Source organism: Mesorhizobium sp. M0633, from assembly GCF_040320645.1.
Taxonomy (GTDB): Bacteria; Pseudomonadota; Alphaproteobacteria; order Rhizobiales; family Rhizobiaceae; genus Mesorhizobium.
In genome coordinates, this window is the sequence record NZ_JAMYQC010000011.1 from 55123 (window position 1) to 110200 (window position 55078).

The following is a 55078-nucleotide window of genomic DNA, read 5'->3' on the forward strand; positions in this document are numbered from 1 at the left end:
AGCTTCTGAACAAGGTTCGCGAGGAAGTGGCGCCCATCGCCAAGGTCGAAGCCGAACCGAAGCTCGAAGGCCGTCAGATGATGATGGTGCTGGCGCCCCGCTAAAGCGCGTTGCGCTTTAGTTCTGTTTTGTGCATGTCGTTGTCGCAAAACCGCTGCGCACTGTTGGGCGACGTGCATAAAATCCGCCTGAATCATGTTGCAAGGCGTCCCGGCGATCGGCGGGGCGCCTGTTTTCTTGGCCAGACGCTGCGATCGCCGGCGAGAGCAAAGACGCTCTGGTTCCCTCGACGATCGGATTCCCGACATGGTCAATGACGTCAAGCATTCGGAAGCCAAATATGGGCTGGGCAGCTACCAGCACACGCGCAGGATGGTGCTTGCCGTCGTCGTCGTCGTCCTGTTCGCGATGCTTTTGTTCGGGCAGTCGGTTTTTCCGCCCGATACGCCTGTGCATGAAACGATCGAGATGGTCGGCGTCGTGCTGATCTTTCTCGGCATCGTCGGACGCTTGTGGTCGACGCTCTATATCGGCGGTCGCAAATCCTCCGAAGTGGTGACCGGCGGACCCTATTCGATCACCCGCAACCCGCTCTATGTCTTCTCTACTTTAGCTGCCGCCGGTGTCGGCGCACAGATCGGCTCCATCACCGCCACGATCGGCTTTGGAGCGCTCTGCGCGGGTGCCTTTTACATCGTTATCCTGCGCGAGGAGAAATTCCTCAAGCAGGCTCTCGGCGCGCCATACCAGGCCTACCTGGCGAAAGTGCCGCGCTTCTTCCCGAAACTGTCGCTGTATCAGGAAGGCGACACCGGCAGCTTCAAGCCGCGCCTGCTGCGAACCACGTTACTGGACGGGCTGGTGTTCCTCGTTGCCTTGCCGGCTTTCGAACTGATCGACGGCGCCCAGCAGTCCGGCATATTGCCGGTGCTGTTCCGTTTCCCCTGAGCACTACAGTGTTGCTCGGCACGGGGTGTTGCGCGCCAGCCCGCTTTGACGTATAGGACCGCCGTTCCCAAAAAACCGCCCGGCAGGGCATGCCGTGGCGGTTTCATTTGCTTTTCGGGCTTTGGTCGGCCTGAAGCGAACAAAAAGCGCATTGGTGCGCATATAAACGGAGTAGCAAAATGCCCAAGATGAAGACCAAATCGGCCGCCAAGAAGCGGTTCAAGATCACAGGTACGGGTAAAGTTCTGTCGGCTGCGGCCGGCAAGCGTCACGGCATGATCAAGCGTTCCAACAAGTTCATTCGAAATGCCCGCGGCACGATGGTTCTGGCTGAACCGGATGGCAAGAAGGTCATCAAGAATTTTCTGCCGAACGGCCTCTAGGGCATGATGCCAAAAAGTTGCAGACTTTTTGGAAACATCATGCGCCAAAATAAGAGCATTCGGTCTGGACACGCATTTGTTTTACGCAATTCCGAACGGAAAACCGCCAGGCACTTTTCCTGGAATTGCTTTTAAGGAGATCATGACATGGCACGCGTAAAGAGAGGCGTCACCTCGCACGCCAAGCACAAGAAGGTCCTGAAAGCCGCCAAGGGTTTTTACGGCCGTCGCAAGAACACCATCCGCATCGCCAAGCAGGCGGTGGAAAAGTCGCTGCAGTACGCCTATCGCGACCGCAAGAACCGCAAGCGCTCGTTCCGCGCGCTGTGGATCCAGCGCATCAATGCGGCGACGCATGAGCATGGCCTGACCTATGGCCGTTTCATCGACGGTCTCAACAAGGCCGGGATCGAGATCGATCGCAAGATCCTGTCGGACATGGCCATCCACGAGCCGCAGGCCTTCGCCGCACTCGTGGCCAAGGCCAAGGTCGCGCTCGAATACCTGAAGAATACCACGCCGAATGCTTTTGAAAGCGCTGTCGCTTAAGACCAGCGCTTCCCAAGCTATTCGACACTTGATTTGGGAAACCCGCGCTGGCAGGGCTGGCGCGGGTTTTTCTTTGCTTCCAATCGGATATGGAACATGAGTGACATGGAAACTCTCGAAAATTCCCTGATGGCCGAGATCGCCTCGGCCGCCGACGAGCAGGCGATCGAGGCGGTGCGTGTCTCTGTCCTTGGCAAGAAGGGCTCGGTTTCCGAGATGCTGAAGACACTCGGCTCGATGAGCGCCGAGGAGCGACAGGTCAAAGGCCCGGCAATCAACGGCCTCAAGAACCGCGTCACCGAGGCACTTTCGGCGCGCCGCGCCGCGCTGAAAGATGTGGCGATCACGGCACGGCTTGCCGCCGAGAAGGTCGACGTCAGCTTGCCGGTCAGGCAATCGCCGGCCGAGCGCGGCCGCATCCATCCGATCAGCCAGGTCATCGACGAGATCGCGGCGATTTTCGGCGATCTCGGCTTTGCCATCGCCGAAGGCCCGGACATCGAGACCGACTATTACAATTTCACCTCGCTGAACTTCCCGGAAGGCCACCCGGCGCGCGAGATGCACGACACGTTCTTCTTCCAGCCGGACGAGCAGGGGGAGCGCAAGCTTTTGCGCACCCACACCTCGCCGGTGCAGATCCGCACCATGGAGATGCAGAAGCCGCCGATCCGCATCGTCATTCCCGGCAAGACCTACCGGCAGGATTCCGATGCCACCCACTCGCCGATGTTCCATCAGGTCGAGGGGCTGGTGATCGACAAGTCGGCCAACGTCGCCAACATGAAATGGGTGCTGGAGGAGTTCTGCAAGGCCTTCTTCGAAGTGCCGAGCGTCAAGATGCGCTTCCGGCCATCCTTCTTCCCGTTCACCGAGCCCAGCCTCGAGGTCGACATCCAGTGCGACCGTTCGCGGCCGGGCGAGGTGCGCTTCGGCGAGGGCTCGGACTGGATGGAGATCCTCGGCTGCGGCATGGTCCACCCCAATGTGCTCCGTTACGGCGGGCTCGATCCCGACGAATACCAGGGCTTCGCCTGGGGCATGGGCATCGACCGCATCGCCATGCTGAAATACGGCATGCCGGATCTGCGCGCCTTCTTCGACGCCGATGTGCGCTGGCTGTCGCATTACGGTTTTAGGCCGCTTGACATGCCGACGCTGTTCGGGGGCTTGAGCGCGTGACGACCGGGCCGCAGCAAATCCGCGGGCAGCTCGCCTTCCTGCACATGTCCGACGCGCGGCCGCATAGCTTCAAGTGCAACGTGCCCAGACCAGACGGAACACAGTCATGAAACTCACCCTCTCCTGGCTCAAGGATCATCTCGAGACCGACGCCTCGCTGGCGGAAATCGTCGAGCGTCTCACCTCGATCGGCCTCGAGGTCGAGCATATCGACGACCGGGCGAGCCTGGCCCCCTTCGTCATCGCCAAGGTGCTGACGGCGGTCCAGCATCCCGACGCCGACCGGCTTCGCGTGCTGACCGTCGACACCGGCGACGGCAAGCCGCCGGTGCAGGTTGTGTGTGGAGCGCCGAACGCCCGCGCGGGCCTGATCGGCGCCTTTGCAGCACCGGGCACCTATATTCCCGGCATCGACGTGACGCTGACCGTCGGCAAGATCCGCGGCGTTGAAAGCCACGGCATGATGTGCTCCGAGCGCGAGCTCGAATTGTCCGAGGAGCATGACGGCATCATCGACCTTCCGGCCGATGCGCCGGTCGGTACCAGCTTCGCCGCCTATGCCCATCTCGACGACCCGCTGATCGAGATCAATCTGACGCCGAACCGGCCGGATGCGACCAGTGTCCATGGCATCGCCCGCGATCTGGCGGCGAGCGGGCTCGGCACGCTGAAGAGCGCGCCGATAGAGCCGATCCCCGGCAAGGGCGAGACGCCGGTCAAGGTGACGATCGAAGCGCCGGAGCTCTGTCCCGGTTTTGCGCTGCGCCTGGTGCGCGGCGTCAAGAACGGACCGTCGCCGAAATGGCTGCAGCAAAGGCTTCTCGCCATCGGCTTGAGGCCGATCAGCGCGCTCGTCGATATCACCAATTACGTCACCTTCGACCGCGGTCGGCCGCTGCATGTCTTCGACGCTGCGAAGGTCACCGGCAATCTCGCCGTGCGCCGGGCGCGTGATGGCGAAAAGGTGCAGGCGCTCGACGGCCGCGAATACACGCTGACGCCGGAGATGTGCGTCATCGCCGACCAGGACGGCATCGAATCGATCGCCGGCATCATGGGCGGCGAGCATTCCGGCTGCAACGAGAACACCACCGACGTGCTGATCGAGTCGGCGCTTTGGGACCCGATCACCACCGCCCGCACCGGCCGCACGCTCGGCATCATCACCGACGCACGCTACCGCTTCGAGCGTGGCGTCGACCCGGAAATGATGATTCCCGGTGTGGAGCTGGCGACGAAGCTGGTGCTCGATTTCTGCGGCGGTACGCCGGCGCAAACCGAAGTCGTCGGCTATGCCGGCCATCAGCCGAAGATCGTCTCGTTCCCATTGTCGGAAGTGAAGCGGCTGACCGGCATCGAAGTGCCGCGCGCGACGAGCCTCGACATTCTAGCCCGCCTCGGCTTCAAGCCGGAGGGCACGGGCGATGTCGTCAATGTGGCGGTCCCGTCCTGGCGGCCGGATGTCGACGGCAAGGCCGACCTGGTCGAGGAGGTCATGCGCATCCACGGCGTCGACAATATCGCGCCGCAGCCGCTTGGTTCGCACGATGCGGTCAACGCCAGGATCCTGACTGTGCTGCAGATCCGCACCCGCGCCGCCAAGCGGGCGCTTGCCGTGCGCGGCATGATGGAGGCCGTCACCTGGTCGTTCGTTCCGGCAAAACACGCCGAATTGTTCGGCGGCGGCCAGCAGGCGCTGAAGCTTGCCAACCCGATCGCCGCCGATATGTCGGACATGCGGCCGTCGCTGCTGCCGGGGCTGATTGCGGCAGCTCAGCGCAATGCCGACAGGGGCATCGGCGATGTCGCGCTGTTCGAAGTGTCGGGCACTTACGAGGGCGACGGCGCCGACCAGCAGCGGCGTGTTGCCGCCGGCGTGCGGCGCGGCACCGCCAGGCTCGAGGGCTCCGGCCGCCATTGGGCCGGCAATGCCGGCGCCGTCGGCGTCTTCGATGCCAAGGCCGATGCGATCGCAGCACTCGAAGCCTGCGGCGCGCCGGTCGAGCGGCTGCAGATCGAGGCTGGCGGCCCGGCCTGGTATCATCCCGGCCGCTCCGGCACGATCAAGCTTGGGCCGAAGGTAATCCTTGGCACGTTTGGCGAGTTCCACCCGAAGACGCTGGAGGGGCTGGACGTCTCCGGCCCGCTCTGCGGCTTCGAAGTGTTCATCGATGCGGTGCCCGAGCCGAAGGCCAAGCCGACGCGGACGAAGCCGAGGCTTGATCTGTCCGCCTTCCAGGCGGTCAAGCGCGATTTCGCCTTCGTTGTCGACAAGGCGGTCGAAGCCGGCACACTCGTTCGCGCCGCCCTTGCCGCCGACCGAAAGCTGATTTCCGGCGTCTCGGTGTTCGATGTTTTCGAGGGTGCAGCGCTCGGCGCGGCGAAAAAATCGATCGCCATTGAAGTGTCGATCCAGCCGGTCGAAAAGACGCTGACCGACGACGATTTCGAGGCGCTGGCCAAGCGCATCGTCGAGAATGTCGGCAAGCAGACCGGCGGCGTGCTCAGAACCTAGAACGGATGCGATGATGGTTCACACCAGCAAACTCTCCATCACCTGGCTGGCAACTCACATCGGGACGATCGACGGCTTCTTGGATGACCAGGAATGCGCCGATCTGATCGCTGACAGTGAACGGCACGGTTTCGAGGCGGCCAAGGTGAACAGCTCCGGCGGCGCCACCGTCCTGAAGGAGCTTCGCAATAACGACCGGGTTGTCTTCGATGACGAGGACCTTGCGGATTTGCTCTTCGCACGGGCGCGGCCTCTGCTCTATCGTGGTCTCGGCGACTGGCGCTTGACCGGGCTGAATGAGCGTTTCCGTTTCTATCGCTATGGGCCGGGCCAGAAGTTCGATTGGCACCATGACGGCTATTTCGAGCGCCACGCCTTGGAGCGCAGTCAGTTCACGTTCATGATTTATCTATCAGATGGATTTGAAGGGGGAGGAACCTCGTTTCGCGGCGAGGTGCCGGGCTATGCCGGTAGCAGTCTTCTGGTGAAGCCGAAGAAAGGAATGGCACTGGCGTTCTACCATCCGATCGAGCATCGCGGCGACGAGGTGCTGTCGGGGCGCAAGTACGTCATCCGAACGGACGTGATGTACAAGCGCCAATGAAACGCTGTCCGTTCTGCCGCTGAGCTAAATGCACCTGACCCCGCTGGAAGTGTTTTTCGTCAAGGAGTTCTGCCGTTCCGCCGGCGTTTCTCCTGACATGATGCGTGCGCTGAAAGTCAAAGACCGCAGCCGCGATCCTGTAGGGTTCATGACCACAATCGTTGCCTCATCGGTTCCCCCGGAATTGCGCTTTGAGAGTCGAGTGTTCAGTTCGCTTCGGGTAGCGTGCGTTGGACCTGACCAGCTTCTTTGCGGCATGGTGCTGTTCTTCGATGAGATTGAAGGAAAGCTAGATGCGATCGAAGGCTTTGTGTACGGCGAAGAATGGCCGTCAATCGAGGAGCCAGTCTTCTGGTCCGAGACCGACCGAACAATGAGCCTTGGGCGAGAGGGAAACTAGCCTGCAGAAATGGGCGTCACGACGCCCTTTCCGATAATTGCACAACGGATGGCGCGCTGAGGATCTAGAGGGGTTGCCGGCAGGTGACGAATCGCCCTCCAAAGGGCGATGGACCATCTGCGCTATTCAGGGCTGCCCTTCGAGGAACAGCGTGCAGTCTTTCTCGATATCGTCTCAGCCGATCCGCTGGTCGGTGAGACGCTGTCGCGGGTACGGGTGCTAGGCCTGCCGGACTGGCTGGTCGTCTCAGGCGCGCTTTACAACAGCGTCTGGAATCATCTGACCGGAAAGCCCTCGGGGTACGGCATCCGGGATGTCGACCTGTTCTATTTCGATGAGAGCGATCTGTCCTATGAAGCCGAGGACACGGTCATCCGCCGGGCGGCGAAGCAGTTCGAAGGACTGACGCTGCCGGTCGAAGTGCGCAACCAGGCGCGGGTGCATCTGTGGTTTGAGGCGCGCTTTGGCGGTTCCTATCCCAGACTGTCGTCGTCCGCCGAGGCGCTGTCCTATTTCGCTTCGAAAACCCATGCGGTCGGCGTTAGATTCGGCATCGATGGGCAACTCGCGCTCGTGGCGCCGTTCGGGCTCGACGACATCTTCTCGTTTCGCGTTACCCCGAACCGTGCACTGGATAATCGGCAGACGCACGAGATGAAGGGCGCGCGTGCCAGGGAGAACTGGCCGGAGATCAGTGTCGTGCCTTGGTAGGAAATGTCGGCGCGAGGCACCCCCCCTCTGCCCTGCCGGGCATCTCCCCCTCAAGGGGGGAGATCGGATGTCGCCTCGGCTTTCGCCAATCACCGGCGCCGGAAGGGCGGGGAGGGCGCGGGAACTGCCAATCTCCCCCCTTGAGGGGGAGATGTCCGGCAGGACAGAGGGGGTGCCTCGCGCCGAGGTCTCACAACGCTTTGCATCGCACCGTATTAGTCAAAAAGGGGTGCCGAAACGCCCCGTTTCGATTGCGCCGTCGATTGCCGTTCACCCGTTGACCAGCGCCAGCAGCTCCTCGGTATAGCGCTTGCCGACCACCTTTTCCGGCGACAGGGCGTCGCCGATGGATGCCACCTCGGCCTGGCTCAGTACGATATCGGCTGCCGCCGTATTCTGTTCGAGATGTCGGATCTTGCGGGCACCAGGGATCGGGACAATGAAGTCGCCCTGATGCAGCACCCAGGCGAGCGCCAGCTGCGCCGGCGTCACGCCCTTCCCGGCGGCCATCTTTTCCAGCACGGCGACGACCGCCGCATTGGCCGCCATGGCGTCGGCCTGGAAGCGCGGCAACCCGCGGCGCCAGTCGTCGGCGCCGAGAACATCGGGCTTGGCGATCGTGCCGGTGAGCAGGCCGCGGCCGAGCGGGCTATACGGGACAAAGCCGATGCCGAGCTCGCGGCAGACGGCAAACACTTCCCCCTCCGGATCGCGGCTCCACAGTGAATACTCGCTCTGCACGGCGGCGATCGGGTGCACGGCATGCGCCCGGCGGATGGTCGCCGCACTCGCCTCCGACAGGCCGAGCGCCCGCACCTTGCCCTCGCGCACCAGCTCGGCCATGGCGCCGACCGTATCCTCGATCGGCACGTTGGGGTCGACGCGGTGCTGGTAATAGAGATCGATCACCTCCGTATCCAACCGCTTCAATGACGCTTCGGCCACCGCCTTGACATGCTCCGGGCGGCTATCGACACCGGCCATGCGCTCCATGCCGCTGCCTTCTTCGAGGATCTTGAAGCCGAATTTGGTTGCGATCGTCACCTTGTCACGCACCGGCTTCAGCGCCTTGCCGACCAGGATTTCGTTCTCGTAAGGGCCATAGACCTCGGCCGTGTCGAAGAAATTGACCCCGATCTCGACGGCATGGCGCAGCGTGGCAATCGCCTCCGCCTCCGGCTGGCCACCATAGGCAAAGCTCATCCCCATGCAGCCGAGGCCGACCGGGTAGACGTCAAGTTCATTGCCAAGCTTGCGGGTTTGCATCACGTGTCTCCTTGTTGTGATGGTTGTGATGCCGCAGAGATAGCGTCTTGCCCTGCGTTCGATAATCGGCTCTCATTTGCACGGGCTGTTCCAAGAAATAGATCAATGAAGCGAACCCATCTTTCACAGCTCGCGGTACTGGCAACGGTCGCCCAATGCGGCAGTTTTCGCGGCGCCGCCAAGGAGCTGGCGATCGCGCCATCGGCGGTCAGCTATGCGGTGTCCAGCCTGGAAGCGTGTCTTGGCGTTCGCCTGCTGGCGCGCAGCACGCGCAGCGTCGCTCCGACCGAGGAGGGCGCGCAACTGCTCGAGCGCCTCAGGCCGGCGCTGTCGGAAATCGACCTGGCGCTGGAATCGGCGATCGAGGCGCGCGACCGGCCGGCCGGCAATCTCCGGCTGACCGTGCCGCGCACCGCGGCCCACCTGGCGCTGACGCCGAGGCTCAGCGCCTTTGCGGCTGCCTATCCCGACATCGTGCTGGAGATCGTCATCGAGGACCGCTTCACCGACGTCGTCGAGGGCGGCTTCGATGCCGGTGTGCGACTGGGCGAGAGCCTGCAACGCGACATGATCGCGGTGCGCATCGGACCAGACCTTCGCGGCGCCGTGGTCGGCGCGCCAGCCTATTTCGAGACCGTGCCCAAGCCGCAGCATCCGCGCGATCTCGCCGCTTACCGCTGCATCCGCTTCCGCTTCTCCAGCGGCATTCTCTACCGCTGGGAATTCGAGCAAAACGGCGAGGAGATCGAGATAGCGGTGCAAGGGCCGCTGATCCTCGACGAGGACCATCTGATTGCCAATGCCGCGGTTGACGGCGCCGGGCTCGCCTTCGTGTTCGAGGACTATGTCCGCGCCGCGCTCGCCGCCGGCAAGCTCGTTCGCGTGCTGGAGGACTGGTGCCCGCGCTTCGACGGCTTCTTCGTCTATTACCCCAGCCGCCGCCAGATGCGGCCGGCGCTCAGGGCCTTTGTCGATTTTTTCAAGGTCGGCGAGTAAGCCAACCCTCCCCACAAGGGAGAGGTGGAAGAAAGCCGACCTGGCATTCGTTCACCGACCATGTCAGCACTGCCCAAAAACCAGACGGCCGGCTACGGCTGGACGGCGATCATCCTTCACTGGCTGATCGCGGCGCTCTTTATCGGCCAGTTCGTGCTCGGCTTCGTCATGGTGCGGCTGTCCAGCCAGCGCACCGCCTTCGAGCTGATCCAGCTGCATAAATCCTTCGGCTTCCTGCTGCTTGGACTGGTCATCCTGCGCATCGCCTGGCGCCTAGGCAGACCGGCCCCGCCGCTGCCGCGCTCGGTCGGGCCTTTCGAGCGCCGTGCGGCGCCGCTGGTCCATCTCGCGCTTTATGCGTTTCAGCTCGCTCTGCCGTTGTCCGGCTGGGCGCTGGTCTCGGTCTCGGTGCTGGAGATCCCGAGCGTGCCGTTCAATCTGTTCGTCATGCCCAATCTGCCGCTCGGTGAATCGGACACGGCAGAAAGCTTCTGGGCAGCGACGCACTGGTATCTCGCCTATGCCGGCATCGGACTTGTCGCTTTGCATCTCGCCGCAGCGCTGCGCCATCATTTCTGGCTGAGGGATACCGTGCTGACGCGCATGATCACGGCTTCGTCACATCACGACAGGGAATAGAGCGGACGGCTCATTCGTTGACGGGGCGAGGACGCAAGAAAGCGTTGCCTGCCAAGAGGACCATTTCCATGTACGCGCGCATCTTCGGATTTGCGGCCGCCGCCGCTTGTTTTGCCATGCCTGTTTTCGCCGCCGTTGCCCTCGGCGACGCGGCCGGCAGCTACATCATCCGCCCGGGGAGTTCCAGCATCCACTTCTCCATCGCCAAGCTCGGCGGCGGCGGTCTCGACGGCGCCTTCGCCCGCTTCAAGGGCAGTATCCTGATCGACAACAGCGATGTCGGCCGGTCCCAGGTCAATTTCACCATCTTCCCCGAAAGCGTCGGCACCGGCCAAAGCCGCATCGATGCCTTTCTTCGCTCGGACGCGGTCTTCGACGCCGCCGACAACCCGGAGATCCAGTTCCGTTCGACCAGCGTCAAACGGACCGGCGACACGTCAGCCCTGGTTACCGGCAGGCTGACGGCGCGCGGCAAGACCTTTCAGGAAAAATTCACCGCCGATCTCGGCGGCCTCAAGGCGGGCACGATAAAATTCCACGTCACCGGCAAGGTGCTGCGGTCGCGCTACGGCATGGATGTCGGCACGCCGATTTATTCCAACGTCGTCGACTTCGACATGACGCTGACCGGCAAGCGGGGATAGTCTTTGCAGGACCGGGGTTCCTTGCCCCCGCAAAGCGGGGGAGAGGTGGCCCGGCGAAGCCCGGGACGGAGAGGGGGACGACGGCCGCCAAGCCAGAATCCTGGAGGGGCAGGGCGCGGACTGATTATGATGCGAAGCGCATAACGGGCGCGTGAACAGCCAATTCGGCCGCCGCAAAGGCCCCTCTCCGTCTCGGGCTTCGCCCGAGCCACCTCTCCCCACTTCGTGGGGCGGGGAACCCAGGTTCCGCAAGGGCAGCGCCGGCATCCGGACAAGCCGCAGATGATCGCCCTGTTCGCCGCCATGCTCCCGCATTGGCTTTTCTCCTGAATTAGGGCAAACCTCCAGGCCTGCAATCGAGAGGAGAAATTTGATGTTCCGATGGGGTGTTTTGTCGACGGCCAAGATCGGCCGCGAGCAGCTTTTGCCGGCAATCGTCGAGGCGGAGAACGGCGTGCTGTCCGCGATTGCCAGCCGCGATCTGTCGAAAGCGCGGGCGCTGGGCGAACGCTTCGGTGCGCGCCACGCGTTCGGCTCCTATGAGGAGCTGCTCGCCTCCAGCGACATCGACGGCGTCTACATTCCGCTGCCGACCTCGCAGCATGTCGAATGGACGGCCAAGGCGATCGAGGCCGGCAAGCATGTCCTGGTCGAAAAACCGCTGGCGCTCGATGCCAAGGACATTCCGCCGCTGATCAAGCTGCGCGATGCCAGGAAGGTGCTGGTCTGCGAAGCCTTCATGGTCGTCTACCATCCGCAGTGGATCAAGGTGCGCGAGCTGATCGCCAACGGCGCCATCGGCCGGCTGCGCCATGTCCAGGGCGCGTTCTCCTATTACAATGTCGACCCCAACAACATGCGCAACAAGCTCGATCTCGGCGGCGGCGCGCTGCCCGACATCGGCGTCTATCCGACGGTATCGACGCGCTTTTCGACCGGCAAGGAGCCTCTGCGCGTCCAGGCGACGATCGAGCGCGACAAGACATTCGGCACCGACATCTATTCCTCGATCCGCGCCGATTTCGGCGACTTCGAGCTGTCGTTTTACCTGTCGACGCAGATGGCGGCACGCCAGGTGATGGTCTTGCACGGCGAGAAGGGCTTCATCGAGGTGTTCTCACCGTTCAACGCCGGGCTCTACGACCATCACCGCGTCGAGCTGCACAACCAGAACCACAGCGAGGCGCAGGTGTTCCGCTTTCCCGGCACGCAGCAATACCGGCTGGAAGTCGAGGCCTTTGCGCGGGCGGCCCAGGGCGGCAAGGACCGCGTCTTCACTCTGGAAGAATCGGTGCTCAACCAGAAGGTCATCGATGCCATCTTCCGCGCCGGCGAGAAGGAAGGCTGGGAAACAGTCTAGGCCGGCCATGATCCCAAAAAGTGGGGACCGGTTTTTGGACAAGATCATGGCCAAATAGATGTCCGACGATGCGGATGTGATCATTGTCGGCTCCGGCCTTGCCGGCCTTGTCGCGGCGGCCGAACTGACTGCGGCCGGCAAGAAGACCATCATCGTCGAGCAGGAGCCGGAACAGTCGCTTGGCGGCCAGGCATTCTGGTCGCACGGCGGCATCTTCCTTGTCGATTCGCCCGAACAGCGGCGCATGCGCATCCGCGATTCGTATGAGCTGGCGCTGAGATCTCTGGCCGCGCCGCTGGGCCGAGGCCTATCTCGGCTTCGCCGCCGGCGAGAAGCGCTCCTGGCTCATGCAGCGCGGCCTGAAATTCTTTCCGGTGGTCGGCTGGGCCGAGCGCGGCGGCGGCAATGCCGTCGGCCACGGCAATTCGGTGCCGCGCTTCCACATCACCTGGGGCACCGGCCCTGGCGTGCTCGAACCGTTCGCGCAGCGCGTACGCGAGGCCGAGAAGCGCGGGCTGATCCGCTTCAAATTCCGTCACCGGGTCAACGAATTGACGCGGACGGGCGGCGTCGTCGACGGCGTGCGCGGCGACCTATTGGCGGCGAGCGATGCCGAGCGCGGCCGCAAGAGCTCGCGCGAGATCACCGGCGATTTCGAGCTGAAGGCGCAGGCCGTCATCGTCGCCTCCGGCGGCATCGGCGCCAATCACCAGCTGGTCCGGGAGAATTGGCCGAAGCGGATGGGCGCGCCGCCGAAACGCATGATCACTGGCGTTCCCGATCATGTCGACGGCCGCATGCTGGCGATCGCCGAAGCCGCCGGCGGCCGGCTGATCAACCGCGACCGCATGTGGCACTATGTCGAGGGCGTCAGGAACTGGGCACCGATCTGGACCGATCATGCGATCCGCATCCTGCCCGGCCCGTCATCGCTGTGGCTCGATGGGCGCGGCAAGCGCCTGCCGGTCCCGCTCTATCCCGGCTTCGACACGTTGGCCACGCTCAGCCACATCATGAGCACCGGCTTCGATCATTCCTGGTTCATCCTGACCAAAAAGATCATCCAGAAGGAGTTCGCGCTGTCGGGCTCCGAGCAGAACCCCGATCTGACGGGGAAGAGCTGGCGCCAGGTGCTCGGCCGCGCCACCAGCGGCGTGCCCGCGCCGGTCAAGGCGTTCATGGAGAAGGGCGAGGATTTCATCGTCGAGCCTGATTTGCCGGCGCTGGTCGCCGGCATGAACGCAGTGGCCGGCGGCGAGCCGCTGCTCGAACTGGCGCAGGTTGAGCGCGAAATCCGCGCCCGCGACCGGCAGCTCGACAATCCGTTCTCCAAGGACATGCAGATTACTGCGTTGCGCGGCGCGCGAGCCTATCTCGGCGACCGGCTGATCCGCACCGCAAGACCGCACAAGCTGCTCGATCCCGCCAATGGCCCGCTGATTGCCGTCAGGCTCAGCATCCTGACCCGCAAGACGCTCGGTGGGCTGGAGACTGACCTCGACAGCCGCGTGCTGGGCGCCGGCGGCCAACCAGTCGAGGGGCTGTACGCGGCGGGCGAGGCCGCCGGTTTCGGCGGCGGCGGCATGCACGGCTATGCAGCGCTCGAAGGCACGTTTCTCGGCGGCTGCATCTTTTCCGGCCGCAGTGCCGGACGGGCGGCGGCACGCGCGGTGGGGTGAAACAAGGCCCGCCGGCGGCCGTTGCGCCAAGGTGGCGGGTCGCACCGAGTGGCCAACTTCCCTTAGAGCATTTTGCAGCCAAATGGAATCATTTGGCGTCCGCATAAATGCGGCAAAACAGATGGTTAGAGCGGGTTACCGGTTCCAGGAGAACCGGAACCGCTCTAGGCGAAGGGCTGCAAATTGACGTCTTGAAGCTTGGAACCGGCAAGCAAAGCCTCGAGCACCTGCTTCTTGAGAGACAGGCACTGCGAACGGACAAGTTTGACGATGGCGGAAACCTCGCCTGCCTCGCAGGCAAGGACCAGCTCCTTTTGCTGGGCGATGATCAACTGGGTGAAGTCGCGGGACTTGAAGCCGAGGTGGAGAACCCGCGCCGACTGGTCGAGTATCTGGTCCAGGAGATGCGCCAGTCGTAAATTTCCCGAGAGCTCCGCAAGGGCCAGACGAAAGGCACGGTCGGCCGCAAGAAAGGCAACGTGGCTGCGTAGCGTCTCCGGCTTCAGCACTTTTTGCGCTGCCAGCCTGACATCCTCGAGCCCGCGCTCGGTCATGTTCGATGCCGCTACCCTGAACACTTCCGGCTCGATCAAGCTGCGGACATCGAAGATCTCGTTGACATCCCGCAGGCTGAGCGTAGCAACGACGTAGCCGCGGCGCGGCTCGCTCCTGACCAGTCCTTCCTGCATCAGGCGGGCCAAGGCCGCGCGGATGGTCGCCTTTTTGATCTGGTATCGATCACCGATCTGTTTCTCCGTCAGCGCTTCGCCGGGGCGCAACACGCAGGCAATGATGTCGTTCCTCAGCTGCTCATATGCCTGTTCCCTGCGAAGGACGTCGGCGGCCGACAGTGCTGTCGCCTCGACCGTAGCCGGTCTTGCCGGTTCGGCGGTCAACTTCGTCGTTTTCATATTTTGTCCGTCTGGCTGTCCGATTGACGCTGGCCTCAGCATTCGCTAGCGTGAGCATCTCAGATAAGCAATCTGAGCATCTCAGGGAGGATAACTGATATGCCTTTAGCCGCCAACTCGCCCCTCTACGCTGTTGCCGATGATATCGTCAATGCAGCGAAAGGGCCAGATCCCCTCGAAGCGGTAAGGACGGTCCTGGGCGACTACACCAACCGCTTTCACGCATCGGGAACACTCGCTCACGAAGAAGACGACGACGAGGTGCTTCTGCATGCGAGTCCGAACCTGACGATCTATCACATCACTCTGTCGCCCGGCCTGCAGTACCCGCCTCACAACCACCTGATGGATGCCTTGATCGGCATCTACAAGGGCAGCGAGACGAACTTCATCTATCCCGTTGCCGGCAGCGAACTCGATGTTCCCGAAAGGCAGGACATCGCAGCGCCTGCCGTGGTGCACATGGCGTCAAATACCGTGCATGCGGTTGCGAATACGGGCGGTGCGCGATCGGGTGCGCTGCATGTCTACCTCGGCGATCTCACACGAACCCACCGGCAGCTGTGGAGTCCGGACAGCAACCACGCCGAGCCGTTTGACAATGACCGCTATCTGGCCGGCGCTCGGCCCATTCAGCAGTCCGGGCACGAATGAGCGCAGGGGCGTCGCGGGCGGCGAAATTGGCCGTGATCAGCGGACCCGTCGGAATCGCGTCACACTTGTCACTCTCGCCAATCCGCTATCGCCCCTATCCTGGCTCACGACCCAACACGTCGCGCCGGTGCGGCGACAAACCAGCAAGGGAGATGCACAATGACGGCACATCAGAATGGCACAGGCGAGCAGACGACGCGGCTCGCGATGAAGACACCACCGGTCGTTTCGCCTGACGCGTGGGAGGCCGCGCGCCAGCAGTTGCTCGTGAAGGAGAAGACTGTGACCCGGGCTCGCGACGCACTGGCCGCCGAGCGCCGGCGGATGCCGTGGATGGCGGTGGAGAAGACCTATACGTTCGAGGGCCCCGACGGAAAGGTGAGCCTGCTCGACCTGTTCGAGGGCCGCCGTCAGCTGATCGTCTACCGCGCCTTCTTCGAGCCCGGCGTATTCGGCTGGCCCGACCACGCTTGCCGCGGCTGCTCGCTGGGGGCGGACCAGGTCGGCAATCTTGCCCATCTGAACGCCCGCGACACCACGCTTGCCTACGCCTCGCGCGCACCGCAGGCCGACATTGCGCGGCTGAAGGCGCGGATGGACTGGAAGATGCCCTGGTACACCATCACCGACAGCTTCGATGCCGATTTCGGCGTTGACGAATGGCACGGCCACAACGTGTTCATCCGCGACGGTGATCGCGTGTTCCGTACCTACTTCATTAACAACCGCGGCGACGAGGCGATGGGGACCGTATGGAGCTATCTCGACCTGTCGCCGCTCGGCCGCCAGGAGGTTTGGGAGGATTCGCCCGAGGGCTATCCGCAGACGCCGACGTACAAGTGGTGGAACTGGCACGACAATTACGGCGCCGAAGCCGTTCCCGACAAAAAGTGGGTCGAGGTGTCGGACGCCGGAGAGGCCGCGTTCCGGAACCGCACTGAATAGAACGTCTTTGGCGTCGCGCAAATGCGGCCAGGACAATTGGAGGAGCGGGATGCACGGTTCGACCGCATCCCGCTCGCTATGCAGGACAACGGACATGAGCGAGATTCATGCAGGCGGATCCACCGGCGATGCGAGCCCGGCCGGCCATAGTGCAGCCGATTGGCTGTCCTTTGCGGCCGCGCCGACCTTCGCAACCATGGCGCTGCTGACGCTTCTCGGCGGCGCGCCGGACATGATGTGCTCGACCGGGCAAGAGGCGTCACCGCTGGGCGGCATGGTCCCGATGTACCTGCTGATGAGCGGCTTTCATTTAGGACCTTGGCTGAAGCAGGTTTCCGGCCGGCGACGCCGCCGCAAATAGAGCTGTACCGGCCGACAAAGGCCCGTTCTGGTCGGGAAGACATCCCTCACCAGATCCACTCGCCCCTTCCCAAAACCGCTACCGCATCGACAATCCGGGTAAAGCTCGAGCGGGCGCGGCCGGCCGTGTGCCTGGCGCGCAAATAGCCATGCACCAGCCCCGGCTCCTCGAGCCACCAGGCGCGCCCGCCCGCGGCAACGATGCGGTCGCGATAGGCTTCGCCGTCCGACGACAGCGGGTCGCATTCAGCGGTGATCACGACGGTGGGCGGAAGATTGGCGAACTCGGCGTCGGCGAGCGGCCACAGAGTGAGATCGCCGGTGCGATCGTCGCCACCGGTCCTGATGTCCCTGTAGAAAACGAGGTCGCGCGCGGTAAGCATCGGCGCCTCCGCGTGGGTGACGTAGGAACCGGCGGAGCTGTCGCCGCCAAGGCCGGGATAGACCAGAATCTGGCCGATCGGCTTGCGCGCATGGCCGCGCGTTGCGTGACTGACAGCGGCGGCGAGATTGCCGCCGGCACTGTCGCCGCAGAGCAGGACAGGACGCTCGTAAGTCGCCGCCGCCCATTCGAAGGCGCTGATGGCGTCGTCGAAGGCGGCCGGATGAAGGTGCTCAGGCGCCAGCCGGTAGTCGACCGAAACCACTTCATAGCCGGTGCGGCCGCACAGCTCGGCGCAGAGGTCGTCGTGGCTGTCGAGCCCGCCGAGGATAAAACCGCCGCCATGGAAATAAAGCACCATCGCCGAAGCTTCCGGCGCCGGGGCGCGGTAGACGCGGATCGGAATGTGCCAGGGTGTGGCAATGGCGGTGGTTTCCGCCGTGACGCCTTGGGGATAGCCGGCAAAGAACTCGCGGCACATCCGGTTGTAGATCTCGCGCTGCTCGGCGATGGTGTAGTCGATCGTATCGGGCGGATAATAAGAATTGGTCCGCTCGATGAAGGCCCAGGTCTCGGCGTCGATGAGGGTTTTGTAGTCGGTCATGGGCGCTGGATGGATCGCAATGAATCCGCCTGAACACCCCCCTCTGGCCTGCCGGCCATCTCCCCCTCAAGTGGGGAGATCGGCAGCTTCGGCGAAACCGCCTTTTCTCCGGCGTCGACAATTGGCGAAAGCGATGATGACATCCAATCTCCCCCCTTGAGGGGGAGATGTCCGGCAGGACAGAGGGGGGTGAGCGCCATCATTCCTGCAATACCACTACTTCCCCTTCCACACCGGATCGCGCTTTTCGGCAAAGGCGCGAAAGCCCTCGAGATTGTCCTCCGAGCCGTAGAGTGCGTCAACCGTCGACAGTTGCCGGCGCGTCACCCGGTTCATCGCGTCCTGGAAAGTCAGCGATTCTGCGACCCGGGCCGTCTCCTTGATCGCGGCGAAGACCAGCGGCGGGCCGCTGGCGAGCAGCCGCGCGATCTCCCAGACGCGGTCCTCCAGCCTGTCCTTGGGCAGCACCTCGTTGACCAGGCCCCAGCGATTCGCCTCGGCGACGTCCATCCAGCGGCCGGTGAGCAAAAGGTCCATGGCGACATGGTAGGGGATGCGCTTCGGCAGCTTGATCGTCGCCGCATCGGCCAGCGTGCCGGCGCGGATTTCGGGCAGCGCGAAGGAGGAGTGGTCCGACGCATAGATGAGGTCGCAGGATAGCGCCAGTTCGAAGCCGCCGCCGACCGCCATGCCGTTGACGCAGGCGATCACCGGCTTGTTGAGATCGCGCAGTTCCTGCAGCCCGCCGAAGCCGCCGACGCCGTAGTCGCCGTCGACCGCGTCGCCGCCGGCCGCGGCCTTCAGGTCCCAGCCGGCGCAGAAGAACTTGCCACCGGCGGTCTTGACGATGGCGACGCGCAAGTCGGGATCGTCGCGAAACGCCTTGAAAGTCTCGCCCATCAGCCGCGACGTCTTCAGGTCGATGGCATTGGCCTTGGGCCGGTCGAGCGTGACTTCGAGGACAGCGCCTTCGCGGCGGGTCGAAATGATTTCAGACATTCTTCTTGTCTCCAAGTACCAGCAGCGCATCGGCGATCCAGGCGCCCTTGCCTTCGGTGCAGACGATCAGCGGATTGATGTCGAGTTCCTCGATCTCGCCGGCGTTTTGCTGCACGAAAGCGGCAATGCCAGATATCGCATCGATTGCCGCTGCAACATCGGCCTTCGGCCGACCGCGATAGCCGTCGAGCAGCGGGAACAGTTTCAGCCCGCGCAAAGCGGCCTCGATATCGTCGCGGGTCGCCGGCAGCATCAGCGTGACGCTGTCGCGCAACAGCTCGACCAGCACGCCGCCGGTGCCGAGCGTCATCACCGCGCCGAACATCGGGTCGCGGGTGAAGCCGACGAGCAGCTCGGCGACGCCGTCGCGCACCATGCGCTCGACATAAAGGCCCGTGCCGAGCGGGCCGAGATCGTGGGCGGCGGTGCTGACGGATTCGGCATCCCTCAAATTGAGCCGGACCGCGTCGAGCTCGGACTTGTGGATGACACCAAGGGCCTTCAGCGCCACCGGGAAGCCGAGCGCCATCGAGGAGATGACAGCTTCGACCGCGTTGCCGGCGCGCTCGCCCTTCGGCACGGGGAGCCCGGCCTCGATGAGCCGCGCCTTCGCCTCGGCCTCGTCCGGCGTGACATGGTCGCCGGCCGGCGCGCCGGACGCCGAAGTGTCGATCGGCTGCGCCTGCGGCTCGCGCCAGGCCCAGCCGATGAAGGCCGCCGCCTGGGCGGCGTCCATGGCTTCGGAGATGCCGAACAGCGGCACCATGCCCCGCGCCATCAGGCCGGCAGTGTATTCCTCGGGCAGGTTCTCCGGCAGCGAGGAGACGATCGCGCCTTGCGCGCTGTTGGTCTTCAGCGCCACTTCGAAGGCGCGCAGCGTCGCCCACCAGTCGGTGTCCGAGCAGCGGTCGGGGCGCGGGAAATCGAGCACCAGCATGTTGAGGTCGAAGCCGCCCGACACCATCGCGGTGAAGGTGGCGGTCATCGCCGGCTCGTTGTTCCAGATGAAGGTGTGGTAGTCGAGCGGGTTGGCCACCGCGACCAGCGGCCCGAGCGTCGATTTGACATGCGCGCGGTGCTCGGGGGTGAGTGGCGGAAACGTCACCCAGCGGTCTTCGGCGCTGTCGGCCATCACCGACGCCTCGCCGCCCGAACAGCTCATCGACGACAGCCGGTAGCCGGGCAGGGGGCCGGTGACGTGCAGCAGCTTGAGCGCCTCGATGAAGGCCGGGATCGAATCGATGCGCGCGATGCCGAGCCGCTTCAGGAAGGCGCCGGACGCTGCGTCCGAGCCGGCCAGCGACGCGGTATGGGAAACGGCCGCCTGCCGCGCCTGCTCGGAGCGGCCGACCTTCATGGCGATGACAGGCTTTTTCAGCTCGCGCGCCCGTGCCGCCAGCCTTTCGAAGCCGGCTACCGAATCGAAAGCCTCGATATGCAAGCCGAGCGCGGTGACACGGTCGTCCTCGATCAGGCCGAGCGCCATTTCGGAAAGCCCGGTCTGCGCCTGGTTGCCGGCGGTCATCAGAAAGGCGATCGGCAGGCCGCGCTTCTGCATCGTCATATTGATGGCGATGTTCGACGACTGGGTGATGATGGCAACGCCGCGACCGTCTTCTGGCAGCCTGATGCCGCCATGCTGGTCGGGCCACAAAAGCGCGCCGTCGGCATAGTTGATGAGCCCGTAGCAGTTCGGCCCGATGATTGGCATTTGGCCCGCCGCCGCGACCAGCTCGGCCTGCAGCCGCTCGCCGTCCTCGTCATAGGCCTCGGTTTCGAGGAAGCCGGCGGCGAAGCAGACCGCACCGCCGGCGCCGCGCTCGGCCAGTGCCTTGACCACTTCGATGGTCAAGTGCCGGTTGACGCCGACGAAAGCGGCATCCGGCGCACCGGGCAATTCGGCCACCGAGCGATAGGCCTTGCGGCCGGCGACCTCGGCCTTGCTCGGATGCACCGGCCAGATCTCGCCGGCAAAGCCCATCTTGATCGATTGCGCGACGACGGCGGCAGCCTGCGCGCCACCGAAGACCGCGATCGTTCGTGGGCGCAAAAGACGTTCAAGTTTGTGCATGAACACCCCCCTCTGCCCTGCCCTCTTTGCCAAAACTTGGCATCTCCCCCTCAAGGGGGGAGATTGGCAGTTGGGCCGCCGGCCCCAGGCATGCAACGGCAATAACTGGCGAAATCAGGAATGGCGGCCGATCTCCCCCCTTGAGGGGGAGATGTCCGATAGGACAGAGGGGGGCGCGAAGGAATGCAAACATTGCGCTGTTCAGCCCCCGAACGGGCGCAGCAGCGCCCGCGAGATGATGTGGCGCTGGATTTCCGAAGTGCCTTCCCAGATGCGCTCGACGCGGGCGTCGCGCCAGATGCGCTCGAGCGGCAAATCGTCCATCAGCCCCATGCCGCCATGGATCTGGATCGCCTCGTCGGCGACAAAGGCGAGCATTTCGGTGGCCTTCAGTTTGGCCATGGCCATGTCCTGGTCGGTGACGGTGCCCTGATCGTACTTCCAGCCGGCTTCGAACACCATCAGGTCGGCGGCCTTCAGCTCGGTCGCCATGTCGGCGAGCTTGAACGACACGCCCTGGAATTTGCCGATCGGCTGGCCGAATTGCTGGCGCTGCGCGGCGTATTCGATGGCATGGCCAAGCGCCCGCTCGGCACGGCCAAGGCAGGTGGCGCCGACCTGCAGGCGCGTTGCGCCGAGCCAGGAATTGGCGACCTCGAAGCCCTTGTGGACCTCGCCCAGAACCTGGCTCGCCGGCAACCGGCAATCGTCGAATTCGAGGATGGCGTTGGTGTAGCCGCGATGCGAGACGTTGCGGTAGCCGTCGCGCACGGTGAAACCCTTGGTGCCCTTGTCGACGAAAAAGGCGGTGATCTTCTTGCGTTTTCCACGCGAAGACTCTTCCTCACCCGAGGCCATGAAGACGATGGCGAAATCGGCGAGATCCGCATGGCTGATGAAATGCTTGGTGCCGTTCAGCACCCAGTCGTCGCCGTCTTGCACGGCGGTTGCCTTCATGCCGCGCAGATCGGAGCCGGCGCCCGGCTCGGTCATTGCCAGGCAATCCCATTTCTCGCCGCGAATGCAGGGAAACAGATATTTTTCGCGCTGCTCCGGCGTGCCGGCAAGGAGGATGTTCGAAGGCCGCGCCACGCAGGTCCAATGCAGCGCGTAATTGGCGCGGCCGAGTTCCTTTTCATAGAGCAGCCAGGTCACCGTATCGAGCCCGGCGCCGCCGACATCGGCCGGCATGTTGGCGGCATAGAGGCCGGCTTCGATCGCCTTGGCCTTGATCTCCTCGATCAGCTCGCGGCGCAGCACGCCGGTACGCTCTACTTCGCGCTCATGCGGGTAAAGCTCGTTCTCGACGAAGGCCCGCGTCGTCTCGACGATGAGCTTCTGCTCCTCCGAAAGACCAAAATCCATGGTCTCAGCCTTTCTTCCTTTTCTTCGGCTTTTCAGCCTTGGCCTTTTCGGCCGCCTTGGAGGCGGTGGGCTTCTTGGCCGCGAGCTTGGCCAGCTGCCTGGTGTAGTCCTTATGCAGGGCGCCGGCACCCCAGCCTTTGCCTTTGTTCTGCTTCGACAGTGCCTCCATGATGGCGACCAGATTGTCGTCGCGGATCTTTTCGAGCTCGCGGATCGACAGACCGTGCGCCTGGTCGTCCGACTGCGTCGCGATCAGCTCGACCAGCTCATCGTTGAACTCCGGCACGTCCATCAGCTTGGTCCACGGCCATTTCAGGCACGGGCCGAACTGCGCCATGAAGTGGCGCATGCCGGCCTCGCCGCCGGCGACGCGATAGACCTGGAACATGCCCATCTGCGCCCAGCGCAGGCCGAAGCCGTAGCGCATGATGTCGTCGAGCTCCTCGACCGTGCAGATGCCGTCCTTGACCAGCCACAGCGCCTCGCGCCAGGCCGCTTCGAGCAGCCGGTCGCCGACGAACGCTTCGATCTCCTTGCGGATCACCACCGGCTTCATGCCGATCGAGGCATACATCTCCTTGGCGACTTCGATCGCCTCGGGAAAGGTCTGTTCGCCGCCGACGATTTCGACCAGCGGCAGCAGATAGACGGGGTTGAACGGATGGCCGACGACCAGCCGCTCCGGGTGCTTCTTCATCGCCACCTGCATGTCGGTCGGTTTGATGCCGGAGGTGGAGGAGCCGATAATGGCGTTGGCCGGTGCATAAAGGTCGATCTCGGCCAGCACGCGGTGCTTCAGGTCGAGCCGCTCCGGCACGCTTTCCTGGATGAAGTCGGCGTCGGCCACCGCCTCGGCGATCGTCTTGGCGAAGGTAAGCTTGCCCTCTTTCGGCAGGCCGCCGGGCAGCATCTGCTTGTAGGCGCGGCGTGCGCCCTTCATCACCTCGCCGACCTTGCGTGACGCCTCGGGATCGGGATCGAAGATCGACACGTCGATGCCGTTGAGCAGCAGCCGCGCCACCCAGCCGGCGCCGATGACGCCGCCGCCGATCGCGGCCGCCTTGTTGATGATGCTCATGCGGAAGCTCCGGTTCTTGTGCGGGCTGTTGCGGGGTCGGTGAGGGCGACACGCTCGCCGGCACGGATCACGGATGCGTCATAGGCCTTGCGCGCGAACACTTCGAGCACGAAGGGCCGGAAGAAATCGATCGGCAATGTCTCGTAGTCGGGATCGAAGCTCGACTGATCCCAGCGTTCGCAAAACTTATCGCAATCGTCGAAGTAGATGTGCCCGGCGAAACGGTCGCGGGCGTGTGGATTGCCGCCGAGGTGGTGGGCGTAATAGAGGCGCTGGAAATCGCCGTGCTTCTCCACCACCCAGGTGCATTGCTCGCGCACAAAAGGCTTCAGGATCGACGCCGCATACTCGTCGTGGTTATAGGGCGCGTAGATGTCGCCAATATCGTGCAGCAAGGCGCAGGCAATCCAGTCGGTGTCGGCGCCGTCGCGCCAGGCCCGTGTTGCCGCTTGCAGTGAATGGCCGAGCCGGGTGATCTTGTAGCCCGAGAGGCCCGCATCAAGCTGGACGAGCGCGTCGAGCAGCCGCTCGCCGGTCTTTGCCGCATAGTCGATCTCGTGCTCGGTGAGGAAGGCATAGTCCTCGCGGTCGCCGTCCTTCATGGCGGTGAATTTCACGGTCTTCATCGGCGGCTCCTCCCAACCGGCTACCGGCTTTTCAAAGCGGTGCCCGCTTCGTCAGGTTCAGCTTCTTGCGGACTTCTTCCGGGCCGATGACCCTGGCGCCCATATTCGACACGATGCTGACCGCCCGCTCGACCAGCTGCGCATTGGTCGCCAGCACGCCCTTGTCGAGCCAGAGATTATCCTCCAGTCCGACGCGGACATTGCCGCCAGCCAGCACCGCGGCCGCGACATAGGCCATCTGGTTGCGGCCAATGGCAAAGGCCGACCAGTTCCAGGTCGACGGTACATTGTTGACCATGGCCATGAAGGTGTTGAGGTCGTCCGGCGCGCCCCACGGCACGCCCATGCACAATTGCACCAGCGCGTCCGGCTTCAGCACTTCTTCCTCGACCAATTGCTTGGCGAACCACAGATGCCCGGTGTCGAAGGCCTCGATCTCCGGCTTGACGCCGAGCGCCGTCATCATGCCGCCCATGGCACGCAGCATGCCGGGCGTATTGGTCATGACATAATCGGCCTCGGCGAAATTCATGGTGCCGCAATCGAGCGTGCAGATTTCCGGCAGGCACTGGCTCACATGTTCCATGCGGTTGCTCGCGCCGCCCATGTCCGTGCCTTTTTCGTTCAGCGGCAGCGGCTTCTCCGGCGGGCCGAATACCATGTCACCCCCCATGCCGGCGGTCAGGTTCAGCACCACGTCGACGTCCGCCGCGCGGATGCGCTCGGTTACTTCGCGATAGAGATGCACGTCGCGCCTAGGCTTGCCGGTCTCGGGATCGCGCACATGGCAGTGCACGATTGCAGCACCTGCCTTTGCCGCCTGGATAGCCGAATCGGCGATCTCTCTGGGCGAGCGCGGCACATGCGGGCTGCGGTCCTGCGAACCGCCGGACCCGGTCACGGCACAGGTAATGAAAACCTCACGGTTCATCGCTAACGGCATCGGACTCTCTCCCAATAGAACGTAGGGCAAGAATGCCTGACTTGCCGGAAACTGTTTTGCGTTTTACGAAGATCGTGTGACCAAAAACGAAAAACCGACGATCTTTCGGGCCGAGCGTTTGCCGCTCAAGGTAACGCTGCTGGTATTCGCCGGCTCGTCGATCATGTGCGTCGCGTCGGCCGTCGATCCGTTGCGCGCCGCCAACCGCATTGCCGGTGAGACGCTGTTCGATTTCAGGCTGGTCTCGGTGACAGGCGAGGCGCCGGTCACCACATGCGGCCTGCCGGTGGCGGTCAGCGGCCGCTTCGATGCGGCTGACACAACCGATATGCTGGTCGTCGTCGCCGGCTTCGGCACGCAGAACTACGCCACATCGGCCCTGCTGTCCGGACTGCGCCGGGCGGCGCGCGCGGCACGCGCCTGCGGCGGCGTCGAGGCCGGCACCTGGCTGGTTGCCCGCGCGGGTCTGCTGGAGGGGCGCAGCGCCACCACCCACTGGGAGGACATGGAGGATTTCTCGTCGGCCTTTCCCGGCGTCGACGTGCGCCCCGACCGCTACGTCATCGATGGCCCGGTGTTCACCACCGGCGGCGCCTCGCCGACCTTCGACCTGATGCTGCATCTGATCCGCACGCGGCTCGGCATGGCCGTGGCGCTAGATGTCGCGAGCGTCTTCATCTACGACCAGGCGCGCGCCGCGACGGACGCGCAACCGCTGGTCTCGCTCGGCCGTCTCGACGGCTACGATCCCAGGCTGGCGCAAGCCATTCGGCTGATGGAAGCGCATGTCGACCAGCCGCTGACTATCGCCGCCGTGGCAAAGCGCGCCGGGGTGACGGCACGGACGCTGGAAAGCATCTTTCGCAAGTCGATCGGCGAAACGCCCGGCGCTTATTACCTCAGGCTGCGCCTCGGCGCCGCGCGCCGGCTGGTGGTCGACACGCGCATCGCCATGGCGGACATTGCCGGGCGAACGGGGTTTTCGTCCGCCGCGGCATTTTCCAGAGCGTTTTCAAGAGCGTTCGGCGAAGCGCCGGTCAGGCTGCGTCGGGGATAATGCATGTCGCCCAAAAGCCTGGCCACGGGCTTGACCCGAGGGTGCGGAGCGGTTTTGGGATAACGACATGCATAGACAAAGGTAGATCAGGCAGCGTCCTGGCGGTCGCTGCTGCCGTCGATCTGCGAGCGCATCTGTCTCGCAAGATGGGTCTCGAAGCGGCTGGCGACCGCGCGATCCCATTCGTTTGCACTCAGCGCACCTTGTTTCGGGTGCGGCAGCGCCATCAGCCGGTCGATGATCGATCCAGCCTCGCCAGATGAGAGCAGGGCGTCGATTTCGCGTTCGTGCTGCATATCGTTTCGCCTCCTTCTTTCTGAATCCCGCCACGAACCACACTATAGGAGGTTCGTGACGGCTGTTTGAAGGCAAGAGCGAGGCGATTGATGGGCGATGCCGGGCAAAGTTTTGTCCGCCGCCGCCCATCTTGGGCACGATCGTTCCGGCAGGTCAGGCAGTGCTTCAGCCAAGCCGCATCGACAGTTCAACATCCTCGCCGAACGGCGTGGACATGTAGCCACTCCCGGTCGAGCGCACCCGCTCGAGGTATTCGGGGCAAAGATCTGCGTTGTCGGCAACGACGAAGGCGCCCGGCCTGAGGCGGCTTTCAACCAGACTCAAGATCTCGGGATAGAGCGCTTTGGCGCCGTCGAGCAGAAGCAGGTCGACCGTTTCGGGAAGATCGACGCTTAATGTTTGCAGCGCGTCTCCTTCGCGGATTTCCACCATGTCAATGAGACCGCCTGCTGTCAGGTTACTCCTCGCGCGCGCGACCTTGGATGGCTCGAACTCGCTGGTGATCAGGCGGCCGCCGCCATTGTCCCGCAAGGCTGCGGCAAGGTGCAGGGTCGAGATGCCGAACGAGGTTCCAAATTCAACGATCGTCCTTGCGCCGCTGCCTCGTGCCAGCATGTAGAGCAGCATGCCGGTCTCTCGCGAGACGGGAAGCCAGAGGTCCTTTAGCCGCCCATAGAAATCGAGGTATTCGGTCTTGCTTCGAATGAGGCGGCTCCGCTCCTCGGCCGAGAGTTCCGCCACCGCGGGGCTCGTTGCGGCAGCGGCTTCCTCGAACAGGCGGTCCAGCAGGGGCGCGAGCGGCGTTGTCGTCAGTATGGTCATATCGGTCTCCAGTCGGAATGGAATGCGTTCTTGTGCGGCATTCAAAATACGACTAATCATTCGCATTTACTAATCGCATTGGCGCGCCCCTCAATGAGCGATCACCGAAGCTCCCGGATTTCCTCGCGAAAACAGCCCAAGCAAGCCCGCTCGGCGGAGCTCGTCGCTGCGATTTTGCAGGCTGCTGTTCAGGTTTTGGCGAAGGAAGGCGCGCAGCGCTTCACCACGGCACGGGTGGCCGAGAAGGCCGGCGTCAGCGTCGGATCGCTGTATCAGTATTTTCCGAACAAGGCGGCGATCCTGTTCCGGCTCCAGAGCGACGAATGGCGGCAGACGACCGATTTGCTGCGTGACATCCTCGAGGATATCAGGAAACCGCCGCTTGACCGGCTGCGCGACCTGGTCCACGCCTTCCTCCGCTCGGAGTGTGACGAGGCTGCGGTGCGTGTGGCGCTCGACGACGCCGCACCGCTTTACCGCGACGCGCCCGAGGCGCAGACGGCAAGGGCGTCCGGAGACCGCACCATCCAGCTCTTCATGCAGGAGGCGTTGCCAAACGCCGCGCAAGTGACTCGCGAATTGGCCGGCGACCTGGTCATGACGACGCTCAGCACGGTGGGGAAGCAGTTCTCGGAGACGCCTCGAACGCCCAAGGAGATTGAAGTCTACGCCAACGCCATGGCCGACATGTTTTGCGCCTACCTGAGAGGCTTCGATCACGGCTAAGGCAAATGCCAGGCCCGGTCAGCAAGCAGGGCGAAGTTTCGCACGGGGCAAACCTTGTTGGTTTCAGCCCCGCGGAAAGCCGCCTTTATCCGCGGCCGTTCGAACAATGCGGCCGCGAACCGGGTACGCCTCAGACGTACCGGTTGACGATGTTCTCGAGTAGCTCTTGGCGGCCGGATCTGGGCTGCGGCTCGATCTTCTCCTTGACGACGCGCTCAGCGACCTCCTCGAGCGTACGCTTGCCGGCAAGCATCGCCTTGGCCTCGGTCGAATCCCAGCCGGCATAGCGCTCGGCGAGCGGGGCGGACAGCGCCTTGTCCTCGACCATGCGTGCCGCTGCCTTGAGGCCGCGGGCGCAACAATCCATGCCGCCGATGTGGCCGATCAGCAGGTCCTGCGGATCGAGCGACTGGCGCCTGAGCTTGGCGTCGAAATTGGTGCCGCCGGTCTTGAAGCCGCCGGCCTGCAGCACCTGATAATAGGCGAGTGCCATCTCCGGCACATTGTTCGGGAACTGGTCGGTATCCCAGCCCGACTGGTAGTCGTTGCGGTTCATATCGATCGAGCCGAAAATGCCGAGCGCATTGGCCAGCGCCAACTCATGTTCGAACGAATGGCCGGCCAGGATGGCGTGGCCTTGCTCGATGTTGAGCTTGACCTCGTTCTCCAGTCCGAAACGCTTGAGGAAGCCGTAGACGGTGGCGACGTCGTAATCGTACTGGTGCTTGGTCGGCTCCTGCGGCTTCGGCTCGATCAGGATGGTGCCTTCGAAGCCGATCCTGTGCTTGTAATCGACGACCAGGTTGAGGAAACGGCCGGCCTGTTCCTGTTCGCGGGCAAGGTCGGTGTTGAGCAGCGTCTCATAGCCCTCGCGGCCGCCCCACAGCACGTAGTTCTCGCCGTTCAGCCGCTTGGTGACGTCGATGCAGTGTTTCACCGTCGCCGCCGAATAGGCAAAGACGTCCGGATCGGGATTGGTGGCGGCGCCTGACATGAAGCGGCGGTTGGAGAACAGGTTGGCCGTGCCCCACAACAGCTTGACGCCGGTCTGCTTCATCTTTCCCGAGAAATAATCGGCGATCTCGTCGAGCCGCGCCGCACTTTCGGAAAAGTCCCGGCCCTCCGGCCGCACGTCGGCATCGTGGAAGCAGAAATAAGGCGCGCCCAGCAACGAAAACATCTCGAAGGCGACGTCGGCCTTGAGTTTGGCCAGCTCCATGGTGTCGGTACCGCCGGCCTTGGGGAACCATGGCCGGTCGAACGTCTGACCGCCGAACGGATCGCCGCCCGGCCAGGCGAAGGAATGCCAATAAGCGACGGCAAAGCGCAGATGGTCTTCCAGCCGCTTGCCGGCGACGATCTCGTCGGGATTGTAGAACCGGTAGGCCAGCGGATTGGTCGAATCCGGTCCCTCGTATTTGATCTGTTGGATGTCGCCGAAAAAACCGCTGCTCATGTTCTTTTCCTCTCGCATGGTTCGGCCTGATTACCTCAGGCGTAATTGGTTTCGCGCTGAAGCTGGTCGAAAAGGCTCATGTCAAAGCCACCCAACGAAGGAGACAGACCATGACCGACCTCAACACCATTGCCGAAAACTACATCGCCGCCTGGAACGAGAGCGACGACGCGCGCAGAAAAGCCTTGCTCGAGGCAACCTTCACCGAGGACGTCGGCTATCGCGATCCGATCATGCAGGGCGACGGCCATGACGGCATCGCGGCGCTGATCGACGGCGTGCAGCAGCGCTTTGCCGGCTTCAGGTTCTCGCTGAAAGGCAAGCCGGACGGCTTCGCCGATACCATCCGCTTCTCGTGGAACCTCGGGCCGGACGGCACCGAATCCGTCATCGAAGGCACCGATATCGGCGTCATCGAAAACGGCCGGCTGAAAAGCGTCACCGGCTTTCTCGACAAAGTGCCGGCACAATGAGGCCTTCTCGGCAGGCCGCGGCGTGGGCGGGAAACCGTTCACGCCGTGGCGCCTCTGATCGCCGGATAAAGCTGGCGATAGCGCTGATAGGCTTGCGCATAGGCGTCACCGAGGGCGGCGACCGGCTCGACCGTGGCGTCGGTCGCCGGCGCCGCGCAGACGGCGCGCGGATCGGCACCGGTCGCCGCGATCAGGCCAAGTCGGGCCGCGCCAAAGGCAGCGCCGAAATCGCCGTCGGCTGGAATATCGACTGGCAGGCCAAGCGCTGTGGCGATTGCCTTCAGCCAATAGTGCGAGCGCGAGCCGCCGCCGATCGCCGTCACCCGGGTCAGCGTCGTGCCGGCTTTGGCCAGTGCTTCCAGACTGTCGCGGAAAGCGAAAGCGACGCCTTCGAGCACGGCCTGGGTCAGCGCCGCGCGGCCGGACTCGTGGGCAAGCCCGGTAAAGGCGCCCCGAATGACGGAATCATTGTGAGGCGTCCGCTCGCCTGACAGGTACGGCAGGAAGGAGACACCGGTCGGCGCCTGCAGCGCATCGCCGAGTTCGGCGGTCAACTCGCCGGCGCTTTTTCCAGCGATCCCCGACAGCCAGTTGAGCGAATCGGTTGCCGACAGGATGACGCCCATCTGGTGCCAGGTGCCGGGCAGTGCGTGGCAGAATGTGTGCACCGCGCTTTCCGGATTGGGCAGATACGACGCGTTGGCGGCAAAAAGCACGCCCGACGTGCCGAGCGAGACGAACGCCTGCCCGGCGCCGACCGTGCCCATGCCGCAGGCCGAAGCCGCGTTGTCGCCGGCACCGCCGGCGATCGGGATGCCCGCCTGCATGCCCCATTTGGCGGCCAATTCGGCGCGCAAGGCACCGGCCTTGGCCGTGCCTTCGACCAATGACGGCATCTGCCTTTCGTCGAGCGACGTGACAGCGAGCAGTTCGGAGGACCAGGCGCGTTTGCCGACATCGAGCCACGACGTGCCAGCCGAATCCGACATTTCCGAAATATGCTCGCCGGCGAGCCAGAGCCGCAAAAAGTCCTTCGGCAGCAGGACCTTTGCCACCCTGGCAAAAACAGCCGGTTCGTTGTTTTTCACCCAGGCGAGCTTTGGCGCGGTGAAGCCGGGAAAGACGATGTTGCCGGTCAGCTTGCGAAAGCGCGGGTCGGCATCGAGCGCGGCCGCCTCGGCGTGGCTGCGTGTGTCGTTCCATAGAATGCAGGGGCGCAGCACCTGGTCGGCGGCATCGAGCAGAGTGGCGCCATGCATATGGCCGGAAAGGCCGATGCCTTTGACCGCCGCGAGTTCCTTCGCATGCATTGACCGCAGCTCGCCGACCGCCGCTTCGCAGGCGCGGATCCAGTCTGCGGGATTCTGCTCGGACCAGCCGGGATGCGGGCGCGACACGTCGAGCGGCGCATGGCCGGAACCGACGATGCTCTGCCTTGCATCGATCAGCAGCGCCTTGACGCCCGACGTGCCGAGATCGAGGCCGAGATACATGTTTCCTCCCATGACCGTCATGCCTGGCGGCGACGGTCTTTCTTGCTTCCCCGCCCAGTCCTGTGACACGGGCGGCGAAGATATCCCGGCAATCGTGCCGCCGGAAACGCACCCCGGTCAACACGCGAAGATTTTTTCGACGCTCGAAAAAATCTGGTCGGGGCAGTTTTTAAGGCAAGATGTGGCCTTGGTCAATTCGCCGCGAGAGCGGTTGCACGCCGTGAAAACAGTGCCGACAACGGGCTGTCCGGCCGTGCCAGCGCGCGTTCCGCCGCAAGCGCCCTCGCCAGCGCGCCATCACCGGAACGCAATGCCGCTTCGATCAGCGTCAGGTCGATGACGTCGCGTTGTGCGTGGCTGCCGCCGAAGCGATGGGCGATTGCCCGGATCGGCCGGATCAGGCGTATCGTCCCGGCATAATCGCCCTCGCCGAATGCCTTGATGGCGAGCGTCAGGGGATGGCCGACATCCCTGGTGAAAGCAGCGTTGTCGTCCTTGCCGCGGATCGCCTCGCGCTGCGCCTCGAGCAAGCCGCGGGCCGGCGCTTCGAGGCCGGCGCCGACAAACGCCATCATCGCGTGGGCGTCGTTGAAGGCATAATGGCCGGCGCTCGCCTTGGGCAACCAGTTGGCGGCGAGTGCCGTCCAGCGCTCGCCGACATCGACGCCGCCGAGATGCAGCCGCCACAGGATCGCCGAGGCATCGACCATATTGAGCGCCAGCTTCGAGCGCTCGCCATAGATCGGCCCGTCGTAGAGCGCCAGCACCTCGTCGGTCTCGCCGAGATCATAATGGAACAGCGCCAGATGCCACCAATTATGCACCTGCAGGAAGCTTTCCCGCGTCCACGCTTCGGGATTGGCGCGCATCCACAGAATGCCGTCCTTCTGCCGGCTCTGCATCTCCATGACATGGGCCACCGCATGCTGGGCCCAGCCGTCGCGCGGCTCGAGATCCACCGCCGTGCGGCCAAGTTTTTCGGCGCGCGCGTAGTCGCCCATTTCCTCCAGGCCAAAGGCCTGCATCCCGAGTATGGCGTGATAGCCCGGCATGCCGCTCTGCCAGGACGGCAGCGCGCGGCCGATGCGGTCGCGCAGCATGCGCGCATTGCCGGTGAAGAAGTCGATCTGGTGGCCGGTCTGCAGCGCCAGCGCATCGAGCGGAAACTCGATGGCGATATCCTCCAGCACGCGGGCGGCCTCGTGCCAGCGTCCATCCGCAAGGTAGCCAAGGGCGGCGACATGCGCCTGCTCGCGCGTCGTCGCGGCAAGCGGCAGCGCCGCCTCGTGACATGCCTTGGCCACCGCCGTCGCTTCGCGCTCGGTGGCAAGGCCAAAGAGATAACCCTTGAACACATGCGCCATGACGAAGCCGGGATCTTCGGCGATTGCCCGGTCAATGGAACCGACCGGATCGCCGATGAAGCACTGCAATTCGCGAACAGCCCGGCTGTAGGACGAGAGCCCGGCCTCCGTCGCGCCAGACAGTGTCAGGCCGAATGCATCGCTCACCGCCATGGTCTGTCCTCAGTTGCCCGAGCGCATCGCCACTGTGGCGATCCCGGCGCTGACCAGCAGCGTGCCGCCGGTGCGGTTGAAGATGCGGATCGCCTTTGGGTTGCGCACGACGTTGCGCGCCCTTGCCGCGATCAGCGCATAACCGAAGGCATTGGCGAAGGCGAGCGTCAGGAAGGTCGTCTCGAAGATCAGCATCTGTGTCCAGAAATCCGCATGCCGGTCGAGGAACTGCGGCAGGAAGGCGACGAAAAAGGTGATGCTTTTCGGATTGAGCGCGGTAACCAGCCAGGCGTGCGCCGTCATTTTCGCCGATGACACCGCATCGGTGCGCGGTTCGGCCCGGAGCGCGCCGCCGGCGCGAAACAGCTTGATGCCGAGATAGATCAGATAGCCGGCGCCGATCACCTTCAGCACGGTGAATACGGTGGCGGACGCCGCCAGCAGCGCGCCGATGCCCAGCATCGACAATGTCACCGCGGTGAAGTCGCCGAGCGCCACGCCGACTGCCATCGGCAGCGCGGTGCGCCAGCCCTGGCCGAGCGCATAGGAAACCACCAGCAGGATGGTCGGGCCCGGAATGACCAGAAGGACTGCCGAGGCGGCGGCAAAGGCGGCCCAGTTTTCGAAGGACATTTTCTTCTCCTTGAGCTCAAAGAAGAGGATAAATCCTTGGTCCCGCGCAGATGTAAAGAGGCAAAAATCGAAAAAGCCCCTCGTTAATGCCAGGCGGCCGGCCTTCACGCTTTTTCAACCATGATTGGTGAAAATGCCTGCTATCCGGCCGGATCGTGTTTCCCGCCGACAGCGTAGGGTTTGGGTAAATGCGTGAGTTGCCGCAAGGTCTGTCGCTGCCGCACAACGGCGACGCAATCGAAACCGAAATACAGCTTTCCCGCCGCACGGTGCTGTCCGGCGCCGGTGCGCTGGCGCTGCTCGGCGTCGCCGGCTGCAGCCAGACGCTGGATCTGCCGTCGCTGCAGCTCGACGACGTCACCACCGGCTCGATCCGGCCCATCCGTCCGAGTATCAGCGTCGACAAGAACATCACCAGCCCCGACGTGATGTACGCTTCGCTCACCGACGGTGGCTTCAATGTGCCGGAAGTGCCCTATCTCAAGGTCAAGCCGGAGTTCCGCCGCCAGATCGTCGTCGATCCGACCGGCGAGCAACCCGGCACCATCGTCGTTCACTCGCAGGAACGGCTGCTCTATCTGGTGCAGCCCGGCGGCGATGCGATCCGTTACGGCGTCGGCATCGGCAAGGACGGGTTCCGCTGGTCGGGCCGCGCCAACATCCAGTACGGCAAGGAATGGCCGGTCTGGACCCCGCCGCCCGAGATGATCGCCCGCAGGCCGGAACTGGTGAAATGGCAAAGCGGGCAGCCGGGCGGCCTCGACAATCCGCTCGGCGCGCGTGCCCTCTACATCTATCAGAACGGCAGCGACACCGGCTATCGCATCCACGGCTCGCCCGAATGGTGGAGCATCGGCCAGGCGATGTCGTCGGGCTGCGTGCGCCTGATCAACCAGGACATCATCGACCTCTACAGCCGCGTCTCCAAGAAGAATCCGGTCGTCGTCGTCTGACCGGAGGCCAAGGCTCGAGCGATTACTCTGCCGGCTAGCGCTGCACACCCATGTACTACAATTTTGTGCGAATTCATGCGACGCTTCGCCTTGCCCAGCCATGTCCGCTCGCGTGACTGACAAGTTTTGGGAGATCGCGACATCGTTGCGCTGATCGAGGCGAGCGAAGCGGAGAAGCCGACCATGCGTGGTCCCTTGCAAGAAGCAAGAAAGCAATTGATGCCGCTTGTCAGGATAGCCGAACTGGAAATCGATCCTAAGCAGATCGGCAGCTACAGGGCCCTGCTTGCTGAAGAGATTGAGGCTTCTGTACGCGTCGAGCCGGGCGTGCTTTTCCTTCATGCGGTGGCAGTAAAAGGCACGCCTGAAAAGGTGCGCGTGATCGAATGCTACGCCGATCAGGCGGCCTATGAGGCCCACCTGACCACGCCGCACTTTCTCAAATACAAGGCGCAGACGGCGAATATGGTCAGGTCACTTCGGCTCGTCGAAACGGATCCTATCGCGCTGCAAGCGAAGAGTGGCTCGATTTCAAACTGACCCACTGCCTCTGCCGTTGCGCGATGCCGCAAGACAGGCGAATGTGCCTGCGATTTTCACCGCCCGGGAGACGTGAACAATGGCCGGAACTTTTGTCATCGCGCAAGGCGGCGGCCCGACCGCCGTCATCAACCAGACCGTGGTGGGTGCTGCGCTCGAAATCCGCAAGCGGCATCCCGGCGCCAAGGTGCTGGGATCCATCCACGGCGTGCGCGGCATTCGTGACGGCAATTACGTCGATCTTTCCGCCATCCCCGAGGACCGCCTGCGGCTGATCGCGGCGACACCGAGCGCCGCGCTTGGTTCGACGCGCGACAAGCCGGATGCCGCCTATTGCGACCTCATCCTCAACGGCTTGAAGAACGCCGGCGCCGATGCCTTCATCTATATCGGCGGCAACGACACCTCGGGCACGCAGCAGATCCTCACCGACGCCGCCGGCGGCAAGATCGCCTTCGTCCACGCGCCGAAAACCATCGACAACGATCTCGAGGAGAACGATCACACGCCCGGCTTCATGTCGGCGGCCGAGTTCGTCGCCGGCGCGTTTCTTTCGGTCGATCTCGATTTCCGCGCTTTGCCGGGCATTTATGTCGGCATCGTCATGGGGCGGCATGCCGGCTTCCTGACGGCCGCGTCCGCGGCCTGGCAGCTCGATCAGGACAGCGGCCCGCATCTCGTCTACGTGCCGGAGCGGCCGTTCTCCGCGGCGGGCTTCATCGACGACGTTCGTGCAACGCTCGACCGCCACAAGCGCTGCATCGTTGCCGTCTCCGAAGGCGTCAGCACCGCCGACGGCAAAGCGCTGGTCGAAAGCCTGGTGCCGCCGGAAAGGCTGGAGCGCGACCAGCATGGCAACGTCAAGCTGTCGGGCAGCGACCTGCCGGCAGCCTTGGAGCGCGCGCTCGCCGAAGGATTGCCGGGCAAGCGGGCGCGCGTCGATGCGCTCGGCTATATGCCGCGCGGCTATGTCGGCGCCATCAGCGCGGTGGACGCGCAGGAGGCCTTCGATGCCGGTGCCTTCGCGGTCACGGTGGCCGACGAGGGCGGCGGTTCGGTGGCGCTGCAATATGACGGCAAGAAAACCGTGCTGAAGAAGGTGCCGCTGAAGAACGTCGCCGGCAAGACGCGCCATATGCCGGATGATTTCATGCTGCCGGATGTCAACCGGCTGTCCGATGCGGGGATGGCCTATCTGAAGCGGCTGGTCCCGCAAAAGTACAAGGTCGGCAAGCCGTTCGTCTGATGCCGGCCTTGATCTGATGGACAGCTGGTTCAGCAAAACCATCGTCGACGCCAAGACGACGATGCTGACCGAGCCCTTCGTGCACGAATTCGTGCGCGCCAACATCTGGCATCTGCGCGGCCGCGATGTCGACCTGCTGGTCGACACCGGCATGGGGATCTGCCCGCTGGCGCCGCAGATCGACACGCCGTCCGGCAAGCCGCTGCTCGTCGTCGCCACGCATATCCATCTCGATCATGTCGGCTCGCTGCACGAGTTTCCGTTGCGGGCAGGGCCGCGCCACAGCGCCGCACAGTTCGACAGCATGGATGAAGCGGTGACCTACGCCTACATGTTCCATGATCTGGAAGGCGCCGTCTCCAGGCTGCCGGCAAAGGGCTGGAAGGCGGCCGATTACAGGATTCAGCCGGCGCCTCTGGCCCGGACCCTGGACGAGGGCGATAGGATCGACCTCGGCGACCGCCAATTCCGCGTCCTGCATCTGCCCGGCCACTCTCCGGATTCGATCGCGCTGTTCGACGAGGCTGACGGCCTGTTCTTCGCCGGCGACGCCATCTACGACGCCATGCTGATCGACGACCTGCCGGATTCGGATCGTGCCGCCTATCGCCGCACGATGCAGCGCCTGCTCGAGCTGCCGATCCGGATCGGCCATGGCGGCCATGGACCGAGCTTCGACGGCAGGCGGATGCGCGAGATCGCCACCACCTATCTCAGCCGGACCGACCGGAAAGGCGAATAGGAGGCCTCGGCTGAGGCGGCGCAAATCTGAAGCGATTTGTCTTGCGCAGCTATTTTGTTCTTGCTTTGTGCCGGCAGCTATGCTAGTAATCTGGGTATGGTGCTGATTCGCCCCAACGACCCGCCGCAAGGCGGGTTTTTGTTTTCGGGTTTCGGCGCCAGCCCGGCAAGGCGGCTGCCAGCCGGAAATTAAATCTTCGTAATATTATCTGGAAACCACGATCGGCGCCCTAGATGCGGGGCTGTCGATCCGGTCGGCCGCCGTGCCAGGCGAGACAGGCAAGGCCGACACGCCGATAGAGCGTTCCGGTGACGGAACGCTGCGGCGCCCGATCAATCTCTCGCCCGGACAACGGCCATGTCACCAATCCAGACCCTTCGCAGACATCGCGTCGCCGCTCTGCTGGGCGCCGCGCTGATCGTCAGCCCCTTCGCCCTGCCCCTCGCTCCCAGGCTGAATGATGTCCTGGCGGCAACAGTGACCCCACCTGTCACCGGCATGACGGCGCCCAGCGGTTCATTCGCTCCGGTCGTGGCGGCCGACAAACCGGCAGTGGTGACCATCACGACGGTCATGAAAGTACAACAGCCGGACACCATGAGCGACGCCTCTCCCTTTGGCGGAACCTCGCCTTTCGACGATTATTTCCGCCATTTCTTCGATGACCAGGGACAGCCCGCCCCCAAAACACCGCCGGAACAGGCGCCGCGCACCGAGGCCCTCGGCTCAGGCTTCATCGTCGGCGCCGACGGCACCATCGTCACCAACAATCACGTCGTCGACGGCGCCCAGTCGATCAAGGTGACGCTCGACGACGGCACCGAGCTTCCCGCCAAATTGATCGGTCATGACGCCAAGAACGATCTTGCCGTGCTCATGGTCAAAGCCGGCAAGCCCTTGCCGACCGTCAAATGGGGCGATTCCGACAAGCTCATGCCGGGCGACCAGGTGCTCGCCTTCGGCAATCCTTTCGGCCTTGGCACCACGGTCACGGCCGGCATCGTCTCGGCCCGCGGCCGCGACCTGCATAGCGGGCCGTTTGACGACTTCATCCAGATCGACGCACCGATCAACCGGGGCAACTCCGGCGGCCCGCTGACGGATGTGAACGGCAATGTCGTCGGCATCAACACGGCGATCTTTTCGCCGAATGGCGGCAGCGTCGGTGTCGGCTTCGCCATCCCCTCGGACCAGGCGCAAAAGGTCGTCGCCAAACTGATGAAGGGCGGCTCCATCCAGTACGGTTATCTCGGCGTCCAGATCCAGCCGGTGACGCCTGACATGGCGAGCGCCATCGGCCTCGATCACGCAGCCGGCGTGCTGGTCGCGCAGGTCAGCGACGGATCGCCGGCCGCCAAGGCCGGCATCGAGACCGGCGACGTCATTACCAGTTTCGCCGGCCGCGACATAAAGGATCCAAGGGATCTGTCGCGCACCGTCGCCGACGTTGCGCCCGGCACGAGGGAAACCCTCAATGTCTGGCGCCAGGGGCAAAGCCTGCAGATCTCCGTCGAGGTCGGGCGCAACGAAGACGACATGGCAACGGGATCGGTGACCGGCGATCGGCGTCAGCCGTCGACGGAGCAGGGCCTTCGCGCACCGGCGCTCGGTCTCGGCCTGATGGACGTCACCCCGGATGTGCGCCAGGCAATGAACCTGGCAGGCAACCAGCACGGCGCGCTGGTCGAGCGCGTCGACCCGAACAAGGCGGCATCGGCTTCCGGCATCCAGCCCGGCGACATCATCGTCGCCGTCGACCAGCATCCGGTGAGGAACGCCAGGCAGGCTAACCAGGCGATTGTGCAGGCTGCCAAATCTGGCAAGAAATCGGTGCTGCTGCTTGTCGAGCGTGGCGACGCCCAGATGTTCGTCGCCGTCCCCTTCGCCAGTGGCTGAAGCGGGCGCCGCGCTGCCAAGATCGATGTAGAGCATTGCCGCCAGGCCGGAGCCAAGATTTCGGTTGCCCGCGCACGCGTCTTCGAGAAAACTGACAAAGGTCGATTGGACCTTGCGCAAACGGATATTCTCGATGGTTACCCGAGGCTTCTCTTCCGGACGAAAGCCGCCGACGGATACGGATGCACGTATCCCGCCGGGGCAATATCTCGAGCAAGGTTTCCCGGTCCTGTCGGCCGGCCCGACGCCGCATGTCCGCACCGAGGATTGGTCGTTTACGCTTAAGCACGGGCTGCGGCCGATCAAGAAGTGGAACTGGGCCGAGTTCAACGCGCTGCCCTTGACCAAGATGACGCGCGACATCCATTGCGTCACCGCATGGACCAAGTTCGACACGGCGTGGCAGGGCGTGCTCGTCGACGACATCCTTGCCGACGCCGGCATCGAGCCGCCCACCGCCTTCACGCTGGCGCTGGGTTTCGACGGCTATTCCACCAACGTGCCGACGAAGGATCTCACCGGCGGCAAGGCGATGGTGGCACTGCTTTATGAAGGCAAGCCGATCACTCCCGACCATGGCGGCCCGGCCCGGCTGCTCGTTCCGCATCTCTATTTCTGGAAATCGGCCAAATGGCTGAACGGGCTGCAGTTCACCGAGCGTGACGAGCCGGGTTTCTGGGAGTTGCGAGGCTATCATATCTATGGCGACCCGTGGCGCGAGCAGCGCTACACGAACGATCCATGAGCGACGCACCGGCGGCGCAGTCGCCCTGGCAGACGGTCACCATCACCCGCATCCAAAAGCGCACGCCGCGCGTCACCAGCTTTTTCCTGCAGCCGTCGCGGCCCTTCGTCTACCGTGCCGGACAGCATGTCGATGTCAGGTTGACAGCGCCGGACGGCTATCAGGCGCGCCGCTCCTACTCCATCGCCTCGGCGCCGGAGACCGGCGAGACCATCGAACTGGCGATTGAAAAACTCGAGGACGGCGAGGTCTCGCCGTTCTTTCACGAGATCGCGGCGGTGGGCGACGAGGTCGAATTGCGCGGGCCGCTCGGCGGCCATTTCGTCTGGTCCGACGGCGATGGCGGACCGCTCCTGCTCGTCGGCGGCGGGTCGGGCGTGGTGCCGCTGATGTCGATGGTCCGTCACCGGGCGATGCGGGGATCGCTGGTCGCCGCCGCCCTGGTGTTTTCGGCGCGGGTCTGGGACGAGGTGATCTTTCGCGACGAGCTGATCGACCTCGCCGAGCGCCGGGATGGCTTCGACCTGGTGCTGACGCTGACGCGCGAGCCGGCCCGCCGTCCGGCAGATCATGCGCGGCGGGTCGACGCCGCGATGATGGTGCAAGCCATGACGAGGCTGCCGGCGCCGCCGAAGCTCGCCTTCGTCTGCGGCTCGAACGCGTTCGTGACGGCCGCCGCCGAGGCGCTGATCGATGCCGGCGTTCCCGCGGCTCTCATCCGCACCGAACGCTACGGGGTCTGACCTGGTTCTGCTTGCCCGGTTGCTGCCTTCGCCGGCCGGCATAAGCGGGCCGAAAACCGGCAGAACGGTGAGGCCGCGTTTGGCCGAAATGGTTAACGATTCGACAAAGAACCTCGGCCGCGACTTTTATCGGTTTAAAAAATCGAACCGAACGGTTCGTTTCTGTTGACAATGCGTGCAGGACGCTGTGAACGCTGCCTCCCCAAGTCACCTTGCAGCCAGACCGATACTATGGGGTATCTAATTGATATTTAGCAATAAAATTGTGGCAAAGGGAATCTCTGGCACAATTTCAAGGTGTAGATTCTTGGTCCACACCAAACAACTTCGTGATTGGAAACTGGCCATCGCCTTTCCCACATCGGGGCTGTCCGAACGACGCGAATTCCTCCCAAGACACGCCGCTGGACGGACGGAAAAACTGAGATACTGGAGTACTAAAATGAAAAAGATCGCTCTTGCCGCCGTCGCCGTTTTGGCCATCACCGGCAGCGCCTTCTCTGGCAGCGACAACTTTGGTTCCAAGGGTGCGAACCAGCCTGCCGCTTCGGTCGACAGCTCGTATACGGCTTCCATTCAGAAGCCGGCTCCTGCTGACCAGCAGCCTGTCCAGGGCGCCGACCGTAACCTCTTCGGCAACAACTAACAGCCGATCCCAGCATCAGGGCGGCGGGCATATCCGCCGTCCGGGGATCTGAAAAATTCAGGAGTATTAAGATGAAAAAGATCGTTCTTGCTGCCGCCGCCGTGTTGGCCATCACCGGCAGCGCCTTCGCGGGCAGCGACAACTTTGGTTCCAACGGAGCCAACCAGCCCGCTGTCTCGGTCGACAGCTCCTACACGGCTTCCGTCAAGAGGTCGGACCAGGCTGAAAAGCAGCCGGTTGTCCAGGGCGCCGACCGTAACCTCTTCGGCAACAACTAACAGCCGATCCCACCATCAAGGCGGCGGCATGCCCGCCGCTTGATTCGAAAATCCAGGAGTATCCAAATGAAAAAGATTGTTCTTACCGCCGCCGCTCTCTTGATTGCCGCCGGCAGCGCTTATGCCCGCAACGACAATGTTGGCGGGACCGACATCAACAAGCAGTCGACCGTCAACGTCGACAAGACGCAGACGTATTCGGTGCGTGACAGCAACTCGCCGGTCTACAAGCTGCTGAATTCGTCTGGCGATGTGCCCAAGTCCGCGCCTCAGGGCGCCGACCGCAACCTCTTCGGCAACAACTAGAGCAATTCCAGGAAAAGTGTGAAACGGTTTTCCCGGGAAAAGCGCGTAGCGCTTTCCCTTGGGAATTGCGTCAAAACAAAGAGATAGAGCTGTTCGGCGTTCCGTGAAACGATGAACCGCTCTAACGGCCGAACTGGAATTCCAGACAAGAGCGGCGGGCCATGCCCGCCGCTCTTGTTTTTTGCATGGCGGAAGAACGCCTGCTTCAAGCCGCCTTTGCTTCTGCTTCATGGAGCGCGAAAGAGCGCCCGTCGGCGTCGAAAATATGCAGGTCGCCGGCGTCCGCCGTCAGCCGCAGCGTCGCTCCGCGCTTGACCTCGACATTGCCCGGCAGCTTGGTCACCAGCGGCAGGTCGGCGCGGCCGATGTCGACATAGACGAGCTGGACCTCGCCGAGCTGCTCGACGTAATCGACCGTCCCTTCGAACAAATAGTCGGCGCCGATGGCAATCATCAGATCCTCCGGCCGCACCCCGAAGCTCACCGCTGCGCCTTTCGCCGAGGCAGGCGTTGCGATCGGCACCGTTGCCTTGCGGCCGCCGACATGGCTGACGACCGTCGGGTTGCCGGTCTTGTCGATCGTCGCCGGCAGGATGTTCATCGCCGGCGAGCCGATGAACTGGGCGACGAACAGATTGCCGGGCCGCTTGTAGAGCTCCATCGGCGTGCCGACCTGTTCGATATGGCCTTCCTTCAGCACCACGATGCGGTCGGCCAGCGTCATCGCCTCGACCTGGTCGTGGGTGACGTAGATCATCGTTGTGGCCGGCATCGACTCCTTGAGCTTGGCGATCTCGATGCGGGTGGCGACGCGCAGCGCCGCGTCGAGGTTGGATAGCGGTTCGTCGAACAGAAAAACCTTGGGATTGCGCACGATGGCGCGGCCGATAGCGACGCGCTGGCGCTGGCCGCCCGACATCGCCTTGGGCAGACGGTCGAGATATTTGGTCAGCTGCAGGATCTCGGCCGCCTGGCGCACCCGCTTGTCGATCTCGGCCTTGCTTTCCTTGCCGATCTTCATCGAGAACGCCATGTTGTCGTAGACGGTCATGTGCGGATAAAGCGCATAGGACTGGAACACCATGGCGATGCCGCGCTTTGACGGCGGCACGTCGTTGACGATCTCGCCGTCGATCTTGAGCTCGCCCGAGGTGATCTCCTCCAGCCCGGCGATGCAGCGCAGCAAGGTCGACTTGCCGCAACCAGAGGGACCGACGAAGACGATGAATTCGCCCGACTTTATGTCGAGGTCGACGCCGTGCAGAATGTTGAGATTGCCATATGATTTCCTCACTTGCCTTAGCGTGACATCGGCCATGGTACCCTCCAGTTCTTCCTTGAATTCAGTCGATACGCCCGAACCAGGCGCCGTAGCCGCCGAGGCGGATAGTGCCGGCGCCAGTCTGTCCCGAAAACCCGTGTCCCGGCAAGGGCTGCAATGAGCGGCCGCCAAGATCGACTTCGGCAGGCTTTGCTCCGAGATTGAAGGCGCAGACGATCTGCTCGTTGCCTTCACGGCGGGTGAAGGCGACGGTGTCGCCCTCGCTTTCGATGAACTCGATATCACCCTTGGCCAGTGCCGGATGGGCGCGGCGGAAAGCCAGGAAGCGCCGGTAGTGCTCGAGCAGCGAGCCGTCGTCGCCTTGCTGCACATTGACGGCTTGCGCAAGGTGCTTGCTGGGCACCGGCAGCCAGGGCTTTGCCGTCGAGAAGCCGCCATTGCGGGCAGCGCCGTCCCAAACCATCGGCGTACGGCAGCCGTCGCGTCCCTTGAATTCAGGCCAGAAGCGGATGCCGTATGGGTCCTGCAGATCCTCGAAGCTGAGCTCGGCCTCGCTGAGCCCGAGCTCCTCGCCCTGATAGATACAGACCGAGCCGCGCAACGACATCAGCAGCGCCGAGATGACCTTGAGGTAGGCGGTCGGGTCGGGCTCGCCGGCTGCCCAGCGCGAGGCGGGACGCATCACGTCATGGTTGGAGAAGGCCCAGCACGACCAGCCGTCGCTGGCCACCTTGCCGAAGGTTTCCAGCACCGAGCGTACCTTTGCCGCGCTGATCTTCTCCGGCGCCAGGAAGTCGAAGGAGTAACACATATGCACGCGCTTGCCGCCGGCCGTATAGGCCGCCACCACTTCCAGCCCACGCTGCGAATCGCCGACCTCGCCAACCGCGGCCGTCGCCGGGTATTCGTCGAGCAAGGCGCGGAAGCGTTCGAGGAAGCCGAGGTTTTCAGGCCGGCTCTTGTCGTAGAGATGGTCCTGGTAGTTGTAGGGGTTGACTGCCGGCGCCGTCTGGTCGTTTCGCTGCTCGGGCGGCAGCGGCGGATTGTCTTCCAGGCCTTGGCTGTGGAAATAGAAATTGATGGTATCGAGGCGGAAGCCGTCGACACCGCGCTCCAGCCAGAAGCGGGTGACGTCGAGCAGCGCGTCCTGGACCGCGCGGCTGTGGAAATTGAGGTCGGGCTGCTCGGCCAAGAAATTATGCAGGTAATATTGCTGGCGGCTGGTGTCCCACTGCCAGGCCGAGCCGCCGAAGATCGACAGCCAGTTATTGGGTGGCGTGCCGTCCGGCTTGGCATCCGCCCAGACATACCAGTCGGCTTTTGGATTGCTCCGGCTCGACCGGCTCTCCTTGAACCAGGGATGGATGTCGGCGGTGTGCGAGAGCACCTCGTCGATCATCACCTTGAGGCCAAGCCGATGCGCCTCTGCGGTCAGCGCGTCGAAGTCGGCCAGCGTGCCGAACATCGGATCGACATCGCAATAATCCGACACGTCGTAGCCAAAATCCTTCATCGGCGATTTGAAGAATGGCGAGATCCAGATGGCGTCGACACCGAGCGAGGCGATGTAGGCCAGCCGGCCGATCATGCCCCTGAGGTCGCCGATGCCGTCGCCGTTCGAATCCTGATAGCTGCGCGGGTAGATCTGGTAGATCACGGCACCTCGCCACCAGTCGCGATCTATAGCGAGATCTGGCTTCGGGGTGGCCTTCAAAGCGGATTGCATGATCTCAACCTCCTTTCACCGAGCCGGCAAGCAGCCCGCGGACGAAATAGCGCTGCAGCGAGAAGAACACGATCAGCGGCACGATGATGGTGACGAAGGCCGATGTCGTCAGGATCTCCCAGTCGCCGCCGCGCGAGCCGAGCAACGCATTGAGCTTGGCGGTCAGTACGATCTGGTCGCCCTCGGTACCGAGGAAAACCATCGCCACCAGCAGATCGTTCCACACCCAGAGAAACTGGAAGATGGCGAACGAGGCCAGCACCGGGAACGACAATGGCAGCACGATCTTGACGAAGATCTCGAAATCGCTGGCGCCGTCGATACGCGCCGACTCCATGATCTCGCGTGGCAGGCCGGCGATATAGCTCCTCAGAAGATAGATGGCGAAAGGCAGGCCGAAGCCGGTATGCGCCAGCCAGATGCCGAGATAGGTCTTCGACGGCACGCCGAAGAAGCTGCCGACGCCGTTATAGAGCTTCAACAGCGGAATCAGCGACATCTGCAGCGGCACGACCAGGAGGCCGATGATGACGGCGATGAGCAGGGCGCGGCCGGGAAAGCGCATCCAGGCCAGCGCGTAGGCGGCGAACGCGGCGATCAGGATAGGGATGACGGTCGCCGGAATGGTGACGGTCAGCGAGTTCATGAAGGAGCGGCCGATGCCTTCCGAGAACAGCACCGTGTCGTAATTGTCGGTGGTGAATTTCGGCGGCGCCGACGAGGCGTAGTAGACGCGCTGGCCGCGTTCGCTTTCGAAAGCCTTCGGCGAGGTCGTGACGAAACTGCCGTCGGCATTGAGCTGCAGGGTCACGCCGTCGCCGAGATCGGCTGTCGTGCCGGCGGGATATTGCGTCGGCGCGGCCGACTTGACGCCAAAGGCGCTGATGTTGCGGGCCGGACCGTCGCCGAAGATATTGCCTTGCAGGACGAACTTGCCGTCCTTCTCGACCTGCGCCGAGGCTGGCGGCAGCCGGCCGGCTTCCGTCTGGCTGGAACTGGTGAACGAGTTCCACCAGCCCGAAGCGATGATCTGATCCTTGTCGCGCAGCGACGAGACCAGAATGCCGAGCGTCGGGATCGTCCAGATCGCAACGAAGATGAAGACGGCGATATGGACGCCGAAACGGCTGACAAAGGACTTTCCGGTCGACGCGGCCATCTCAATGTCCTTCCGTCTCTTTGTTCGCCTGGCGGATGTTCCAGACCATGATCGGAATGACCGCGATCATGATGATGATGGCGATGGTGGCGCCGCGGCCGAAATCGCCGCCGCCGCGGAACATCCAGTCGAACATCAGATTGGCCAACACCTGGCTGTTCCACTGGCCGTTGGTCATGGTCAGCACGATGTCGAAAACCTTCAGCACCAGGATGGTGATGGTGGTCCAGACCACGGCGATGGTGCCCCAGATCTGCGGCACCATGATCTTCCAGAAGATCTGGAAAGGGTTGGCGCCGTCGATGACGGCGGCTTCCAGCGTCTCTTCCGGAATGCCGCGCAAGGCCGACGACAGGATGACCATGGCAAAGCCGGTCTGGATCCAGATCAGGATGACCATCAGGAAGAAGTTGTTCCAGAACGGCAGCGAGATCCAGACCTGCGGCTGGCCGCCGAAATACTGGATGATGGCGTTGAGCAGACCGATCTGCGTCTGCCCGTCGCCGCGATATTCATAGATGAATTTCCAGATGACGCTGGCGCCGACGAACGAGATCGCCAGCGGCAGGAAGATCAGGCTCTTGGCGATGGTGCCCCACCAGATCTTGTCGGTGAGCACGGCGATGATCAGCCCGAGGAAGGTGCAGGCGGCCGGCACCACCGCCAGCCAGATGATGTTGTTGAGGATCGAGTTGCGGAACTCGCGGTCGCCGAACGCCCATTGATAGTTGGCCAAGCCGACGAAATGGGCGCCGCCGCGATCGAGGAACGACAGCCTCAGTGTCTCCACCACCGGGTAGATCAGGTAGATGGTGAGGATGATCATCGCCGGGCCGACGAACAGCCAGGGTCGGATCACCCCCTGCCGGCGCAGATTGTTAATCGCCGCCTTGCCGGAAACGCCGCGCGCCGGAAAGATCGTGTCGAGTGCCTTGTTGGCGCCCCAGAAATAGGCGACGCAGCCGCCCACGCCGATGATGATGACGAATATCGCCGAAAAAATCTGAGCCGCCATGGGTCCCTCCCCCTGCGCACGGATCCGCCAGTCGAGAATGGCTTTTGGCGACGGGATCATGCGCCGATTCAGTTGTCTGGAGCGCGACCAGCCGGAAAGCAGGTCACTGGGCGCGCGTCATGCCGGAATGCGTTGTGCTCACGACAATCGACGCGACGCCAACACCGGATAAGGTCCGGGCCGTTTGAGGCCCGGACCACATCACATTGGGAACTCAAGCCGGCCGCTTACTTGATCGCGTCCCAGCTTTTCTGGATGTCAGTGGCGACGTCCTGGGCGGACTTGCCGCCGACCAGGTCGATCATGCCGGTCCAGAACGCACCGGCGCCGATCTTGCCCGGCATCAGGTCGGACCCGTCGAAGCGGAAGGTCGAGGCGTTGGCCAGGATCTCGCCCTGCTTCTTCAGCGCGTCGCTAGCATAGGCGTCCTTGTTGACCGACTTGAACGGCGTCACGAAGCCGCCCTGTGCCATCCAGATCTCATGAGCGAGCGGCAGCTTCAGGAATTCGATGAACGCGCGGGCACTCTTGCTATCTTTAGTGATCATGGCCAGCGTGCCGGCGCCGAGCACCGGAGTGCCGAGCTCGGGCTTGGAGGCGTAGGGCGGGTAATAGAAGAAGTCGGCATCCTCGCCGATCTTGGTGCCTTGCGGGAAGAAGGTCGGGATGAACGATGCCTGGTGGTGCAGATAGCATTTCGGCGGCACCGAGAAGAGGCCCTTCGGGCTGTCACGGAAATCGGTCGCCGCAACCGCCTTGGCGCCGCCCTCGACCATCTTGTCGTCGGTCGCGATCTTGCCGAAAATGTCGATGGCGTTGACCACTGCCGGATCGTTGAACGGAATTTCGTTCTTAACCCATTTGTCGTAGGTCTCGGGCGTCTGGGTGCGCAGCATGATGTCTTCGACCCAGTCGGTCGCCGGCCAGCCGGTGGCGCCGCCCGAACCAAGCCCGATGCACCATGGCGTGCCGCCGTCGGCGATGATCTTCTTTTCGAGCTCGGCAAGCTCTTCCTGCGTCTTCGGCACCTTGTAGCCCGCTTCCTCGAAATTGTCCGGCGAGTACCAGACCAGCGACTTCACGTCGGCCTTATACGGAAAGGCGAAGAAGCCGGGCTTGCCGTCCTTGTCCTTGAACGTGCCGAGGTCGACCCAGGATTGGCCGGCGCCGTAATTGTCCTTGACCCAGTTGGCCGTGTCGTCGCCGAGCGGCGTCAAAAGGCCCTTCGATGCCAGATCCTGGATCAGGCCCGGCTGCGGCAGCACGGCAATGTTGGGCGGGCTGCCGGCCTGCGTGTCGATGACGATCTGCTGCTCGTAATTCTCCGACGAGGAGTACTTGATCTCGGCGCCGGTGGCTTCGGAGAAGTAATCGAGGACGGTGCGGATAAGCCCTTCGTCCTCGCCGCGCCACGGTCCGAAGATCGTCAGCGTCTCGCCCTTGAGGTCGACTTTCTTGAGCTCTTCGTAGTTCGCCCAGTTGAAACGGGGATCTTCGCCCGGCTTGAACTTCAATTCGGCTTGCGCCGGCATGGCGAGCGCAAGCGTGGCAAACGCAGCGCCCAGCAGAAGCATTTTCTTCATCGGTATTCCCTCCCAGTGGTGACAAACACCGAACGAAACCTCCATTCCGTCCGCCGGCGCTGCAGGACTGTGACTCAGTCGGAAAGGAACTGCAACCTTTCGTAGAGTCTTCCAAAGCGCTTTGGTGATTTTGATCTCGCCACTGAATTGATCGCGAGTCAAGAGGAAGCCAAGCTAATCGATTTAATTTCTGCGGTCGAGTGCCAGCGAAAGTGCGCTGCAGCACAGTTTTCTGGCGGTGCAGCAGCAAATTCGGCTTCAAACCGGTCCGAACCGTGCGTATGGTCAGTGCGCTCGGCAACGCGGTTCGTAGCAGCCAGCTCGATTCAGATTAAAAGCGCTTTGAGGTTTGGAGGCCTCCGGTGAACCTCAAGCAGCTCTCCCATGTGCTGGCGCTTTCGCAGACCACGGTCAGCCGCGCATTGAACGGCTACCCGGAAGTCAACGAGGAAACGCGCCGGCGGGTGGTCGATGCCGCCAAGCGTCACGGCTATCGCCCCAATCCGAGCGCCCGCCGGCTGGCGACCGGCAAGACCGGCATGATCGGCTATGTGCTGCCGACGGGGACGACCGTCGACATCGACCCGCATTTCGTCGAGTTCCTGTCCGGCCTCGGCGACTATGCGCGTTCGCACGAGCTCGACCTGGTGCTGTCACCGGCCGATGCCGACGACCAGGAGACGACGTACCGCCGCATTGTCGCCAACCGGCAGGTCGACGCGGTCTATATCTCGTCGCCGAGGCCGGCCGACCGGCGGGTGGCGCTGGTCAATACGCTCGGCATTCCTTTCATCGTCCATGGCCGCAGCGAAGGCTTCGATTTCGACTATCCGTTCACCGACATCGACAATGAGGGCGCCTTCCACGAGGCGGCGCGGCTACTCGTTCAGCTCGGTCATAGGCGTCTGGCGCTGATCAATGGCGACGATCGCGAGACCTTCGCCATCCATCGCGAGCGCGGCGTGCGCCGCGCGCTTGCGGCGAGCGGCCTGGTGCTTCGTGATCAGCATGTCTGTTCGCTCACCATGACCGAGGAGAACGGCTACCGCGCCGCCCGGCGCTTGCTGGAACAAAGCGACGCGCCGACGGCGATCGCCTGCTCCAGCCTGATCATGGCGCTCGGCGTGGTGCGCGCGGTGCGCGATCTCGGCCTGACCATTCCGGGCGACCTGTCGCTGATCGCCCATGACGACGTCTTTCCCTGGCTGAAGCCGGAAAATTTTTCGGTGCCATTGTCGACGACGCGTTCGTCGATCCGCCTCGCCGGCGCGCGCATCGCCGAACGGCTGGCGGCGCGGATTTCCGGCCTGGAGGAGGGCGCTCGCGGCGAAGTCTGGCCGGTCGACCTGGTGGTCAGGGGATCGGTCGCCGGCGCGCCGGCCTAGAGGCAATCACTCTGAACGGCCGAGGTCGACTCTTGGCGGCTGTTGGCCAGCACCAGCGAGTGCGTCCTGGTCTCAGGCCGCGGATTTGAGGTGATCGATGAAGGCGCGCAGCTTCGGCAGGACTTGGCGCTTGCCGGGATGATAAAGGAAGACACCCGGCGTCGTCGTGGCGACGCTGTCCAGCACCGACTGGAGTTTTCCTTCGGCTATCAGACCTTCGGCGAGTGGTCGCGGTGTCTGCGCCAGCCCGACGCCCCGCATCGCAGCCCCGACCAATGTCGAATAGTCGTGCGCAATCAGCGGGCCTGAGACGACCGCTTCGATTGCGCCGTTGCCGTCGATGAAGGACCAGGGCGCGATAGCGCCATTCGAGCGGCGCAAGCGTAAGCAGGCATGGTGGCGCAAGTCGTCGACACGCTCGGGACGGCCGTAGCGCTCGAGATAGTCAGGGCTGCCGACGACCACGAACGAGAACGGCGGGGTCAGCCGCACCGCGACCATGTCGGCGGCGATGAGCTGGCCGAGGCGGATACCGGCATCGAACCCGCCGGTCGCCAGATCGACCATCTGGTCGCTCACGGCGATCTCCAGTTCGATCTCAGGATAGGCTTGGCAGAACGACGCGAGCAGCGGCTCCAGCATCAGCGGCACGATGGCGCGGGGCACAGACAGGCGCAGCAGACCGGTCGGCCGCTGGCCGATATCGCGGGCAGCCTCGCCGGCCGCGACGATCTCCTCGAATGCAGGGCCGGCCCGGTCGAGGAATCGCTGGCCAGGCTCGGTTAAACCAACGCTCCGCGTCGTGCGGACGAACAGCGGCGTGCCCAGGCGGGCTTCCAGCGCGCGCACCGCTTGGCTCACGGCGGATGGCGTCACGCCGAGATCGGCGGCGGCACGGCGGAAGTTACGGCGCCTGGCGACGGCCAGGAACGCCTCGATGCCCTCCAGCGCACCATGTCGGACTGTGTAGTTCTGCTTCATAGGTTGTTGTGATTACACCGGATAGTCGAATTGCGGTAGCGGGCTTAAAGCCGCGTGAATCAACTGTTGAGAGAAGGCCAAATGTCCACGGAAATGGTGTTCCAAACCCATCTTGCTCTCGGCTATGTCGCGTGGCTGCTTTGCTTCGGCGCGTACGGTTTGCCGTGGCTCAGGTCGATGGACCGGGTCGCGGCGCAACGCGCCATCGCCACGCTGCACAGCTTCCGCTTCTTCGGGCTCGTCTTCATGGTTCCAGGTGTCGTAAGCCCCAATCTGCCCACCGACTTCGCCGTATTCGCCGCCTACGGCGATTTCGCGACTGGCGTGCTGGCCATGCTGGCGCTGCTCACGGTGAGGATACGCCCGCTCTTCTGGCCGTTGGTCGTCGCCTTCAATGTCGCAGGGACGGTCGACCTCATCGTCGACTATTACCACGCCATTCAGATCGGCCTTCCTGCACGCGCAGGCGAACTGGGCGCCACCTACGCGATCCCGATCATCTACGTACCGCTGCTGATGATAACGCACATCGCCGCATTCTATTTTCTGCTACGTCCTCAGCAAAACGCGACTTGAGCGGGCTATTCCTTCGCCGCCTCGGCCGCCTTGGTATTCAGCAGGCCAAAGCCGAAATCATTGTCCCGCCCCTTCGCGCCGAGATCCCTTGCGGTGACGGCAAGTGCTTTCTCGACCCAGTCGGCCGAACGGTCGGGTGCGGCATGGAACAGGTTGGCGACGGCGCCGGTCACGATCGCTGCGGCGAAGGACGTCCCGGTCACCACGTCCGAGCCGGCGCCGCTCGGCGCCACCATCTCGACGCCGGGAGCGGAGATGAAGACATAGGCGCCGCGATTGGCCTGCGGCATCAGCCCGTCCTTGGCATCGGTGGCCGTCACCGCCATCACGCCGTCGAAGGCGGCCGGATAACCATAGGGCGCCTTCGGTCCGTTATTGCCGGCGGCCGCAACCAGCACGATGCCAAACGCGCGCGCATTGCGGCAGGCGATGCCGAGCAGGTCGTTCTTCGGACCGACGAAGCTCATATTGATGATGCGGACATCCTGCTCCGCCGCCCAGTCGAGCGCCGAAAGGATGACGTCCATGGTCGACTTGCCGCCCTCGAAGGCGCGGGCGTGATAGATCCTGGCACCCGGCGCCATGCCTTTGAACGCGCCGGTGCCGGCAATCAGTCCATCGACCGAAGTGCCGTGGTCGCGCGCCTTGATCGGCACGTCGGGCATGGCATCGAACTGCCCGGCGATGACGCCGGAGAGCGCCGGATTGCCGTCATCGATGCCGGTGTCGATGACGCCGACGCGCACATTCTCGCCGCTGGCTTTGTCGGCATCGAGCGCAATGCGCTCGAACGCATAATTGACGATGCTGGCCGCCTGCTGCAGCGAGTAGACGTGGTTGGCCTCACGCCGCAAAGTACGGCCGTCGGCGGCAAGTTGCGCCAGCACGACGCCGACCGGGCGGCCATCGGGAATGCCGAAGCGCACCAGCGTGTTGCCGAGCAGCCGCGACTGCCGCTGCGAGCGTATCTCGAGGCCGAACGAGGCCGCGATCTGCTGGACCGCGCCGGCATCGCCATTGACCGTGACCAGCACCTCGTCGGGCACGAAATCGCCGATCACGGCGCGCGGCGGCTCGGTTGCGACAAGATCGGTGGGTGCTACGACCGGACCGCCCGGCGCGGCAGCCTGTATTGCCGGCGCGACGGCGGGTGGGGTTGCAGTATTGCCAGGAGGTATAGGCGCCTCGGTGACTACGGCAGGATTGGGGAACAGGTCGAAAATCAAGTCCGGAAGAAACACCGCGCCCGTTATTCCAGGAGCCAGCGCTTTGCCGCCATCCTTCACGGCGCCGCCATCCTTGGCGCAGTCGGCGTTGGCAGCATTTCCCCGGTTCAGGCAGTCGATCTCAGCCTGGGTGAGGTTCGGGTCATTGGTCTGCGCCATTGCGGACGCGGCGAAGATTGTCATCGCTGCCGTCAATCGAATGACCGCCTTAGCCGCCATCAGCCGGTTTCCTTCCCTCCAGCGCAGCTTCGGTGAAAGGCTGGGCGGCAATAAGGCCAAGCAGCTTCTGATAGTCGGCGGCGGTCTTGGCCGGAACGCCGAGGCGGAAGACACCGTCGGCGGTCGGCCCGCCGGCGATCTTCAACTGGTTCTGGTCGAGAAAAGCGATGATGTCGGACAGCTTCGCATCCGGTTTGAACTTCACAAGGGCAAACGGCATTTTGGCCAGATCGTCCTCCGATCCGGCAATCTCGAAATCGCCACCTCTGTTGCCGGTCTGCACAAAGGATTGCGCTACGACCAGGGCCAGCAGCACCGCGGCCGCGGCCCAGGCGACGCCGGCGGGCACCGCCATGAAGCGGCTCCAGGCTTGCGCCAGCCAGGACGATGCCGCAGGCGCGCGGGACGGGCCGGCCTCGGCGTCGAGCGCCTTGGCAAAGCGGCTGAGCGCATCGGCCGGCGGGCGGATTGCCTCGTTTGCGGCAGCGGTGCCGGAGAATTCGGCCTCGGCCTCGCCTAGTGCGGCCATCGCCGCCGGATCGCTCGCCAGCCATTCCTCGATGGCTTCGAGCTCGGTGCCCTCCAGCGAGCCGTTCAGATAAAACGGCAGCAGCATTTCCATTTCGTCGCGGCGTGACATTTTTTCAGCGGCGCTCATGGCCACCCCCTGTCGTAACCGGCGGCCTTGAGGGCTTCGCCGAGTTTCTTGCGGGCGTAGAACATCCTGGTCTTGACGGTTGCGACCGGGATGCCGAGTACCTCGCCGATCTCGCTCACCGATTGCCCGTGATAATAGGCAAGGTCGATCACCGTGCGGTGCTCTTCCGGCATGGCATCGATAAAGCGTCGCAAGGCGGCGGCCTTGTCTTCCTTCATCGTCACGACTTCCGGCGTGTCGGCGCCGTCGGCGACCTGGGCCGCGTCATCGTCGTCGATCCAGTCTTCCTTCTTCTTGCGCAGCAGGGACAGCGCCTTGAAGCGGGCAATGCCGAGCAGCCATGTCGAGACCTCCGAGCGCCCCTCGAAGGCCGGTGCCTGCCGCCAGAGTTCGAGGAACACCTCGTTCGCGATATCGTCGGCCATCAGTTCCGATCCCGTCTGGCGTGCCACGAAGCGGTAGACCCGCGCGTGGTGGCGCATGAAGAGGAGCCGCACGGCGGCACGGTCGCCTTTCGCGACCCGCTCGACAAGCGCGCGATCGGTCTCCGCGGCCGTCATCGCCGGTCGAGCCGCCTGGCTCCTGCCTGCTCTGTCGCTGATCGGCCCAAAAAGGTTCACCGCATCCGCCCGTATATTTGCGGAGGCTAACTGAAGAGCGGGAGCGTTGCCAGAGGGAGAAGAGGGCGCGCGCTCAGCTCAGGAACGGCTTTGCCTTCATTGTCGCCGGCACCGGCACGCCGAGGCGCGCAAGCACCGTCGGCGCGAGCTGCAGCTGATCGAGCAGCGTATTGGCTTCCGGACCCTCGCCGGATCCGAAGTAGTAAAGTGCGAAATCCTGCATCTCCTCGTCGTGGCCGCCATGATGGCCGCGATCGGTCTGGCCATGATCGGCGGTGACGATCACCTCGTAGCCGGCTTCCCGCCAGCCTGGCAGAAAGCCGGCGAGCATGGCGTCCATTGCATAGACGGCATGATCCATCTCGTGGCAGTCATGGCCGAAGCGGTGGCCCATCGAGTCCAGAGTACAGCTGTGCAGGATGCCGTAGTCGATGCCGTATCGCCTGGTCAGCATGGTCAACGTCGCGAACAGGTCGACGTCGCTCGGCGTCATCTGGTTCCTGGCATTGTAGCCGGTCATGGTGTGGAACCGGCCATGGCTGATCGGCCTGCCCGGCTGGTCGAACTCCATGTCCTCGACCAGGTCGAACGGATAGGCCCGAAAGAATTCGGACCAGTAGGAGTGGGTGACCGCACCGGTCTTGCCGCCGGCCCTGCTGACTTCGGAAAAGATGTCCGGCTGTTCGACGCGAAACCGGTTCTCGTTGGACAGGATGCCGTGCACTTGAGGCGGCACGCCGGTGTGGATCGAGGCATAGCAGGATGCCGAGGTCGACGGCAGCACGGAGCGCATCTTCCACACGCGGGCTTCGCCTGATTGCACCCAGCCTTCGAGATTGCCCATCAGCCGTCGCCAGTTCCGGTAAGGCACGCCGTCGAGGATGATGAGCAATAGTTTTGTGTTGAGCGCCAAGGGCGCCTCCATGCGGCTTAATCGGAAAAGTCAGGGCGGGCCTGCCGTTCAATCCACGCCCGGACAGGATCGTCGGGCGCAAAGGGCGGCCCGCTAGTTCCCCGCGCTGGCCATGCGCCGTCCCTTGATCGCTTTCTCTAGCCAGCCGATCTCCATTTCTGGCACCGACGATAGCAAAAGATCGGTGTAGGCATCGAAGGGTGGCGTCAGCACGGTGCTCTTGGCGCCGTAGCGCACCACTTCGCCGCGATACATCACGGCGATTGAATCGGCGATCGACTTGACCGTGGCCAGGTCGTGGGTGATGAACAGATAGGCGACGTTTTCCTCTTTCTGCAGCCCGAGGAGCAGC

Annotated in this window: 58 protein-coding genes and 1 pseudogene (2 of these 59 running past the window's edge); 32 read left to right on the plus strand and 27 right to left on the minus strand. The window is 63.7% G+C overall.

What is annotated here, in order from left to right:
• The 9 genes from infC to NKI47_RS14220 all read left to right on the plus strand — a co-directional run.
• Positions 1 to 104, plus strand: the 3' end of a protein-coding gene (infC, locus tag NKI47_RS14180) for a translation initiation factor IF-3 (protein ID WP_023677573.1). It extends 433 nt beyond the left edge of the window; only the last 104 of its 537 coding nucleotides appear in the window; its start codon lies beyond the left edge, outside the window; its stop codon occupies positions 102 to 104.
• A 202-nt stretch (positions 105 to 306) separates the two neighbouring features.
• Positions 307 to 948 carry a methyltransferase family protein gene (locus NKI47_RS14185; RefSeq protein WP_023677574.1) on the plus strand — a complete coding sequence of 214 codons (642 nt, stop codon included), beginning with the start codon at positions 307 to 309 and terminating at the stop codon, positions 946 to 948.
• 179 nt (positions 949 to 1127) lie between these two features.
• Positions 1128 to 1331 carry a 50S ribosomal protein L35 gene (gene rpmI, locus NKI47_RS14190; protein WP_006201248.1) on the plus strand — a complete coding sequence of 68 codons (204 nt, stop codon included), beginning with the start codon at positions 1128 to 1130 and terminating at the stop codon, positions 1329 to 1331.
• 147 nt (positions 1332 to 1478) lie between these two features.
• Positions 1479 to 1880, plus strand: a complete 402-nt coding sequence (gene rplT / locus NKI47_RS14195; protein ID WP_006201247.1) for a 50S ribosomal protein L20 — start codon at positions 1479 to 1481, stop codon at positions 1878 to 1880.
• Positions 1881 to 1976: 96 nt separating this feature from the next.
• The gene (pheS, locus tag NKI47_RS14200) at positions 1977 to 3062 is read left to right on the plus strand and encodes a phenylalanine--tRNA ligase subunit alpha (protein WP_352590810.1); all 1086 of its coding nucleotides are present in this window, start codon (positions 1977 to 1979) and stop codon (positions 3060 to 3062) included.
• A gap of 106 nt (positions 3063 to 3168) precedes the next feature.
• On the plus strand, positions 3169 to 5577 hold the full coding sequence (gene pheT, locus NKI47_RS14205) for a phenylalanine--tRNA ligase subunit beta (RefSeq protein WP_352590812.1): 2409 nt from the start codon (positions 3169 to 3171) through the stop codon (positions 5575 to 5577).
• A gap of 10 nt (positions 5578 to 5587) precedes the next feature.
• Positions 5588 to 6181 carry a prolyl hydroxylase family protein gene (locus NKI47_RS14210; protein WP_245274729.1) on the plus strand — a complete coding sequence of 198 codons (594 nt, stop codon included), beginning with the start codon at positions 5588 to 5590 and terminating at the stop codon, positions 6179 to 6181.
• A 28-nt stretch (positions 6182 to 6209) separates the two neighbouring features.
• Positions 6210 to 6581: a hypothetical protein gene (locus tag NKI47_RS14215; protein ID WP_352590815.1), complete on the plus strand. Its 372-nt coding sequence runs from the start codon at positions 6210 to 6212 to the stop codon at positions 6579 to 6581.
• Positions 6582 to 6689: 108 nt separating this feature from the next.
• Positions 6690 to 7292, plus strand: coding sequence for a nucleotidyltransferase family protein (locus NKI47_RS14220; protein WP_023677579.1), 603 nt, complete (start codon positions 6690 to 6692; stop codon positions 7290 to 7292).
• Positions 7293 to 7562: 270 nt separating this feature from the next.
• Here the strand turns inward: NKI47_RS14220 and NKI47_RS14225 are convergent, their stop codons facing one another.
• Positions 7563 to 8558 carry an aldo/keto reductase gene (locus NKI47_RS14225; RefSeq protein WP_023677580.1) on the minus strand — a complete coding sequence of 332 codons (996 nt, stop codon included), beginning with the start codon at positions 8556 to 8558 and terminating at the stop codon, positions 7563 to 7565.
• Between the two features lie 105 nt (positions 8559 to 8663).
• Between NKI47_RS14225 and NKI47_RS14230 the strand changes: the two genes are divergently transcribed.
• The 5 genes and pseudogenes from NKI47_RS14230 to NKI47_RS14250 all read left to right on the plus strand — a co-directional run bounded on the left by NKI47_RS14230 (position 8664) and on the right by NKI47_RS14250 (position 13876).
• Positions 8664 to 9554 carry a LysR family transcriptional regulator gene (locus NKI47_RS14230; protein ID WP_023677581.1) on the plus strand — a complete coding sequence of 297 codons (891 nt, stop codon included), beginning with the start codon at positions 8664 to 8666 and terminating at the stop codon, positions 9552 to 9554.
• Between the two features lie 60 nt (positions 9555 to 9614).
• Positions 9615 to 10193 (plus strand): cytochrome b, encoded by a 579-nt coding sequence (locus tag NKI47_RS14235; RefSeq protein ID WP_352568460.1) that lies wholly within the window; start codon positions 9615 to 9617, stop codon positions 10191 to 10193.
• A 68-nt stretch (positions 10194 to 10261) separates the two neighbouring features.
• A complete protein-coding gene (locus NKI47_RS14240) occupies positions 10262 to 10837 on the plus strand; it encodes a YceI family protein (protein WP_352590818.1) in 576 nt (191 codons plus the stop codon).
• 373 nt (positions 10838 to 11210) lie between these two features.
• Complete coding sequence (locus NKI47_RS14245; RefSeq protein WP_352590821.1) at positions 11211 to 12197, plus strand: Gfo/Idh/MocA family protein; 987 nt, start codon at positions 11211 to 11213, stop codon at positions 12195 to 12197.
• Positions 12198 to 12255: 58 nt separating this feature from the next.
• A pseudogene (locus NKI47_RS14250) lies at positions 12256 to 13876 on the plus strand (FAD-binding dehydrogenase).
• A 164-nt stretch (positions 13877 to 14040) separates the two neighbouring features.
• On the opposite strand, the gene NKI47_RS14255 reads toward NKI47_RS14250, so the two are convergent.
• Positions 14041 to 14787, minus strand: coding sequence for a GntR family transcriptional regulator (locus tag NKI47_RS14255; RefSeq protein ID WP_352590824.1), 747 nt, complete (start codon positions 14785 to 14787; stop codon positions 14041 to 14043).
• Positions 14788 to 14886: 99 nt separating this feature from the next.
• Between NKI47_RS14255 and NKI47_RS14260 the strand changes: the two genes are divergently transcribed.
• The 3 genes from NKI47_RS14260 (at position 14887) to NKI47_RS14270 (ending at position 16747) form a co-directional block, all read left to right on the plus strand.
• Entirely contained in the window at positions 14887 to 15441 is a 555-nt protein-coding gene (locus NKI47_RS14260) for an autotransporter (protein WP_023677588.1), read from the plus strand.
• 159 nt (positions 15442 to 15600) lie between these two features.
• On the plus strand, positions 15601 to 16386 hold the full coding sequence (locus NKI47_RS14265; RefSeq protein WP_023677589.1) for a DUF899 domain-containing protein: 786 nt from the start codon (positions 15601 to 15603) through the stop codon (positions 16384 to 16386).
• Positions 16387 to 16480: 94 nt separating this feature from the next.
• A complete protein-coding gene (locus NKI47_RS14270; protein WP_023677590.1) occupies positions 16481 to 16747 on the plus strand; it encodes a hypothetical protein in 267 nt (88 codons plus the stop codon).
• Positions 16748 to 16793: 46 nt separating this feature from the next.
• On the opposite strand, the gene NKI47_RS14275 is transcribed toward NKI47_RS14270, so the two are convergent.
• The 7 genes from NKI47_RS14275 to bcoG all read right to left on the minus strand — a co-directional run bounded on the left by NKI47_RS14275 (position 16794) and on the right by bcoG (position 24814).
• A complete protein-coding gene (locus NKI47_RS14275; RefSeq protein ID WP_352590827.1) occupies positions 16794 to 17732 on the minus strand; it encodes an alpha/beta hydrolase in 939 nt (312 codons plus the stop codon).
• A gap of 216 nt (positions 17733 to 17948) precedes the next feature.
• Positions 17949 to 18731 carry a carnitinyl-CoA dehydratase gene (locus tag NKI47_RS14280; protein WP_352590830.1) on the minus strand — a complete coding sequence of 261 codons (783 nt, stop codon included), beginning with the start codon at positions 18729 to 18731 and terminating at the stop codon, positions 17949 to 17951.
• Positions 18724 to 20802: an acetate--CoA ligase family protein gene (locus NKI47_RS14285; RefSeq protein WP_352590833.1), complete on the minus strand. Its 2079-nt coding sequence runs from the start codon at positions 20800 to 20802 to the stop codon at positions 18724 to 18726. Before NKI47_RS14285 ends, NKI47_RS14280 begins: the two co-directional genes overlap by 8 nt.
• 201 nt (positions 20803 to 21003) lie before the next feature.
• Positions 21004 to 22167, minus strand: a complete 1164-nt coding sequence (locus tag NKI47_RS14290) for an acyl-CoA dehydrogenase family protein (protein ID WP_352590836.1) — start codon at positions 22165 to 22167, stop codon at positions 21004 to 21006.
• Between the two features lie 4 nt (positions 22168 to 22171).
• Entirely contained in the window at positions 22172 to 23245 is a 1074-nt protein-coding gene (locus NKI47_RS14295; protein WP_352568444.1) for a carnitine 3-dehydrogenase, read from the minus strand.
• The gene (locus NKI47_RS14300; protein ID WP_023677594.1) at positions 23242 to 23871 is read right to left on the minus strand and encodes an HD domain-containing protein; all 630 of its coding nucleotides are present in this window, start codon (positions 23869 to 23871) and stop codon (positions 23242 to 23244) included. Before NKI47_RS14300 ends, NKI47_RS14295 begins: the two co-directional genes overlap by 4 nt.
• Positions 23872 to 23902: 31 nt before the next feature.
• Positions 23903 to 24814 (minus strand): 3-dehydrocarnitine:acetyl-CoA trimethylamine transferase BcoG, encoded by a 912-nt coding sequence (gene bcoG, locus NKI47_RS14305; RefSeq protein ID WP_352590839.1) that lies wholly within the window; start codon positions 24812 to 24814, stop codon positions 23903 to 23905.
• Between the two features lie 76 nt (positions 24815 to 24890).
• On the opposite strand from bcoG, the gene NKI47_RS14310 reads away from it, so the two are divergent.
• Positions 24891 to 25871, plus strand: coding sequence for a GlxA family transcriptional regulator (locus NKI47_RS14310; protein ID WP_352590842.1), 981 nt, complete (start codon positions 24891 to 24893; stop codon positions 25869 to 25871).
• 86 nt (positions 25872 to 25957) lie between these two features.
• Here the strand turns inward: NKI47_RS14310 and NKI47_RS14315 are convergent, their stop codons facing one another.
• On the minus strand, positions 25958 to 26167 hold the full coding sequence (locus NKI47_RS14315; protein WP_023680243.1) for a hypothetical protein: 210 nt from the start codon (positions 26165 to 26167) through the stop codon (positions 25958 to 25960).
• Between the two features lie 166 nt (positions 26168 to 26333).
• Positions 26334 to 26990 carry an O-methyltransferase gene (locus tag NKI47_RS14320; RefSeq protein WP_352590844.1) on the minus strand — a complete coding sequence of 219 codons (657 nt, stop codon included), beginning with the start codon at positions 26988 to 26990 and terminating at the stop codon, positions 26334 to 26336.
• Positions 26991 to 27083: 93 nt separating this feature from the next.
• On the opposite strand from NKI47_RS14320, the gene NKI47_RS14325 reads away from it, so the two are divergent.
• On the plus strand, positions 27084 to 27716 hold the full coding sequence (locus NKI47_RS14325) for a TetR/AcrR family transcriptional regulator (protein WP_352590847.1): 633 nt from the start codon (positions 27084 to 27086) through the stop codon (positions 27714 to 27716).
• Between the two features lie 130 nt (positions 27717 to 27846).
• Here the strand turns inward: NKI47_RS14325 and xylA are convergent, their stop codons facing one another.
• Positions 27847 to 29172: a xylose isomerase gene (gene xylA / locus NKI47_RS14330; RefSeq protein ID WP_352568437.1), complete on the minus strand. Its 1326-nt coding sequence runs from the start codon at positions 29170 to 29172 to the stop codon at positions 27847 to 27849.
• A gap of 110 nt (positions 29173 to 29282) precedes the next feature.
• Here xylA and NKI47_RS14335 point away from each other — a divergent pair, with 110 nt between their 5' ends.
• The gene (locus NKI47_RS14335; RefSeq protein WP_352590849.1) at positions 29283 to 29645 is read left to right on the plus strand and encodes a nuclear transport factor 2 family protein; all 363 of its coding nucleotides are present in this window, start codon (positions 29283 to 29285) and stop codon (positions 29643 to 29645) included.
• A gap of 38 nt (positions 29646 to 29683) precedes the next feature.
• Here NKI47_RS14335 and xylB read toward each other — a convergent pair whose 3' ends face one another.
• The 3 genes from xylB to NKI47_RS14350 all read right to left on the minus strand — a co-directional run bounded on the left by xylB (position 29684) and on the right by NKI47_RS14350 (position 33288).
• Positions 29684 to 31138 carry a xylulokinase gene (xylB, locus tag NKI47_RS14340; protein ID WP_352591033.1) on the minus strand — a complete coding sequence of 485 codons (1455 nt, stop codon included), beginning with the start codon at positions 31136 to 31138 and terminating at the stop codon, positions 29684 to 29686.
• Between the two features lie 191 nt (positions 31139 to 31329).
• The gene (locus NKI47_RS14345) at positions 31330 to 32655 is read right to left on the minus strand and encodes a tetratricopeptide repeat protein (RefSeq protein WP_352590851.1); all 1326 of its coding nucleotides are present in this window, start codon (positions 32653 to 32655) and stop codon (positions 31330 to 31332) included.
• A gap of 9 nt (positions 32656 to 32664) precedes the next feature.
• Positions 32665 to 33288, minus strand: a complete 624-nt coding sequence (locus tag NKI47_RS14350) for a LysE family translocator (RefSeq protein ID WP_352590854.1) — start codon at positions 33286 to 33288, stop codon at positions 32665 to 32667.
• Between the two features lie 188 nt (positions 33289 to 33476).
• On the opposite strand from NKI47_RS14350, the gene NKI47_RS14355 reads away from it, so the two are divergent.
• From NKI47_RS14355 to NKI47_RS14400, 10 genes are all read left to right on the plus strand, one after another.
• Positions 33477 to 34241: a L,D-transpeptidase gene (locus NKI47_RS14355; protein WP_023680235.1), complete on the plus strand. Its 765-nt coding sequence runs from the start codon at positions 33477 to 33479 to the stop codon at positions 34239 to 34241.
• Positions 34242 to 34460: 219 nt separating this feature from the next.
• Complete coding sequence (locus tag NKI47_RS14360; protein ID WP_352591036.1) at positions 34461 to 34781, plus strand: putative quinol monooxygenase; 321 nt, start codon at positions 34461 to 34463, stop codon at positions 34779 to 34781.
• 79 nt (positions 34782 to 34860) lie between these two features.
• Positions 34861 to 36027 (plus strand): diphosphate--fructose-6-phosphate 1-phosphotransferase, encoded by a 1167-nt coding sequence (locus NKI47_RS14365; protein ID WP_352590857.1) that lies wholly within the window; start codon positions 34861 to 34863, stop codon positions 36025 to 36027.
• Between the two features lie 16 nt (positions 36028 to 36043).
• A complete protein-coding gene (locus NKI47_RS14370; RefSeq protein WP_352590860.1) occupies positions 36044 to 36769 on the plus strand; it encodes an MBL fold metallo-hydrolase in 726 nt (241 codons plus the stop codon).
• A gap of 357 nt (positions 36770 to 37126) precedes the next feature.
• Positions 37127 to 38665 (plus strand): DegQ family serine endoprotease, encoded by a 1539-nt coding sequence (locus NKI47_RS14375; RefSeq protein ID WP_352590863.1) that lies wholly within the window; start codon positions 37127 to 37129, stop codon positions 38663 to 38665.
• A 133-nt stretch (positions 38666 to 38798) separates the two neighbouring features.
• A complete protein-coding gene (locus NKI47_RS14380; protein ID WP_352590866.1) occupies positions 38799 to 39410 on the plus strand; it encodes a sulfite oxidase-like oxidoreductase in 612 nt (203 codons plus the stop codon).
• Positions 39407 to 40153 carry an FAD-binding oxidoreductase gene (locus tag NKI47_RS14385; protein WP_352590869.1) on the plus strand — a complete coding sequence of 249 codons (747 nt, stop codon included), beginning with the start codon at positions 39407 to 39409 and terminating at the stop codon, positions 40151 to 40153. The genes NKI47_RS14380 and NKI47_RS14385 overlap by 4 nt, the downstream gene beginning before the upstream one ends.
• 442 nt (positions 40154 to 40595) lie before the next feature.
• On the plus strand, positions 40596 to 40799 hold the full coding sequence (locus tag NKI47_RS14390; RefSeq protein WP_352590872.1) for a DUF680 domain-containing protein: 204 nt from the start codon (positions 40596 to 40598) through the stop codon (positions 40797 to 40799).
• A gap of 71 nt (positions 40800 to 40870) precedes the next feature.
• Positions 40871 to 41077: a DUF680 domain-containing protein gene (locus tag NKI47_RS14395; protein WP_352590875.1), complete on the plus strand. Its 207-nt coding sequence runs from the start codon at positions 40871 to 40873 to the stop codon at positions 41075 to 41077.
• 66 nt (positions 41078 to 41143) lie between these two features.
• Entirely contained in the window at positions 41144 to 41383 is a 240-nt protein-coding gene (locus NKI47_RS14400; protein WP_352590877.1) for a DUF680 domain-containing protein, read from the plus strand.
• Here the strand turns inward: NKI47_RS14400 and NKI47_RS14405 are convergent.
• From NKI47_RS14405 to NKI47_RS14430, 6 genes are all read right to left on the minus strand, one after another.
• Positions 41380 to 41592, minus strand: coding sequence for a hypothetical protein (locus NKI47_RS14405; protein WP_352590880.1), 213 nt, complete (start codon positions 41590 to 41592; stop codon positions 41380 to 41382). The two genes, NKI47_RS14400 and NKI47_RS14405, sit on opposite strands and share 4 nt — an antisense overlap.
• The gene (locus tag NKI47_RS14410; RefSeq protein ID WP_352590883.1) at positions 41589 to 42701 is read right to left on the minus strand and encodes an ABC transporter ATP-binding protein; all 1113 of its coding nucleotides are present in this window, start codon (positions 42699 to 42701) and stop codon (positions 41589 to 41591) included. The genes NKI47_RS14405 and NKI47_RS14410 overlap by 4 nt, the downstream gene beginning before the upstream one ends.
• A 25-nt stretch (positions 42702 to 42726) precedes the next feature.
• Positions 42727 to 44391, minus strand: a complete 1665-nt coding sequence (gene bglA, locus NKI47_RS14415; protein ID WP_352590886.1) for a beta-galactosidase BglA — start codon at positions 44389 to 44391, stop codon at positions 42727 to 42729.
• Positions 44392 to 44395: 4 nt separating this feature from the next.
• On the minus strand, positions 44396 to 45550 hold the full coding sequence (locus NKI47_RS14420) for a carbohydrate ABC transporter permease (RefSeq protein WP_352590889.1): 1155 nt from the start codon (positions 45548 to 45550) through the stop codon (positions 44396 to 44398).
• A gap of 1 nt (position 45551) precedes the next feature.
• Positions 45552 to 46565 (minus strand): carbohydrate ABC transporter permease, encoded by a 1014-nt coding sequence (locus tag NKI47_RS14425; protein WP_023680221.1) that lies wholly within the window; start codon positions 46563 to 46565, stop codon positions 45552 to 45554.
• Positions 46566 to 46792: 227 nt separating this feature from the next.
• Positions 46793 to 48148 carry an ABC transporter substrate-binding protein gene (locus NKI47_RS14430; RefSeq protein ID WP_352452249.1) on the minus strand — a complete coding sequence of 452 codons (1356 nt, stop codon included), beginning with the start codon at positions 48146 to 48148 and terminating at the stop codon, positions 46793 to 46795.
• 362 nt (positions 48149 to 48510) lie between these two features.
• Here NKI47_RS14430 and NKI47_RS14435 point away from each other — a divergent pair, with 362 nt between their 5' ends.
• A complete protein-coding gene (locus tag NKI47_RS14435) occupies positions 48511 to 49533 on the plus strand; it encodes a substrate-binding domain-containing protein (RefSeq protein WP_352590892.1) in 1023 nt (340 codons plus the stop codon).
• Between the two features lie 72 nt (positions 49534 to 49605).
• On the opposite strand, the gene NKI47_RS14440 is transcribed toward NKI47_RS14435, so the two are convergent.
• Entirely contained in the window at positions 49606 to 50514 is a 909-nt protein-coding gene (locus NKI47_RS14440; protein WP_352590895.1) for a LysR family transcriptional regulator, read from the minus strand.
• Between the two features lie 81 nt (positions 50515 to 50595).
• Here NKI47_RS14440 and NKI47_RS14445 point away from each other — a divergent pair, with 81 nt between their 5' ends.
• Positions 50596 to 51090 carry a DUF8737 domain-containing protein gene (locus NKI47_RS14445; protein ID WP_352591039.1) on the plus strand — a complete coding sequence of 165 codons (495 nt, stop codon included), beginning with the start codon at positions 50596 to 50598 and terminating at the stop codon, positions 51088 to 51090.
• A gap of 5 nt (positions 51091 to 51095) precedes the next feature.
• Here the strand turns inward: NKI47_RS14445 and NKI47_RS14450 are convergent, their stop codons facing one another.
• The 5 genes from NKI47_RS14450 to NKI47_RS14470 all read right to left on the minus strand — a co-directional run.
• Positions 51096 to 52535 (minus strand): S8 family serine peptidase, encoded by a 1440-nt coding sequence (locus tag NKI47_RS14450; RefSeq protein WP_352590898.1) that lies wholly within the window; start codon positions 52533 to 52535, stop codon positions 51096 to 51098.
• Positions 52525 to 53193 (minus strand): anti-sigma factor, encoded by a 669-nt coding sequence (locus tag NKI47_RS14455; RefSeq protein WP_352590901.1) that lies wholly within the window; start codon positions 53191 to 53193, stop codon positions 52525 to 52527. The genes NKI47_RS14450 and NKI47_RS14455 overlap by 11 nt, the downstream gene beginning before the upstream one ends.
• Positions 53190 to 53753 (minus strand): sigma-70 family RNA polymerase sigma factor, encoded by a 564-nt coding sequence (locus tag NKI47_RS14460; RefSeq protein ID WP_352452243.1) that lies wholly within the window; start codon positions 53751 to 53753, stop codon positions 53190 to 53192. The genes NKI47_RS14455 and NKI47_RS14460 overlap by 4 nt, the downstream gene beginning before the upstream one ends.
• A gap of 133 nt (positions 53754 to 53886) precedes the next feature.
• Positions 53887 to 54726, minus strand: coding sequence for an alkaline phosphatase family protein (locus NKI47_RS14465; protein ID WP_352590904.1), 840 nt, complete (start codon positions 54724 to 54726; stop codon positions 53887 to 53889).
• A 93-nt stretch (positions 54727 to 54819) separates the two neighbouring features.
• Positions 54820 to 55078: the 3' portion of an ABC transporter ATP-binding protein gene (locus NKI47_RS14470; RefSeq protein WP_023676216.1), read on the minus strand. It continues 1427 nt past the right edge of the window; only the last 259 of its 1686 coding nucleotides appear in the window; its start codon lies beyond the right edge, outside the window — the gene reads right to left on this strand; it ends in the stop codon at positions 54820 to 54822.

Excerpts from the sequence above, each read along its gene's own strand:
- NKI47_RS14455 (WP_352590901.1), bottom strand. The coding sequence starts at position 53,193 with ATGAGCGCCGCTGAAAAAATGTCACGCCGCGACGAAATGGAAATGCTG.
- NKI47_RS14245 (WP_352590821.1), top strand. The coding sequence starts at position 11,211 with ATGTTCCGATGGGGTGTTTTGTCGACGGCCAAGATCGGCCGCGAGCAG.
- NKI47_RS14275 (WP_352590827.1), bottom strand. The coding sequence starts at position 17,732 with ATGACCGACTACAAAACCCTCATCGACGCCGAGACCTGGGCCTTCATC.
- NKI47_RS14290 (WP_352590836.1), bottom strand. The coding sequence starts at position 22,167 with ATGGATTTTGGTCTTTCGGAGGAGCAGAAGCTCATCGTCGAGACGACG.
- NKI47_RS14260 (WP_023677588.1), top strand. The coding sequence starts at position 14,887 with ATGCCTTTAGCCGCCAACTCGCCCCTCTACGCTGTTGCCGATGATATC.
- NKI47_RS14270 (WP_023677590.1), top strand. The coding sequence starts at position 16,481 with ATGAGCGAGATTCATGCAGGCGGATCCACCGGCGATGCGAGCCCGGCC.
- NKI47_RS14235 (WP_352568460.1), top strand. The coding sequence starts at position 9,615 with ATGTCAGCACTGCCCAAAAACCAGACGGCCGGCTACGGCTGGACGGCG.
- NKI47_RS14385 (WP_352590869.1), top strand. The coding sequence starts at position 39,407 with ATGAGCGACGCACCGGCGGCGCAGTCGCCCTGGCAGACGGTCACCATC.
- NKI47_RS14425 (WP_023680221.1), bottom strand. The coding sequence starts at position 46,565 with ATGGCGGCTCAGATTTTTTCGGCGATATTCGTCATCATCATCGGCGTG.
- NKI47_RS14345 (WP_352590851.1), bottom strand. The coding sequence starts at position 32,655 with ATGGCGGTGAGCGATGCATTCGGCCTGACACTGTCTGGCGCGACGGAG.
- NKI47_RS14380 (WP_352590866.1), top strand. The coding sequence starts at position 38,799 with ATGGTTACCCGAGGCTTCTCTTCCGGACGAAAGCCGCCGACGGATACG.
- NKI47_RS14460 (WP_352452243.1), bottom strand. The coding sequence starts at position 53,753 with ATGACGGCCGCGGAGACCGATCGCGCGCTTGTCGAGCGGGTCGCGAAA.
- bglA (WP_352590886.1), bottom strand. The coding sequence starts at position 44,391 with ATGCAATCCGCTTTGAAGGCCACCCCGAAGCCAGATCTCGCTATAGAT.
- xylA (WP_352568437.1), bottom strand. The coding sequence starts at position 29,172 with ATGAGCAGCGGTTTTTTCGGCGACATCCAACAGATCAAATACGAGGGA.
- NKI47_RS14295 (WP_352568444.1), bottom strand. The coding sequence starts at position 23,245 with ATGAGCATCATCAACAAGGCGGCCGCGATCGGCGGCGGCGTCATCGGC.
- NKI47_RS14225 (WP_023677580.1), bottom strand. The coding sequence starts at position 8,558 with ATGCAAACCCGCAAGCTTGGCAATGAACTTGACGTCTACCCGGTCGGC.
- xylB (WP_352591033.1), bottom strand. The coding sequence starts at position 31,138 with ATGTATCTCGGCCTCGATCTCGGCACGTCGGGCGTCAAGGCGCTGCTG.
- NKI47_RS14390 (WP_352590872.1), top strand. The coding sequence starts at position 40,596 with ATGAAAAAGATCGCTCTTGCCGCCGTCGCCGTTTTGGCCATCACCGGC.
- pheS (WP_352590810.1), top strand. The coding sequence starts at position 1,977 with ATGAGTGACATGGAAACTCTCGAAAATTCCCTGATGGCCGAGATCGCC.
- NKI47_RS14240 (WP_352590818.1), top strand. The coding sequence starts at position 10,262 with ATGTACGCGCGCATCTTCGGATTTGCGGCCGCCGCCGCTTGTTTTGCC.
- NKI47_RS14265 (WP_023677589.1), top strand. The coding sequence starts at position 15,601 with ATGACGGCACATCAGAATGGCACAGGCGAGCAGACGACGCGGCTCGCG.
- NKI47_RS14420 (WP_352590889.1), bottom strand. The coding sequence starts at position 45,550 with ATGGCCGCGTCGACCGGAAAGTCCTTTGTCAGCCGTTTCGGCGTCCAT.
- NKI47_RS14355 (WP_023680235.1), top strand. The coding sequence starts at position 33,477 with ATGCGTGAGTTGCCGCAAGGTCTGTCGCTGCCGCACAACGGCGACGCA.
- NKI47_RS14220 (WP_023677579.1), top strand. The coding sequence starts at position 6,690 with ATGGACCATCTGCGCTATTCAGGGCTGCCCTTCGAGGAACAGCGTGCA.
- rpmI (WP_006201248.1), top strand. The coding sequence starts at position 1,128 with ATGCCCAAGATGAAGACCAAATCGGCCGCCAAGAAGCGGTTCAAGATC.
- pheT (WP_352590812.1), top strand. The coding sequence starts at position 3,169 with ATGAAACTCACCCTCTCCTGGCTCAAGGATCATCTCGAGACCGACGCC.
- NKI47_RS14210 (WP_245274729.1), top strand. The coding sequence starts at position 5,588 with ATGATGGTTCACACCAGCAAACTCTCCATCACCTGGCTGGCAACTCAC.
- NKI47_RS14430 (WP_352452249.1), bottom strand. The coding sequence starts at position 48,148 with ATGAAGAAAATGCTTCTGCTGGGCGCTGCGTTTGCCACGCTTGCGCTC.
- NKI47_RS14325 (WP_352590847.1), top strand. The coding sequence starts at position 27,084 with ATGAGCGATCACCGAAGCTCCCGGATTTCCTCGCGAAAACAGCCCAAG.
- NKI47_RS14370 (WP_352590860.1), top strand. The coding sequence starts at position 36,044 with ATGGACAGCTGGTTCAGCAAAACCATCGTCGACGCCAAGACGACGATG.
- rplT (WP_006201247.1), top strand. The coding sequence starts at position 1,479 with ATGGCACGCGTAAAGAGAGGCGTCACCTCGCACGCCAAGCACAAGAAG.
- NKI47_RS14215 (WP_352590815.1), top strand. The coding sequence starts at position 6,210 with ATGCACCTGACCCCGCTGGAAGTGTTTTTCGTCAAGGAGTTCTGCCGT.
- NKI47_RS14255 (WP_352590824.1), bottom strand. The coding sequence starts at position 14,787 with ATGAAAACGACGAAGTTGACCGCCGAACCGGCAAGACCGGCTACGGTC.
- NKI47_RS14375 (WP_352590863.1), top strand. The coding sequence starts at position 37,127 with ATGTCACCAATCCAGACCCTTCGCAGACATCGCGTCGCCGCTCTGCTG.
- NKI47_RS14320 (WP_352590844.1), bottom strand. The coding sequence starts at position 26,990 with ATGACCATACTGACGACAACGCCGCTCGCGCCCCTGCTGGACCGCCTG.
- NKI47_RS14230 (WP_023677581.1), top strand. The coding sequence starts at position 8,664 with ATGAAGCGAACCCATCTTTCACAGCTCGCGGTACTGGCAACGGTCGCC.
- NKI47_RS14365 (WP_352590857.1), top strand. The coding sequence starts at position 34,861 with ATGGCCGGAACTTTTGTCATCGCGCAAGGCGGCGGCCCGACCGCCGTC.
- NKI47_RS14450 (WP_352590898.1), bottom strand. The coding sequence starts at position 52,535 with ATGGCGGCTAAGGCGGTCATTCGATTGACGGCAGCGATGACAATCTTC.
- NKI47_RS14315 (WP_023680243.1), bottom strand. The coding sequence starts at position 26,167 with ATGCAGCACGAACGCGAAATCGACGCCCTGCTCTCATCTGGCGAGGCT.
- NKI47_RS14350 (WP_352590854.1), bottom strand. The coding sequence starts at position 33,288 with ATGTCCTTCGAAAACTGGGCCGCCTTTGCCGCCGCCTCGGCAGTCCTT.
- NKI47_RS14285 (WP_352590833.1), bottom strand. The coding sequence starts at position 20,802 with ATGCACAAACTTGAACGTCTTTTGCGCCCACGAACGATCGCGGTCTTC.
- NKI47_RS14300 (WP_023677594.1), bottom strand. The coding sequence starts at position 23,871 with ATGAAGACCGTGAAATTCACCGCCATGAAGGACGGCGACCGCGAGGAC.
- NKI47_RS14280 (WP_352590830.1), bottom strand. The coding sequence starts at position 18,731 with ATGTCTGAAATCATTTCGACCCGCCGCGAAGGCGCTGTCCTCGAAGTC.
- NKI47_RS14360 (WP_352591036.1), top strand. The coding sequence starts at position 34,461 with ATGCCGCTTGTCAGGATAGCCGAACTGGAAATCGATCCTAAGCAGATC.
- NKI47_RS14400 (WP_352590877.1), top strand. The coding sequence starts at position 41,144 with ATGAAAAAGATTGTTCTTACCGCCGCCGCTCTCTTGATTGCCGCCGGC.
- NKI47_RS14185 (WP_023677574.1), top strand. The coding sequence starts at position 307 with ATGGTCAATGACGTCAAGCATTCGGAAGCCAAATATGGGCTGGGCAGC.
- NKI47_RS14440 (WP_352590895.1), bottom strand. The coding sequence starts at position 50,514 with ATGAAGCAGAACTACACAGTCCGACATGGTGCGCTGGAGGGCATCGAG.
- NKI47_RS14335 (WP_352590849.1), top strand. The coding sequence starts at position 29,283 with ATGACCGACCTCAACACCATTGCCGAAAACTACATCGCCGCCTGGAAC.
- NKI47_RS14410 (WP_352590883.1), bottom strand. The coding sequence starts at position 42,701 with ATGGCCGATGTCACGCTAAGGCAAGTGAGGAAATCATATGGCAATCTC.
- NKI47_RS14445 (WP_352591039.1), top strand. The coding sequence starts at position 50,596 with ATGTCCACGGAAATGGTGTTCCAAACCCATCTTGCTCTCGGCTATGTC.
- NKI47_RS14395 (WP_352590875.1), top strand. The coding sequence starts at position 40,871 with ATGAAAAAGATCGTTCTTGCTGCCGCCGCCGTGTTGGCCATCACCGGC.
- bcoG (WP_352590839.1), bottom strand. The coding sequence starts at position 24,814 with ATGCCGTTAGCGATGAACCGTGAGGTTTTCATTACCTGTGCCGTGACC.